This window comes from Micromonospora sp. NPDC004704 (assembly GCF_053601675.1).
In genome coordinates, this window is the sequence record NZ_JBSGCD010000040.1 from 1 (window position 1) to 56,649 (window position 56,649).

The following is a 56,649-nucleotide window of genomic DNA, read 5'->3' on the forward strand; positions in this document are numbered from 1 at the left end:
TTCTCCACCTACGCCACCTGGTGGATCCGCCAGGCCATCACCCGCGCCATGGCCGACCAGGCCCGCACCATCCGCATCCCGGTGCACATGGTCGAGCAGGTAAACCGGATGGTCCGGGCCCGCCGCGACCTCGCCACCACGCTCGGCCGCGAACCCAGCGTGGCCGAGGTCGCCGTGGCGCTGGGCGTACCGGAGTTCCAGGTGATCGAACTGATCTCGTACGACCGGGAGCCGGTCAGCCTTGACCAGGCCGTCGGCGAGGACGGTGAGAGCGCGCTCGGTGACTTCGTCGCCTCGGTCGACCCGCGCCAGGAGCCGGGCGACGCGGTCTCCCAGGGCCAGTTGCGCAACGAGGTGGAGATCGTGCTGGCCACCCTCTCGCAGCGGGAGGAGGCGGTGATCCGGCTGCGGTTCGGCCTCGACGACGGACGGCAGCGCACCCTGGACGAGGTGGGACGGGAGTTCGGGCTCTCCCGCGAACGGATCCGGCAGATCGAGAAGGTGACCCTGCTCAAGCTGCGCGATCCCTCCCGCGCCGACCGCCTGGAGGCGTACGCGAGCTGACGCTCGCACGGCCTGGTGGAAGGGCCCCCGGTTGACAGCGGTTCGCGTCGACCAGGGGTCCTTTCCCTGTCCGGCGTCGACCGACCGGCGCCATGATCAGGGAACGGGATGAGAGAGTTCGGGCATGAGAATCGCGAACCTCGGCCTGCGATTCCTGCTGGAAATCGGCGCACTGGTCGCGCTCGCCTACGGCGGCTGGCTGGCCGGCGAGCCGGAGCTGTGGCAGCGACTGCTGCTGGCGGTGCTGTTCCCGCTCGCCGCCGCACTGATCTGGGGCCGCTGGGTCGCACCGCGATCGGACCGGAAGCTGGCCGACCCGGTACGCCTGATCCCGGAGTGGGTGGTCTTCGGCAGCGCGACCGCCGTACTCGTGGTCAGCGGCCGTCCGTACCTCGGTGCCGCGCTGGCGGTACTGGCCGCCGCCAACCGGCTGGTGCTGTGGCGGCTGGGCAGCGACACCGACGGCCGGGCGGTCCGTTGACAGCCACCGCCGCCTGATCGGTCAGAGGCGGCGGGGGCCGGTGTCGGGGCGGATGATCGAGGGGCCGAGGGCGATCTCGGCGTGCAGGACCGCCACCCCGTCGGGGCGGGCCAGCACCGGGTTGAGGCGCAGCGACCGTACCCGTGGTTGCTCGTCGACCAGCCGGCCCACCCGCTGGAGCAGGTCGGCCAGCGCGGCCCGGTCGACCGGGTCCGCGCCCCGGTAACCGTGCAGCAGCGGCGCGGCCCGTGGCCCGTCGATCAGCGCGGCGGCGTCCCGGTCGGTCAGCGGTGCCGCCCGCCAGGCACGGTCACCGAGCAACTCGGTCGCCACCCCGCCGAGCCCGAAGCCGACCACCGGGCCGAACACACGATCCTCGACCGCCTCCACCACGCAGGCCACCCCCGGTGGCACCATCGACTGGACCAGCACCCGGGCACCGAACGGTTCCGCGATCTCCCGGTACGCCCGGCGTACCGCGTTGTCGTCGGCGAGGCCCAGGCGGACCGCGCCCAGGTCGAGCCGGTGCCGCAGCCCCTCCCTGGCGGCCTTGAGCGCCACCGGGTAACCCCGCAGCCGGGCCGCCTCCACCGCCGCCTCGACCGATTCGGCCACCGTGGACGGCACCACCGCGATCCCGTACGCGGCGAGCACCCGCTCGGCCGCACCGGCCCCGCCGTCGGTCAGCGCGGTACGCGCCGCATCGGCGTCGACACCGGCCAGTTCGGGCAGCTCACCCATTGGTTCGCGTAACCAGTCGGCGTACCCGGTCATCCGGGCCAGGGCCCGTACCGCCTCCTCCACCGACGGGTACGACGGCACCCCGGCCGGCGGTCGCCCCACCGGGAAGGTCGCCACCGTCGGCCGGTCCCCGGCCAGCGCCACGCTCGCCACCGCCGAGGTGAAGTCGGCGTCCTCCCCCACGAGCTGACCGGGCAACGGCGGGGCGAAGTGCACCAGCAGGGCGTCGACCGCCGGGTCCACCGCGGCGTCGGCGAGGGCGTCGGCGAAGTCGTGCGCGGTGGCCTGCGGCTCGACGTTGCGCGGGTAGCCGGTGGCGACGGTGAGCCCGTACGCGTGGCAGGCGATCGCGGCCAGGTCGGCCAGTGCGGTGGAGTTGCCGACGATCCCGATCCGCCGGCCGGCGGGCAACGGTTGCTGCGCCAGCAGGACGCCGACGTCGAAGAGTTCCGCCACGGTGTCGACCCGGATCACGCCGGACTGGGCGTACAGGGCGGTCATCGCCGAGGCGTCCGGTCCGGCGGGTACGGGATCCGACCGGGGCTGCACCGGGGCGTCGGGTGCGGGCGGGCGGTTCGACGAGGCGAGCGCCACCACCGGCTTGGTCCGGCCGATCCGGCGGGCCAGCCGGGCGAACTTGCGCGGATTGCCGAAGGTCTCCAGGTAGAGCAGGATCACGTCGGTTCCGGGGTCGTCCTGCCAGTACTGGAGCAGGTCGTTGCCGGAGACGTCGGCCCGGTTGCCGGCGGAGACGAAACTCGACAGGCCCAGCCCACGGCGTTCCGCCTCGGCCAGCAACGCCACCCCGAGCACGCCGGACTGGCTGAAGAAGCCGACCCGGCCGGGGGACGGCAGCCGGGGCGCGAGGGTGGCGTTGAGGCGTACCCGCTCGTCGGTGTTGGCGACGCCCAGGCAGTTCGGCCCGACGACCCGCATGCCGGCGGCGTGCGCGGCCCGGATCAGTTCGCGTTCGGCGGCGACGCCGGACGGGCCGGACTCGGCGAACCCGGCCGAGACCACCACCAGGCCGTGCAGGCCGGCACCGGCCGCGTCGGCAACCACACCGGGTACGGCCTCCGGCGGCACCGCGACAACTGCCAGGTCCAGCGGTACGCCGGCAGCAACCGCCGTCGGGTACGCCGGCAGCCCGCCCACCACGGCCGCGCTCGGGTGCACCGGTACGAGGTGTCCGGTGAAACCGCCGTCGCGCAGGTGCCCGAGGATGGCCGCCCCGATGCCCTGCCCGGTGGCGCTGGCCCCGTACACGGCGATGCCGGTGGGGGCGAGCAGCCGGGCGATCGACCGGGCCTCGGTCAGGTGCTCCCGGCCCCACTGGACCCGCAGGGACGCCTCGGTGGGGGCGATCGGGAAGCTGAGGTGGACCACGCCGTCGGCGTACTGGCGCTGGACGAGGTAGCCGAAGTCGGCGAAGACCCGCAGCATGGTGGCGTTGGACGGCAGGACCTCGGCGACGAACCGGCTGATCCCCTCCCGGCGGGCCGCCTCGGCCAGGTGCTCCAGCAGCACCGGTCCGATGCCGCGCCCCTGGTGGGCGTCCTCGACCACGAACGCGACCTCGGCATCGGTCGCGCCGGGGCCGAGCCGGTCGAACCGGCCGACGGCGAGGATCCGCTCCCCCGCGACCACCACGAACGCCTCCCGGTCGTGGTGGTCGACGGTGACGAACCGGTGCAGGTCCCGCTCCGGAATGCGCGGGTACGGCGAGAAGTACCGCAGGTAGCGGGTGCGGTCGGAGAACCGGGAGTGCATGGCGACGATCCCGGCCGCGTCGTCCTCGCGGATCGGTCGCAGGTGGACGGTCGTGCCGTCGCGCAACAGCACGTCCGCCGAGCGGTCCGGTGGGCCCTCGACCACGCTCGGGTCGCCTCCCATCACTTCCTCGGGTCTCAGTCCCTGGGGTCGTGCGGGTCCAGGCCGTGCAGCGGGAACACCGCCTTGCGGGTGGCCAGGATGGCCCGGTCCACCCCGTCCGGCTCCCCGGTCGGCTGCCACGGCTCGTACGTCGGGTCGACGTTGTCGGTCATCCGCAGCGGTACGTCCCGCTCCGGCCGCCGGGACCGGGCCAGCGCCCGCCAGGCCGGCGGGGTGAGGGCGGCCGGGTCGATCGGCTCCCCGGTGGCGATCGCCAGCAGGTGGGTCCACGCCCTCGGCACGACCTCGACCAGGGCGTACCCGCCGCCGCCGGTGGCCACCCAGCGGCCCTCGCAGAGTTCGTCGGCGAGCGCCCGCAGCGCCAGGTAGCTGGCCCGCTGCCCGTCGACGGAGAGCCGCAGGTCGGCGAGGGGGTCGAGCCGGTGGCTGTCCGCCCCGCACTGGGTGACCAGGATCTGCGGCTGGAAGGCCCGCAGCACCGACGGGACGATCGCGTGGAAGGCCCGCAGCCAGCCGGCGTCGCCGGTGCCCGGCGGCAGCGGCACGTTGACCGCGCTGCCCCTGGCGGCCGGGCCACCGGTCTCGTCGGAGAAGCCGGTGCCCGGAAAGAGCGCCAGCGGGGTTTCGTGCAGGCTGACCGTGAGCACCCGGGGGTCGTCGGCGAAGATCTCCTGCACCCCGTCGCCGTGGTGTACGTCGACGTCGACGTAGGCGACCCGCTCGGCACCGAGGTCGAGCAGCCGGGCGATGGCCACCGCCGGGTCGTTGTAGACGCAGAACCCGGCGGCCCGACCGGCCATGGCGTGGTGCAGGCCACCGGCGACGTTGACCGCCCGCCGGGCCTCGCCCCGCCAGACCGCCTCGGCGGCGGCCAGGCTCGCCCCGGCGATCAGGGCGCTGGACTCGTGCATGTTGTCGAAGATCGGGTTGTCCGAGGTGCCCAGCCCGTACCCGGAAAAGAACGGGTCGTTCGGGGCGGCGCGGACCGCGTCCAGGTAGTTCGGCCGGTGCACCCTGGTCAGCGCCGCCTCGTCGGCCGGCGTCGGCGCGACGATCCGGACACCGGCCCGGTCGAGTACGCCGAACTCTCTCGCCAACGCGACGGTCAGCTCGACCCGGACCGGATCGAGCGGATGCTCACCCAGGTCGTAGGCGAGCAGGGACTCGTCCCACATCACCACCGTGCCATCCGACATGGCGCCATCGTCGCACGGGGCGCAGCCCGCTCCCAGACGCATCCGCCCTCGAACGGGTGTGGAACGGGCCCGGTCGGGGACCGGATCAGGTACCTGCGCCGGTGGCCACCGGGCGGTCCGGGTCGGTGAGCCAGTGGCTCCACGAGCCGACGTAGAGGCCGGCGTCCTCGTGCCCGGCGAGGTGCAGGGCGAACACCGTGTGCGCGGCGGTCACCCCGGACCCGCAGTACGCGCCGACGCGTACGCCGGGCTCGACGCCGGCCTCGGCGAACCGGGTCCGGAGGGCGGCGGCGGCCCGCAGCCGGCCGTCCGGGTCGACGTGCTCGGTGGTCGGGAGGTTGACCGCGCCGGGCACGTGCCCGGCGACCGGGTCGATCGGCTCGGTGTCGCCCCGGTAGCGCGGGGCGGCCCGGACGTCGAGCAGCACCCCGTCACCGGCGGCGAGTGCGGCCGCCGCCTCGGCGTCGAGCACCGGCAGGCTGCCCGGACGGACGGTGACGTCTCCCGGCGCCGGTGTCGGCACCTCGGTGGTGACCGGGTGGCCGGCGGTGACCCAGGCCGGGTAGCCGCCGTCGAGCACCCGGACCCGGGTGTGCCCGGCCCAGCGCAGCGTCCACCAGGCGCGGGCGGCGGCCAGCCCGTCCCCGGCGTCGTAGACCACCACCGGGTGGTTGGTCAGGATCCCGGCGGCCCGCAGGACCCGCTGGAGCGCGGCCGGGTCGGGCAGCGGGTGCCGCCCGTCGGGGCCGGGTGCCCCGCAGAGGTCGGCGTCGAGATCGACGAAGACCGCTCCGGGCAGGTGTCCGGCGACGTAGTCGTCCCGGCCGGGTGGGCCGGCGAGGCGCCAACGCACATCGAGTACGGTGGGTGCGGCCGTGGCGGCCGGCTCCGGGTCGGCCAGTTCCCCGGCGAGGGCGGCTACGTCGACCAGAAGATCGTCTGTGGCGGGCATGACACTCAGTCAACACCATCACATTCGGTGGATACCAGCACGAGACGCCCCGTCCGGGCTGCGGCTCCGTGTCGGTAACTCGGGGTAGCATTGCCTACCGGGAGGGCGGCTGACGTGAACGACCTGGTCGATACGACTGAGATGTACCTGCGCACCATTCTCGAGCTCGAAGAGGAGGGTGTGCCGGCCCTGCGCGCGAGAATCGCCGAGCGGCTGCACCAGAGCGGGCCGACCGTCAGCCAGACCGTGGCGCGGATGGAACGTGACGGTCTGCTGACCCTCGAGGATGACCGGCACCTGCGGCTCACCGCGTCCGGTCGGGGGCTGGCGATCGCCGTGATGCGCAAGCACCGGCTCGCCGAGTTGCTGCTGGTCAACGTCATCGGCATGCCCTACGAGGAGGCCCACGAGGAGGCCTGCCGGTGGGAGCACGTGATGAGCGACGCGGTGGAGCAGAAGGTCTACGACCTGCTCAACCGGCCGACCCGGTCGCCGTACGGCAACCCGATCCCGGGGCTGGAGGCGCTCGGCAGCGCCCTGGACTCGGCGACCACCGAGGGCCCGGACGCGGAGCGTAACCTCGCCTTCCCCGGTCTGACCGGAATGGTGGTGGTCCGACGCATCTGCGAGAGCGTCCAGACCGACGGGGACGTGCTTCGTCAGCTCCACGCCGCCGGGGTCGACCCGGGTGCCACGGTGACCGTCGCGCAGGAGCGCGACGGGGTCACCATCGACCGCTCCGGTGACAAGATCCGGCTGCCGCGTGAGGTGGCCTCGCGGGTCTTCGTCGCCGCGTCCTGACTTCCGGTCCGGCCCCGCCGGACCAACCCATGCCGGTCACCGCGCGGTGGCCGGCATGCGACTGTCCGGGCACCGGCGCGCCCGCCGGGGCAGGCGTGCCGGTGCCGCGACCGTCAGGCCTTGGCGGCGTCGATCTCCTTGGCCAGGGTGACCAGCTTGGTGGCAAGGGCGTCCGCCGCCGGCTTACCCTCCCCGGCCGGGAAGGTGTAGCGGAGGTTGATCATCCGGCCGTCCGCGGAGAGCCAGGACACCTCCACACCCGCGCCGTAGTCCTTGCCCTCCGGCAGGGACAGCCGGTACGCCGCCTTGCCCAGGCCCTTGACGGTCTGTCCACCCTTGGGCATCTCGTCGGCGAACACAGCCGAGTCGGCGGTGGTCGGCGTCACCGACAGCGCCAGATCGGGGCGGCTGGCCTGCTCGGACTGGAGCACACAGGTGTTCGTCTTGCCCGAGGTGGTGGACGCCGAGACATCGAACAGGGTGCCGATCGCCTTCTCCACCGCCGGGTAGTCCAGCAACTGGCAGACGCCCCCACCGGCCGAGGCCGGCAGCTTCACCACCGGCGGGATGGGCAGCGGATCGTTCCGGGTCGCGGCGGCCGACTCGCCACAGCCGGACAGCACCAGCAGTCCCGCACCGATCAGTAAGAGCCGCCCGCGCACAGTGACCTCCCGCTCGCCCCGGCCGGGGGCGGCCGGTGAGTCCGTCGGACACCGTACGGGGTCGGGCGCCAGGGGCGAAACCCCCCGCCCGGACATGGCGCTCCGCGAATGGAAATTCGTCCATGCGGACCCCTGGTCCGTTCCGGCGCGGACCCTGATCCACTCCTGGTGGACGCCGGTTCTACTCCGGCAGCCGGGACACGATGTGCTTGGCGATCTCCAACGAACTGGTCGCCGCCGGCGACGGCGCGTTGAGTACGTGCACCTGGCGGTGCGCGGCCACGATGAGGAAGTCGTCGACCAGCGACCCGTCCCGGGCGATCGCCTGGGCGCGTACGCCGGCCGCGCTCGGCACGAGGTCCCGTACGGTCAGGTCCGGCACCAGGCGGGCCAGGCTGGCGGCGAACAGTTGCCGGGACAGCGACCGGCGGACCTCGGTCAGCCCGTACCCGAGGTGTCTGCGGGCCAGCCGCCACAGGCCCGGATAGGTGACCGCGTCGGCCAGCTCCCGCAGGTTGACCCGCCCCCACGAGTAGCCCTCGCGGGCCAGCGCCAGTACCGCGTTCGGGCCGGCGTGCACGGTCCCGTCGATCATCCGGGTCAGGTGTACGCCGAGGAACGGGAACTGCGGGTCGGGCACCGGGTAGATCAGGCCCCGGACCAGGTCCCGCCGCTCCGGCCGCAGCTCGTAGTACTCGCCCCGGAACGGGACGATCCGCGCGGACGGGGTGACACCGGCCAGCCGGGCCACCCGGTCGGCGTGCAGCCCGGCACAGTTGACCAGTACGTCCGCCACCACCTCGCCGGCCGTACTCGTCACGACCAGTTCCTCGGCTCCGGCCGGGCCGCCGCGGCGGGTGCTGACGCCGGTGACCCGGGCACCGAGCCGGATCCGGGCGCCCGCCTTCTCCGCCAGGGTGGCCAGGGCGGTGCAGACCGCGGTGAAGTCGACGATGCCGGTGGACTCCACCCGGAGGGCCTCGACGCACCGGACCGCCGGCTCGTACTCGGCGGCCTCGGCGGGGGTGAGCAGCCGGACCGGCAGCCGGTTGGCCAGTGCCCGTTCGTGCAGGGCCCGCAACCGGGGCAGTTCCGCCTCGTCGGTGGCGACGATGAGCTTGCCGCACCGCTGCACCGGGATGTCCTGCTCGGCGCAGAAGTCCACCATGGACCGACTGCCGGCGCGGCAGAGTTCGGCCTTGAGGCTGCCCGGTTTGTAGTAGACCCCGGCGTGGATCACACCGGAGTTGTGGCCGGTCTGGTGGGCCGCCAAGCGGTGCTCCTTCTCCAGGACGGTCACCTCGGCGTCCGGACGGTCGAGCATTATCCGGTGGGCCGTCGCCAGCCCGACGATGCCGCCACCGATGACCACGTACCTCGCCATGGGCGCAGACGCTACCGGGTGACGGGGCCACCGGGAGCCGGGTCACCGGCCGGCTCGTCGTCGACGTACGGACAGTGCCGGCATCCCCGTCCGCAGCACGTACCCCGGCGGGCCAGGAATCCCGCGGTGAGGACGAAGAGTCCGGTCACCGGGTCCGGGTAGCCGGCCTGCCCGGCCGCGAGGGCGTCGGCGTGCGCGGCCAGGATCGACGACCGCAGCGGGTGGTCCGGTGCCAGCCGGGACGGGTGCGGCTGGTCCAGCGGGCGGGGTGCCAACGGCAGTCGCCGCCCCTGCTCACCGTCACCCATCCCGCGAGGTTACGCCCGGCGGCCGGACGCGGTTCGCGACGAGCCCGGTCCTGGCGTGGGCCGCCGGTGACGGGTCCGGCTCCCCCCGAGTGAGCCGGACCCGTACTGGTGGAACGTCCGTCAGGTGGTGGCCCGGCGGATGGTCAGCAGACCGGCACCGGCCAGCGCCAGGGCGAGCAGGGCCGGCCAACCGGCGAAGAGGGTGAGCGTGGACTGGTCGCCGAACCACCGTCCGATCGTCAGCCACCACCCCTGCCAGGTGATCAGTACGGCGGGCAGGCCGAGCAGGGACAGCAGCCCGATGCTCAGGACGTACAGGCCGGTGATGCCCCAGCGCTTCATCACCAGGGCGGCGAAGATCCCGAAGAAGCCGAGCACCAGGAACGGCACCATGTAGATCAGGATCTGCAGGACCGGGTTGTCGCTGTTCAGGAACGACGGGGCGAAGAAGCCCATCGAGATGCCCCACCCGTCGGTCGCCCGCTCGGCCAGCTTGCACAGGTAGAGCATGATCCCGAAGAGCAGGGACTCACCGAGGAGCAGCAGCGAGACGGCGGCGTAGAAGGTCCGCCGGGTCACGCTCAGCCCGAGCGAGAACGGGAAGAACTGGGTGATCGACTGGCCGGCGCTGACCATCGTCACGATGTAGACGCTGACCAGCCCACCGGTCTGCGGCCCACCCTCGATGTCGTCGCCGATCCCGGTGAACAGAAGCAGGTTGATCAGGAAGCTGGAGAGCAGGATCCCCCAGGGCCAGCCGACCAGGGTCGGCCAGGTGATGAGGTGGACGCGGGTCGCGGGAAGGACACGGTTCATCGGAGGGCACCCTTTCCGGCGGTACGGACGTTCCCGGCGCCGTTCGACGTACTGGTGAGCCGGACGACGAGTTCCTGCAACGCGACCGGTGCCAGTTCCAGCCCGAGTCCGATGATCCGGTTCCGCTCGACCTGGTCGAACCGCCCCCGCAGGGTGACGCGTACCAGGTTGCCGAGCCGTTCGCGGTGCAGTTCCTCGGCGTTCGCGGCCACCTGTTCCACCTCGTCCACCGGCCCGGAGACCGTGACCAGCTCGGTACGGAGTGCCTCGGCGCTCTCGTCCAGCAGGATCCGCCCCCGGTCGATCAGCAGGACGTGCTCGATCAGGTTGCTGACCTCGTCGATGAGGTGGGTGGAGAGCACGATGGTGCGGGGATGTTCGGCATAGTCGGCGAGCAGCCGGTCGTAAAAGATCTGCCGGGCGGTGGCGTCCAGCCCGAGGTACGGCTCGTCGAAGAAGGTGAGCGGTGCGCGGGCGGCGAGTCCGATGATGACGCCGAGCGCGGAGAGCATGCCCCGGGAGAGCTTGCGCACCTGTCGCTGTAGCGGCAGTTGGAAGTCGTCCACCAGGGCGGCGGCGAAGTCCTGGTCCCAGCGCGGGAAGAGCAGGCGGGCGGCGGTGAGCGCGTGCCGTACCTGGAAGTTCTGCGGGTAGGTCTGGCTCTCCTTGATGAAGCAGACCCCGGAGAGGACCTCGTCGTTCTCGTACGGGTGCTGCCCGAACACCGACAGCTCGCCGGAGGTGGCGAAGTTCTGCCCGGTGAGGATCTGCATCAGGGTGGTCTTGCCGGCGCCGTTGCGGCCGAGCAGACCGTGGACGGTGTTCTCGGTCAGGGAGAAGCTGACGTTGTCGAGCGCGGTCGTCTGACCGAATCGCTTGGTCACGGCCCGGGCGGTCACCGCCGCGCTCATCGCTCCCCCTCCCGGAGGTCGATCATCGACTTGAGCTCCTCGGCGCCGATGCCGAGCCTGCGCGCCTGCGCGAGCAGGGGTTGGACGTACTGGTCGGCGAACTCTTCGCGGCGCCGTTCCCGCAGCCTGGCGCGGGCGCCGGTGGAGACGAACATCCCGATTCCTCGTTTCTTGTACAGAACGCCGTCGTCGACAAGCTGGTTGACGCCCTTCGCGGCGGTGGCGGGGTTGATCCGGTGGAAGGCGGCCAGCTCGTTGGTCGAGGGGACCTGGGTCTCCTCGGCGAGGCTGCCGTCGATGATCGCGGTCTCCAGCAGCTCCGCGACCTGGAGGAAGATCGGCCGGCCCTCCTCCATCACGCACACCGGCCCGAGCGGAGATCGACCCGGCCGGGCCGACCGAGGTTAGCCGGTTCATTACTCATGTAACTAACCATGTAACCAACCCGGCCGGATGTCAAGTCCGGATACCTCACGGGGAACCCCCGGAACGGTCCTGTTGCCGACACCGCACCAGACGTGGCCTATTCCTGGCGCGTCAGCGGATCGGCACCACCACCCGCAAAGTCAGTCGCCCCAGTTCGGCCGTCATGCCACGATCGGTGGCCGGAGCCGCCCCGACGGCGTCCGCCCTTCAGCTCCCCACACAGATCGGCGGCCTCGGTGACGCGACAACTGGCGCCACCCGCGCGGGCCGGTACGGCAAGGCCGTCGTCGCTCTGGCGCAGCCGGAACTTCCTGCTGCTCTGGAGTGGACAGACGGTCAGCGAACTGGGCACCCGGATCTCCGGCATCGCGATCCCGCTGCTCGCCGCCAACGACCTCGACGCCAGCGTGTTCCAGATCTCCCTGCTGACCTTCCTCGCCTGGCTGCCGTACCTGTTGTTCTCGCTGCCCGCCGGAATCCTCGCCGACCGGGTCGACCAACGCCGACTGATGATCTTCTGTGATCTCGGCCGGATGGCGCTGATGCTGTCCCTGCCGCTGGTCGCGCTCGGCGGACACCTGACGCTCTGGTACCTCTACGGCGTCGTCGGGCTCTCCGGGGTGCTCACCGTGCTGTTCACGGTGGCCTACCGCAGCCGGCTCCCCCGGCTCGTCGCGGCCGACCAACTCGTCGACGCGAACGCGAAGCTCGGGATGAGCCAGGAGTTCGCCGAACTCGCCGGCGCGAGCATCGGCGGTACGCTGATCGGACTCGTCGGCGCGGCCAGGACGTTCTTCAGCAACGGACTCGCCTTCCTGGTCAGCGCGCTGACCCTGTGGCTGATCCGGGAGACACCGGCCGAACGGGAACCGGCCGAAGCGCAGACCGAACGGGTCGGGCTGCGGGTCGCGATGACCGAGGGCCCGGCCTTCATCCGCCACCAGCCGATCCTGCGTTCGATCCTGGCCTGTACCACCACGTCCAACTTCTTCGTCATGGCGGCGGGATCCATCGAGGTCACCTTCATGGTCCGCGAGCTGGACGCCTCGTCCATGCTGGTCGGACTCGTCTTCACGCTCAGCGCGCTCGGCGGCCTGGTGGCCGGCGCCCTGGCCAGCCGGCTGTCCCGCTGGATCGGATCCGCCCGGATCATCTGGGTGGCGATGGCGGCACCCGGTCCGCTGTACCTGCTGATGCCGCTGGCGCAACCGGGCTGGGGGGTGCTGCTCTACGGCATCGGCCTCGCCGCGTTCTCCGCCAACGCGGTCCTGTTCAACGTGGCGGCGATGACGTACCGGCAGCGCGTCACCCCGCCCGGTCTGCTCGGCCGGGTCAACGCGTCGTTCCTCTGGATCTGCCTCGGGGCCGTTCCGCTCGGCGCACTGTTCGGGGGTGCACTCGCCAGTCACCTGGGTCTGCGGGAAACGCTGTGGATCTGCGTACTCGGCACCTGGAGCGCGGCCCTGTTCGTCTTCTTCTCACCGCTGCGGAGGATGCGGGACATGGCGGTGGCCTGAGGTGGCCCGGCGACTTGCCCCGAGGCGCGACTTGCCCGGAGGTGTCAGCCGAACCAGGTCATCGCCTGGCCGTGGCCCCGGGTCCAGGCGAGCGGCTTGCCGTCGAGCGCGAGCACGTTGTGCATCGCCTCGCTCGGGGGTCGCGGCAGGTTGTCGTAGGGCAGGACGTCCGGGGCCTCGTTCGCGATCCAGTGTCCCGGCAGGTCGCGTACCAGCTCGACGAACGCCTCCCGGCGCGGGACCGGCACCTGGTAGAGCACCGAGGTGTGGAACACCACCAGGGTCGCGTCGGCCGGTGCCCGCGCGGCCAGCGCCGGCAGGTCGTCCACCAGATCACCGCGTACGAGCAGCGGCGGCTCGGCCGCGGCGACGGCAGCCGCGGCTCGTAACCGGGCCCGGCGGTGCGTGTGCTCGGGCCAGATGAGCGAGTCGAGCCACCCCACGTCCGCCGGGTCGGTCACGTCGAGCGGGTTCAGGTCCAGGCCACCCCGCCACACCACATCCGGTACGCCGACCGGCAGCGGCACCCCGGTCGCCTCGCACTCCAGCAGCGGCACCCCGGTCGCCTCGCACTCCAGGAGCGGCGCCCCGGTCGCCTGGCGCTCCAGGAGCGGCTCGCCCGTGCCGAGCACCCTGTCCCCGTAGCGGTAGGCGTACCGGTCGGGGTAGAGGCAGAGTCCGGCCGACGCGCCGACCTCCAGCAGGGCGAGCGGCTGTGGCAGCGCGGCGAGCACCGGCAGCAGTACGGCACACCGCCCGGCCTCGTTGGTCTGGGTGGCCCTGGCCCGCATCTGTGCCTCGATCGCCGGCCAGTTCTGCACCACGTACCCGTGGAACTCGGCCGGATCGTCGACCGGGCCACCGAGCAGCCGTACGACGCCGAACAGCAGGTTAGGTTGCCGCTTGGCCGGCGGGAGCGTACCGAGCAGTCCGATGACCTCGTCGTCCCGGGCGACCGCGAGCGACAGTCGCTCGTACGCGGGCGACACCCCGCGCGCCTCACGTACCCCGAACTCGACGTACGTCTCTGCGATCGTCATCCCCCGATGATCTCAGGAACTCCTGCCCACTCGTCGCCCGCAGCATCGGCCGACAGCGAAGGGGAGCCGGGCGGTTGCCCGACTCCCCTTCGCCTACCGGTCTTTCAACGTTCGCCCGTCCCGACGGAGAGCCCGTCAGGCGGCAGCCGGGCTCAGCTGCAGCCCGAGGTGGAGCCGCAGCCCTCGCAGACGTAGCAGCTACCGGCCGGGCGCATCTTCGTGCCACAGGTGAAGCAGAGCGGTGCGTCCGCAGCCTTGCCGAGCACCGATTCCAGCAGCTCGGTCGAGGATCCGATCCGGACCCCCAGCTGCTTGGTCCCGGCCGCCTCGACCGACACCGGCTCGGCAACCGGTGCCACGGGGGCGGCCACCGGCTCCGCCTTGACCTCGACCGGAGCCGTGACCGGCGCGGAGGAGGCCATCACGGACAGCTCGAGGTTGTTCTCCGCCTCAGCCTCGGCCCGCAACTGCGCGGCCCGCTCGGTCGCGGTGAAGATGCCCAGTTCGGCGCGGCGCTCGTACGGCAGGAAGTCCAGTGCCAGCCGGCGGAAGATGTAGTCCATCACCGAGGCGGCCATCCGGATGTCCGGGTCGTCGGTCATCCCGGCCGGCTCGAACCGCATGTTGGTGAACTTGCTGACGTACGTCTCCAGCGGAACGCCGTACTGCAGGCCGATCGAGATGGCGACGGAGAACGCGTCCATCACCCCGGCGAGCGTGGAGCCCTGCTTGGACATCTTGAGGAAGACCTCGCCCAGGCCGTCGTCCGGGTACGACGACGCGGTGAGGTAGCCCTCGGCACCACCGACCGAGAAGGAGACCGTCTCCGACGGGCGCTTCTTCGGCAGGCGCTTACGCACCGGGCGGTACTCGATGACCTTCTCGACGACCTTCTCCGCGCTGACCGGCGCGACCTCGGCCGGGGCGGTCTCGACGGCCTTGTTCGGCTTGGCCACCGAGAGCGGCTGGCCGACCTTGCAGTTGTCGCGGTAGATCGCCAGCGCCTTGAGGCCGAGCTTCCAGCCCTCGAAGTAGATCTCCTCGACGTCGGCGACGGTGGCCGCCTCCGGCATGTTGACCGTCTTGGAGATCGCGCCGGAGATGAACGGCTGCACCGCGGCCATCATCCGGACGTGCCCCATCGGGGCGATCGAGCGCTCGCCCATGGCGCAGTCGAAGACGGCGTAGTGCTCCGGCTTCAGGCCGGGCGCGTCCACGACGTGTCCGTGGTCGGCGATGTGCTCGACGATCGCCTCGACCTGCTCCTCGGGGTAGCCGAGGCTGCGCAGGGCGCGCGGGACGGTCTGGTTGACGATCTGCATCGAACCGCCGCCGACCAGCTTCTTGAACTTGACCAGCGCCAGGTCGGGCTCGACCCCGGTGGTGTCGCAGTCCATCATCAGGCCGATGGTGCCGGTGGGTGCGAGCACCGACGCCTGGGCGTTGCGCCAGCCGTTGCGGTCGCCGAGCTTGTTGCCCGTCGTCCACTGCTTGGTGGCCTCGCGGACGATCGCGGTGGCGACCGCGCCGGACGGCTTGATCTCGTCGTTGGCGGCGGCGTGCTTGCGCATCACCCGCTTGTGCGGCTCGGCGTTGCGGGCGTACCCGTCGTACGCGCCGACAACCCCGGCCAGCTCGGCCGAGCGGCGGTACGCGGTGCCGTTCATCAGCGAGGTGATCGCCGCGGCAACCGAGCGCCCGGTCTCCGAGTCGTACGGGTGTCCGGTCGCCATCAGTAGGGCGCCGAGGTTGGCGTAGCCGATGCCGAGCTGCCGGTAGGCCCGGGTCGTCTCACCGATCTTCTCGGTCGGGAAGTCGGCGAAGCAGATCGAGATGTCCATCGCGGTGATGACGAACTCGACCGACCGGACGAACTTCTCCACCTCGAAGCCACCGTCGGCGCGGAGGAACTTCATCAGGTTGAGCGAGGCCAGGTTGCACGAGGAGTTGTCCAGGTGCAGGTACTCCGAGCACGGGTTGGAGGCGGTGATCCGCCCGGTCTCCGGGCTGGTGTGCCAGTCGTTGATGGTGTCGTCGTACTGCAGGCCGGGGTCGGCGCACTCCCAGGCGGCCTGGGCGATGGTGCGGAACAGCCCCTTGGCGTCGACGGTGTCGATGACCGCGCCGTCGAGCCGGCCGCGCAGGTCGAACGTGCCGCCGCTCTCGACCGCCCGCATGAACTCGTCGGTGACCCGGACCGAGTTGTTGGCGTTCTGGTACTGCACGCTGACGATGTCCGACCCGCCGAGGTCCATGTCGAACCCGGCGTCACGAAGGGCACGGATCTTGTGCTCCTCGCGTGCCTTGGTGGTCACGAACTCCTCGATGTCCGGGTGGTCGACGTCGAGGATGACCATCTTGGCCGCGCGCCGGGTGGCGCCACCGGACTTGATGGTGCCGGCGCTGGCGTCCGCGCCGCGCATGAAGCTGACCGGGCCGGAGGCGGTGCCGCCGCTGGAGAGCAGTTCCCGCGAGGACCGGATCCGGGAGAGGTTCACCCCGGAGCCCGAGCCGCCCTTGAAGATCAGCCCCTCTTCCTTGTACCAGTCGAGGATCGAGTCCATCGAGTCGTCGACGGCCAGGATGAAGCAGGCGCTGACCTGCTGCGGCGAGGCGGTGCCGACGTTGAACCAGACCGGCGAGTTGAAGCTGAACACCTGGTGCAGCAGCATCCAGGCCAGCTCGTGCTCGAAGATCTCGGCGTCGGCCGGGGTGGCGAAGTAACCGTGCTGCTCTCCTGCGGCCCGGTAGGTCTTCACGACCCGGTCGATGAGCTGCTTGAGCGACCACTCCCGCTCCGGGGTGCCGACGGCACCGCGGAAGTACTTGGTGGTCACGATGTTGGCCGCGTTGACGCTCCACGACTCCGGGTACTCGACCCCGCGCTGCTCGAAGTTGATCGAGCCGTCGCGCCAGTTCGTCATGACGACGTCCCGGCGTTCCCAGGTCACCTCGTCGTAGGGGTGCACCCCCTCGGTGGTCCAGACCCGCTCGACCTTGAGTCCGGTGCTGCTGGCCGCCCGTGACCGGCTCTTGTTCGCTGTCATACCTTCCCCCGCCATCTCATCCGCCCCCTTACCGGCACGGTCCGCCGCCGCGCCGCCTACATGATCAAAAACCAAGAAGCTAACTGGTACGACCACCGGCCGGCTCCGCCTGTGCCGGGATCGCCGGCCCCTGCGGTGCGTCGCTCCGCGCCGCCGTACGGGCGGCAGCCGCCGCGCGCAGTGACTCGATCTCGCGCTCGAAGTCCCCCAGGGAGTCGAACGAGCGGTAGACGCTGGCGAAGCGGAGGTAGGCAACCTCGTCCAACTCGCGCAGCGGTCCGAGGATGGCCAGGCCGACCTCGTTGCTCGGGATCTCGGCGGCGCCCTTGGCCCGGACGGTCTCCTCCACCCGCTGCGCGAGCAGAGCGATCCTGTCCTCGTCGACCGGGCGGCCCTGGCACGCCTTGCGCACCCCACCGATGATCTTCGTACGACTGAACGGCTCGGTCACCCCGCTGCGCTTGACGACGGCGAGCACCGCCTCCTCGACGGTGGTGAACCGCTTGCCGCACTCCGGGCACGACCGCCGGCGGCGGATCAACTGGCCGTCGTCGGCCTCGCGCGAGTCGACGACCCGGGAGTCGGCGTGCCGGCAGTATGGACACCGCATAGCCGACCTCCTTTCACCGCACTGTGGGGTGCCCGCCACCCCCCGGACACCAGGACAGCCGGCGGGAGCCACTGTGAGGTGGCCGTCGCCGTGCTGGTGAGCGGGAAGCTGCGGGTAGTCGAACCCAACCTGTGGACGACTTACACCCTTGTCACTACTACATCTAGGGGTCGACCGTATGCCGCGGAGCGGCCGGGGTCAAGTTCAGGGCGGCCCGGCGCGCCGAGGCGTTATCTTGCCAACATCACCGGTCGGCCCCGGGTTACCGGCCCCCGACAGACGGTCAGACGACCACCGTGTGTCACCCCGAACACCCCGTGAGTCACTCCTCTCGCGGGAGCTTCAGCTTCTGCCCGGCGTGGATCGTGTTGCCGTCGAGCCCGTTGAGTCGGCGGATCTCGGCGATCACCCGGAACGGCTGTCGGCTCGGCCGGTGCCGCTCGGCAACCGACCAGAGCGTGTCACCGGGAAGCACCACGGCGGTCGGCGCCGGACCGGGCGGATCGGACGCCCGGGACGAAGGGGCGAGCGCCACCGCCAGCCCGGCCGCGAGAACCAGGAGAAGACCGACCAGCACCACCCGACCGCGTCGGGTCAGGCGGAGTCGACCACCCTGCGAGGGCCGGGAGATGTCCGGTGCACCCACGCTGACCTCCAAGATCGTACGCCCGTTCGATAGAACAGACGTACGATGGTGTATCAGAACAGACGTACGGATGTCGAGCGTGCGGGCACGACACGCCGACGCCACGTCGTACAGATGTTTGAAACTGTCCGATCTCACCTATACGGTCGTGAACAACCGATCCCGGCCGGCCCACGGTCGCACGGGATCCTGGCCCACGCGCACCACGTGCCACACCGGCACCACCGCCGAGCAGGGAGGACGGACGTGTCGACCGACGACCGGACGAACCGGCAGCAAAACCCGCAAGAGGCCGCCGTTGGATCCGGCGCGACCTCGGCCCGCCGCCGCAGCCCGGCCCGCGCCCGAGCGGCCGAGCCGACCCTGCGTGCCGTCACCTCGGTGGTGAGCCACTTCCCCGACCTGGTCAGCGCCGACCTGACCGCCCGGCAGCGGCGGATCCTGGAGTTCATCCGGGACTGGGTGGAGCGCTACGGCTACCCGCCGAGCGTCCGCGAGATCGGCGAGGCCGTCGGTCTGGTGTCCCCGTCCAGCGTCGCCTACCAGCTCAAGGAGCTCGAGCGGAAGGGCTTCCTGCGACGCGACCCGAACCGTCCCCGCGCGGTGGACGTACGGCCGCCCAGCGACCTGATGGACGACGAGGCGGCCCGCGCCCAGCGCCCCACCCCGGCGTACGTGCCGATGCTGGGCCGGATCGCGGCCGGTGGCCCGATCCTGGCCGAGCAGGCCGTGGAGGACGTCTTCCCGCTGCCCCGCGAACTGGTCGGCGAGGGCGAGGTCTTCATGCTCAAGGTCAAGGGCGACTCGATGCTCGACGCCGCGATCTGTGACGGCGACTGGGTGGTCGTCCGCCAGCAGCCGACCGCCGACTCGGGCGAGATCGTCGCCGCCATGCTGGACGGCGAGGCCACGGTGAAGACCTACCGCCGTCGAGACGGGCACGTCTGGCTGATGCCGGCGAACTCCGCGTTCGACCCGATTCCGGGCGACAGCGCCTCGATCATGGGTCGGGTGGTCGCCGTACTCCGCCGGATCTAGCGTCCGGCAGCACGCTCACAGCCGTCGCGGTGCACCGGGCCACAGCGCCCGTACCGCGACGGCTTCGACGTACCCGGTCCGTGTTCCTGGTCCGTGCGGCACCGGACAGCGGGGTCGGCTCAGCGCCGGCCCTGCTCCGGATAACCCTGCTCGGGGTAGCCCTGCTCCGGGTAACCGTTCTCCGGGTAGCCGCGGGGCGCCGGGCGCCCCTGCCCGTACTGGCCGCCGCGCGGCTGGCCGTACCCGTTCACCGGTTGGTCGTTGCGCCGGTCGCCGGCCTGCCCACGGGGGTCGGCGGGCGGGTAGCCGCCACGGCCTCCGCCGTAGGCCGGATCCGGCGCCGCGCCTCCGGGTGCCCGCGAACCGGCACCGCCGTAGACCCCGCCGCCGGGACCGGCGGTCTGCGGTCGGGGCGCACCACCGTAGACCGCACCACCACCGCCGCCGCCCTGCTGACCGCCGTAGACGCCCGGCTGGGGCCGTCCGGTGGGCTCGTAGCCGCCACCACCGGGGGCCGGGTAGGCACCACCGGGCGCGCCGGTCCACCCGCCGTCCTGGACGCCCCCGCCGTACGTGTTCCCGCGTGCCTGTCCCGGCGGGTCCGCCGGGAGGTCACCGGCGCCCGGACGCCCGTTCCTCGACCCGTCGGCGTCCAGCGCGCCGTCCGGGTCCGTCGGCTCCCCCGCCCGCTTGCGCCGGGACCGGACGATGCCGAAGATCCCGAGCCCGACCAGCAGGGCGCCGAGCACCCCGACGGCACCGATCAGGTACGTGATGTCGGTGAGGGTGAGCTGGGAGGTCCAGGACTTGCCGCTGTCGCTCGTGCCACCGGTGGTGCCGCCGGCCGCGGCCGGGGCGGCGGCGACCTGCGTCGACGGCTCATAGCTCTGGATCACGACCTCGGCGTCGTCGGCGAGGCTGCCGACGTCCGAGACGGTGACGAAGGCGCTGCCGTCCGGGGTGTACGCGATCGACTCGCCGAAGGCGTCGGCCAGCGGCGTCATCCGTGGCTTGCCGGTGGTCAGGGCCTTGACGATGTCACCGTCGGGCACGTCCCACTCGAACGCGTCCGCGTAGGTCCGCAACACCACCCGGCTACCGTCCGGAGACCGCGCCGCACCGGTGATCATCAACCGCCCGGTCACCGTGAGCAGGTTCTCCGTCGTGCTCTTCGGCAGGGTGATCTCGCCGGCCAGCTCCATCGGCACGCCCGTGGCGTTGTCCTTCGGCAGCGGCGCCGGCGCCCGGTAGATCTCGCTCTTCTCGGTGCCGGTCTTGGTGATGATGTACGGCGTACCGTCCTCGCCGAGCAGCAGCGCCTCGGCGTCGTGCGGCTTGTTGCCCGGATAGGCCAGCCGGTGCAGGACCGGCTTGCCGGTCCCCTCCACCGGCAGGCTCCAGAGCACCACGCTGGTACGCCGCTCGGCGGCGTCGACGTTGTCCCCGATGTCGGCGACCCAGAGGGTCCTGCCGTCGGCCGACAGCGCCAGGTCCTCCGGGTCCCGCGAGCCCTTCCCGGTGTACGGGACGGCCCTGGTCACCTTGCACTTGCTGCTCAGGAAGAAGATCTGGTCGTGGCTCTGCACCTCGGTGCTGTCGTTGATCACGACGTAACCGGTCTTGGTGGCGACCATGCCGGACAGTTCGTTCGTCCGGCTGTCGTCGATGGTGCACACCTTGGCCGGCGCGGCGAGCGCCGGGGCTCCAGTCAGCCCCAGGCACGCGCCGACCACACCACCGACAACCACGACCGAGGAGAGGACACGCCGCATCGGCCAAGTGTCGCACGTCGCAGAGACACGGCGGGGAGGCCGTGATCGTTCGGCCCGAAGCTGCCGTTCGGGCAGTTTCAAACTACTCCCCGGAGGTCCGATATGGGGTCAATTCGGCCGCTAATGCCTCGTCGACCCGGACGTGCAGCAGGGTCCCCTCGGCGAGGTGTGTGGTCCCGAGTACCTCGCCACGCCGATGGATCCGGGCGACCAGGTCTCCCCGGGCGTACGGCAGCACCGCCCGCAGCTCCACCGCCGGCCTCGGCAGCCGGGCCTCGATCGTCGCCCGAAGCTCGTCGATGCCCCGCCCGGCCCGCGCGGAGACGAAAACGGCGTCCGGCCACTCACGCTTGAGCCGGAGCAGCATCTCCTCGTCGGCGGCGTCGGTCTTGTTCACCACCAGCAGCTCGGGCAGCTTGTCGGCGCCCACCTCGGCGAGCACCTCACGGACCGCCCGTACCTGCTCCTCGGGATCGGGGTGCGCCCCGTCCACCACGTGTACGACCAGGTCGGCGTCGGCCACCTCCTCGAGCGTCGAACGGAACGCCTCGACGATCTGGTGCGGCAGGTGCCGGACGAAACCGACCGTGTCGGAGAGGGTGTAGACCCGCCCGTCGGCGGCTTCCGTACGGCGGGTGGTCGGGTCCAGGGTGGCGAAGAGGGCGTCCTCGACCAGGACTCCCGCCCCGGTCAGCCGGTTCAGGATGCTGGACTTGCCGGCGTTGGTGTAGCCCGCGATGGCGATCGCCGGGACGGCGTTGCGACTACGGCGGGCGCGCTTGGTCTGCCGTACGGTGCGCATGTTCTTGATTTCCCGCCGCAGGCGGGAGATGCGGTGGCGGATCCGGCGCCGATCGGTCTCCAGCTTGGTCTCACCCGGACCACGGGTGCCGACACCACCGCCCGCGCCACCGCCGCGACCGCTGCCGCCGGCCTGCCGGGACAGGCTCTCACCCCAACCGCGCAGCCGGGGCAGCAGGTATTCGAGCTGGGCCAGTTCGACCTGCGCCTTGCCCTCCTTGCTCTTGGCGTGCTGGGCGAAGATGTCCAGGATCAGCGCGGTCCGGTCGACGACCTTGACCTTGGTGCGCTGCTCCAGGTTGCGCAACTGGGACGGGGAGAGCTCCCCGTCGCAGATCACCGTGTCCGCACCGGAGGCGAGCACCTCGGCGGCGAGATCCTCGACCTTGCCCCGACCGATGTACGTCGCCGGGTCGGGCCGGGTACGCCGCTGGATCAGCCCCTCGAGCACCTCGGAACCGGCGGTCTCGGCGAGCGCGGCCAACTCGGTGAGCGAGTTCTCCGCGTCGGTCATGGTGCCCTCGGTCCAGACCCCGACCAGGACCACCCGCTCCAACCGGAGTTGCCGGTACTCGACCTCGGTGACGTCGGTGAGCTCGGTGGAGAGTCCGGCGACCCGGCGCAGCGCCTGGCGGTCCTCCCGCTCCATCTCACCGGTGGTGACCTCCTCGCCGAGCAGGGCGTCGAGGTCCTGGTCGGTCAGCGGAGCGAAGCTTTCCTGATTTCGCAAGCGGGTCTCCTGTCCGTTTGATCCCTGGCGTCAATCGTGACACGCTCCGCCACCGATCGCACCGCCATAATCCGTCACCCCGACTGATCGGCCCGTCAGGTACAACCAGCGGGTAACCCGCTGAAAAGGGGCGTTTGCGGGCTGATGAGGGTCGTTTACGGCACTCATGGGGGATGCGCCGGAAGCGGCCCGTACGACGCGGGTAAGAATGCGAAGCGACGGCCGGCCGGCCGTGCCCACCAACGACGGAGGGACCCCGTGACCACCACCCGCCTGCCGAGCGCCGGATTCTCGATCACGATCCGGATCGGCGTCACCGCTGACGCCTCGGCCATCGGCCGGCTCACCACCTGCGTCGGCGAAGCCGGCGCGATCGTCACCGCCCTGGACGTGGTCGATTCCGACCCGACCACGGTGATCGTCGACCTCACCTGCGACACCGCCGACTCCAACCACGCCGACCAGGTGGTGAAGTCGCTGACCGCCCTCGACGGCGTGGACGTCCGCAAGGTGTCCGACCGTACGTTCCTGCTGCACCTCGGGGGCAAGATCGAGGTCACCCCGAAGGTCGCGCTGCGCAACCGCGACGAGCTTTCCCGGGCGTACACCCCGGGGGTGGCCCGGGTCTGCCTCGCGATCGCGGAGAACCCGGCCGACGCCCGTCGGCTCACCATCAAGCGCAACACCGTCGCCGTGGTCACCGACGGGTCGGCCGTACTCGGGCTGGGCAACCTCGGACCGGCCGCGTCGCTGCCGGTGATGGAGGGCAAGGCGGCGCTGTTCAAGCGCTTCGGCGGGGTGGACGCCTGGCCGGTGGTGCTGGACACCCAGGACGTGGACGAGATCGTATCGATCGTGCGGGCGATCGCCCCCGCGTACGGCGGGATCAACCTGGAGGACATCGCCGCCCCGCGTTGCTTCGAGGTCGAGGCCAAGCTGCGCGACCTGCTCGACATCCCGGTCTTCCACGACGACCAGCACGGGACCGCGATCGTCGTGCTCGCCGCGCTGACCAACGCCCTGCGGGTGGTGGGCAAGCGCCTCGCCGACGTCAAGGTGGTCGTCTCCGGAGCCGGCGCCGCCGGTACGGCGATCATGAAGCTGCTGCTGCGCCAGGGCGTCGGCGACATCATCGCGTACGACCGGGCCGGTGCCCTGCACCGTGGGCTGGCCGACGGCAACCCGGCCTGGCAGTGGCTGGCCGAGAACACCAACAAGGAGAACTACAGCGGCGACCTGCCCGGAGCGATCCGGGGCGCCGACGTGTTCATCGGGGTGAGCGCGCCGAACCTACTCACCGGCGACGACATCGCCGGCATGGCGAAGGACTCGATCGTGTTCGCGCTGGCCAACCCGGACCCCGAGGTCGACCCGCGAGAGGCCCGCAAGTACGCGGCCGTGGTCGCCACCGGCCGGTCCGACCAGCCGAACCAGATCAACAACGTGCTCGCCTTCCCCGGTGTTTTCCGGGGCATGCTCGACGCGCACGCCGAGGAGTTCACCGAGGAGATGGCGCTCGCGGCGGCTCAGGCGATCGCCGATGTGGTCGGCGAGGACAAGATCAACCCGACGGTGATCGTGCCCAGCGTCTTCGACTCCCGGGTGGCCACCGCCGTCGCCGCCGCCGTACGCGCCGCCGCCCAGAACCCCGCTCCCGCCCCGGCCGCCGACCCCGGCCCCGCCGACCTCCCCGAGATCGCCGCCACCGCCGCCGCCCCCACCGCCCCCCTAGCCAACAACACCAACTAACCCGCCCACCCCTTCCGCCCGCCCCCCGCCCCCACCCCCCCCGCCCCCACCCCTCCCGCCCGCGTCGATCTTGCACTTGTGGTGGTTCACAAATCCGAACGAAAGACCTCATTCGGGCGCCACAACTGCAAGATCGACGGGCGGAGGGACGGGGACGGACGGGGAGTGAGTGTGGGGCGGGAGGGGTCAGGAGAGGGTGGAGGGGTTCAGGGTGCCTTCGGCTATCAGGAGGGCGGGGCCGGAGAGCCAGGCGCTTTCGGGGTCGACGGTGATGGTGAGGCGGCCGCCGGGTACGTCCACCGCGACCACACCCTCACTCAGGCCGGCGTCGCGCAGGGCCACCGCCGCCACCGCCACCGCACCGGAGCCGCAGGACAGGGTCTCCGCCGAACCCCGCTCGTAGACCCGCATGAGTACGTGCAGGTCGGTGCCGGCCACCGGCTCGGCCGGGGTGACGTACTCGACGTTGACCCCGGTCGGGAAGAACTCCGCATCGAATCCGGGTGCCCGGGTCAGGTCCAACGCGGACAGCTCCAGCCCGGCCGGCAGTACGCAGACCAGGTGCGGGTTGCCGCAGTCCACCGCCGCACCGGACAAGGTCACCCGCTCGGGTCCGTCCAGCCCGTCGGAGTCGGGCCGGGGGGCGAGGGCGGTGGTCGCCGTGCTGTCGCCGTACAGCCGGGGGGCGCCGAGGTCGACGGAGATCTCCCGGTCCGCGACCACACCGCGCCCGACGGTGGCCGGTCCGACCACGGCCCGGACCACTCCGGAGCGGGTGGCGATCGGCAGCCCGCCGTCGGCCGGCTCGGCGAGGCCGTTGTCGAGCAGGTAGCGGGTGAAGACCCGAACCCCGTTGCCGCACATCTCGGCCAGCGACCCGTCGCTGTTCCAGTAGTCCATGAACCATTCGGCGTCACCCGCGTACGCGGCGCCGGCCGGATGCTTGGCCGCCCGGATCACCCGCAGTACGCCGTCCGCGCCGATCCCGCGCCGACGGTCGCAGAGCGCGGCGACCAGCGTCGGGGTGAGCGGAAGTTCGCCGTCCGGGTCGGCGAGGATGACGAAGTCGTTGCCGGTGCCATGTCCCTTGGTGAAGTGCACCAGCCCATCATTCCCGATCATCCGCGGGTTCATCCCCGAGCCTGCTCCCGAGCCGCCCCGACGGCCTTCACCCCGGCCTCGACCAGGTCCGACCGGCCCGCGTCGAGCCAGCCGATCCGCGGGTCCCGACGGAACCACTTGCGCTGTCGACGGACGAACCGCCGGGTCGCGTGGATCGTCTCGGCGCGTGCCTGTTCCTCGGTCAGCTCCCCGTCGAGCTGGCGCAGCACCTGCTGGTAGCCGAGCGCCCGGCCGGCGGTCCGGCCCTCGCGCAGGCCCCGGCCGGCGAGTTCGCGTACCTCGTCGACCAGTCCGGCCGCCCACATCAGGTCGACCCGGAGGGCGATCCGCTCGTCCAGGACCGCGGTGTCCCGGTCGACGCCGACCTGCACTGACGGGTACCAGGGCTTCGGGTCCGGTAGGGCGGCGGTGAACGGGCCGCCGGTCAGTTCGATGACCTCCAGGGCACGGACGATCCGCCGCCCGTTGCCGGGCAGGATGCTCTCCGCCGCTTCGGGGTCGACCGCCCGGAGCCGGGCGTACAGCGGCGCCGGCCCGATCTCGGCCAGCTCCGCCTCCAGCCTGGCCCGCAGGGCGGGGTCGGTGCCGGGAAACTCGAACTCCTCCAGCACCGCCCGGACGTAGAGACCGGAGCCGCCGACCAGCAGCGGCACCCGGCCCCGGGCCAGGATGTCGTCGATCGCCGCACGGGCCAGCCGCTGGTACTCGGCGACGCTCGCGGGCTCGGTGACGTCCCAGACGTCCAGGAGGTGGTGTGGGACGCCGGCCCGCTCGGCCGGGGTGAGCTTGGCGGTGCCGATGTCCATGCCTCGGTAGAGCTGCATCGAGTCGGCGTTGACCACCTCGCCGCCGAGTGCCCCGGCCAGACCGATGCTCAGCGCCGACTTGCCGGCCGCGGTCGGCCCGACGATCGCGACCACGAGGCTCATCGCCGCCCCTCCCGCTCCCCGTCGACCTGCTCGCCGTCGGCCTGCTCGCTGGCGGGCCGGGTCCAGGTGGCGACGAGGTAGCCGACGCCGTACGGGGCCGCGTGGTAGGTCAGCTCACCGTCCCAGCCGCCACCGGCGGCACCGGCGAGCACCTGCCAGGGTGCCCGTCCGGCCACCCGCAACTCGGTCGACAGCACCGGGTCCAGGCCGAGCAGGGCGTCGGCGTCCGCGCGGGCCAGGGCCTCGGCAACCCGATCGTCGTACGCGACCGCGCGCGGGTCGTCGTAGCCGGGTGACTTCTCCCCCCGGCAGGCCGACCCGTCCCCGAGGACGAGCAGCGCGACCCGGGGCCGGTGGTCGGCCAGTTCCGTACCGAGCTTGACGCAGTCCCCGGCGGTGGCCGTGGCGTCGACGGTGTCCAGCCGGAGGTCCGTGCCGGTGACGTCGTGCCGGCTGAGCAGCCAGCCGCCGACCAGCAGGCTCAGCGGCCCGAGCGGTCGATGGGCGCCGTCACCGATGGCGAATCCGGTGTCCACTCCCCAGGGCGCGAAGCTGCCGGCGTACGGGGCGGGGAAGGTCTCCGTCCGGTCGCCGGCGCCGAGGACCACCAGCACGTCGGGAGCGACGGAAAGTAGTCGTGTGATCGCGGCGTCTGCGGCGTACCGTAGGTCATCGAGTTCGGCCGCGGCCGAGCCGGCGATCTCGGGCACGATCATCGGCGGGTGCGGGCAGACTGCGGCGGCGATCAGAGACACGCCACCACCGTAGCCGGGTTCGGACCTTACACCCGCTTGCACACCGATCGGCCATGGTCAAGGACACCGTATGGTCACGGTCGACCACAGGCGCTCGACGCGGACCCGGTTGGACCTGTGACAATGCCGGGGAGAAACTTCGCTGCAATATGACTGCGCCGTGGCGGCGACCCCGGGGGACCCCTCTCTTCGGTGGCGCCGGGAGAACGAGGATGGGCACATGAGCGACTGGACGGCCTTCGGACGGGTGGACGCGGACGGCACGGTCTACGTCAAGACGGCCGAGGGCGAGCGGGTGGTCGGTTCCTGGCAGGCCGGGGCACCGGAGGAGGGGCTGGCGCACTTCGCCCGCCGCTTCGCCGACCTGGTGACCGAGGTGGACCTGATCGAGGCGCGGCTCAACTCCGGCGCCGCCGACGCGGCGCACTCACTGGCGAGCGTACGGCGACTGCGTGGCTCGCTGGCCGAGGCGCACGTGGTGGGCGACATCGACGCCCTCGGCGCCCGGCTGGACAAGTTGGCGGGTGTTGCCGACGAGAAGGCGGGCGAGGCCCGAGCGGCCCGCGAGACGGCCCGGACCGAGGCGCTGGCGCGCAAGACGGCCCTGGTCGAGGAGGCGGAGAAGCTGGCCGCCGAGTCGACCGGCTGGAAGACCGCCGGTGACCGGCTCAAGGAGATCCTGGACGAGTGGAAGACCATTCGTGGGGTCGACAAGAAGACCGACGGTGAGCTGTGGAAGCGGTTCGCCGCCGCGCGCGACGGGTTCACCCGCCGCCGGGGCGCCCACTTCGCCACCCTGGACGCCCAGCGCAAGCAGGCCCAGGGCGCGAAGGAGGAGCTGGTCACCGAGGCCGAGTCGCTGGCCGAGTCGACCGACTGGGCGGCGACCGCGAACCGGCTCAAGGACCTGATGACGGAGTGGAAGGCGGCTCCGCGCGCCTCGAAGGAGGCCGAGCAGAAGCTCTGGGACCGGTTCCGGGCCGCTCAGGACGCGTTCTTCTCCCGGCGGAGCGAGGTCTTCTCCGCGCGGGACAACGAGCAGCGCGGAAACCTGGAGCGCAAGCAGGCCCTGCTGGCCGAGGCCGAGGCGCTGGACGTGGACACCGACCCGAGGGCCGCGCAGGCCAAGCTGCGGGAGATCCAGGGGGCGTGGCACGACGCCGGCCGGGTGCCGCGCGAGGCGGCCGCCGGGCTGGACCGCCGGCTGCGGGTCGTGGACGAGAAGGTACGGCAGGCGATGGACTCGGCGTGGCGGCGTACCGAGCCGTCGGCCAACCCGTTGCTGGTGCAGATGCGCGACCAGGTGGCCGAGGCCGAGCAGCGGCTGGCCCGGGCCCAGGCGGCCGGGGACGCCAAGCGGATCCGGGAGGCCGAGTCGGCGCTCGCCGCCAAGCGTCAGTTCCTCCAGCTCGCGGAGCAGGCGAGCTGACCAGATCTAACACCGCCCGGTGATGCCGGGCAGCCCAGGGGCCTCCTCCCACCGTCGATCGGTGGCGAGGGGGCCCTTTCGTCTGTCTGGTCCGAGGTGAGGCTTTACATCGATTCAAATCCATGGTTGCATCAGGAAAGCGCTTGCCTCGGGCATGCGAGCGCGGGAGCCAATGCTTCGACCCCGGTTCGATCCGTACGGCGGGTAAGCCGGACGACGTCGATCCGGCGGATCACCGGCACTGCCTTGGGCACGGCCACCGGAGCTGATCCGCCGCCCGGCGCCGCTTTCCCGCCAGTCACCAAGGAGAGCCACCATGCTCGCACGACGGCGCCGGATGGCGCTGTTCAGCACTGCCGCCGCGGCCACCCTGACCCTCGCCGCGACCGGAATCGTCACCGCCGTCAACGCCCACGCCGCCGCCGGCTGCCAGGTCAGCTACTCGGTCGGTGGCCAGTGGCCCGGCGGCTTCAGCGGCAACGTCACCGTCACCAACCTCGGTGACCCGCTCGCCGGTTGGACCCTGCGCTGGTCGTACACGGCCGGGCAGCAGGTGACACAGGCCTGGAACGCCACCGTCACCCAGAGCGGCGCCCAGGTCAGCGCGGCCAACGTCGGTTACAACGCCAACCTCGCCACCAACGCCAGCGCGTCGTTCGGCCTCAACGGCACCTGGAACAACTCCAGCAACCCGGCGCCGACCGGCTTCACCCTCAACAACGTGGCCTGCACCGGCAGCGTCGGGCCGACCACCCCCGGCACGAATCCGACCACTCCGGGGCCGAACCCGACCACGCCCCGGCCGACCACGCCGCCGCCGACGACCGGCCCGACCCTGCCGCCGCAGACCGGGCTGGTCGGTTGGGCCACCCAGAACGGTGGCACCTCCGGCGGTGGCAGCGCCTCGCCGGTCACCGTCTCCGACTCGGGTGCTCTGACCAGCGCTCTCGGCTCCACCAGCGCCTCGGTCATCCGGGTCTCCGGCACCATCTCCTGCTCCGGGATGCTCCGGGTCCGGTCGAACAAGACCATCCTCGGCATCGGCTCCGGCGCCACCATCTCCGGCTGCGGCTTCAACATCAACGGCGACCGCAACGTCATCATCCGCAACCTCAACTTCCGCGGCTGGGACGACGACGCCATCAACGTCCAGGAGTCGGCCACCAACATCTGGATCGACCACAACAGCTTCACCGACGGCTACGACGGCGCCGTCGACGTCAAACGCGGCTCCGACTTCGTCACCGTCTCCTGGAACCGCGTCTACGGCCACGACAAGTCGATGCTGCTCGGCCACAGCGACGACAACGCCAGCCAGGACGTCGGCCACCTGCGGGTCAGCTACCACCACAACTGGTTCGACGGCTCGAACCAGCGACACCCCCGCGTCCGGTTCGGCAACCCGGTGCACGTCTACAACAACTACTACAACAACATCGGCGGCTACGGTGTCGCCTCCACCGAGGGTGCCGGCGTACTCGTCGAGGGCAACTACTTCGAGAACACCGACGATCCGTACCACCTCGGTGAGGGCGACTCCGGTCCCGGCACCCTGGTCGCCCGGAACAACCACTTCGTGAACTCCGGCTCCGGCCAGACCGGCGGCAGTGTCGCCAGCATCCCGTACTCCTACCAGCTCGACACCGCCAGCAGCGTCAAGTCCATCGTCACCTCGGGCGCCGGCACCGGCCGGATCGGCCTCTGACCGCGTGACGAAGGGCCCCTCGTACATCGAAATCCGACGTGCGAGGGGCCCTTCCTGACGCTTCGAAGACCCGGGGGGTCAGCGCTCGCAGGCGCTCACGGCCGGGGTGGCGGCGAGCGGCGGTACGCCGATGGTGGGCAGGCCGAGCGACACCGCCGACGTACGCGGAACCCGACCCGCCTCGTACGCGTCACCGGCCCGCGTCCGACGGTGGTGAAGCGGCGCCCCGTCGGCGTTGAGGTGGTGCGGCGCCGCGTAGGTCACCACGGTGTGCACGACGTCGCCGGGTCGGATCGATCCGGCGTCGGGACCACCGTCGAAGTGCACCAGCCGGCCGTCGCGGGCCCGGCCGGACATCCGCCCGGTCCGCTCGTCCTTGCGCCCCTCGCCGACCGCGACCAGCAGTTCGACCGGTTCGCCGACCAGCTTCTTGTTCTCCGCCCAGGTGATCTCCTCGACCGCGGCGATCAACCGCTCGTACCGCTCCTGCACGACCTGCTTCGGCAACTGGCCGTCCATGGTCGCGGCCGGGGTACCGGGACGCTTCGAGTACTGGAACGTGAAGGCGGAGGAGAACCGGGCCTCGCGGACCACGTCGAGGGTCCGTTCGAAGTCGGCCTCGGTCTCGCCGGGGAAACCCACGATGATGTCGGTGGTGATCGCCGCGTCCGGCATGGCCGCCCGGACCTTCTCGATGATCCCCAGGTAGCGGTCCGACCGGTACGAGCGCCGCATCGCCTTGAGTACGTCGTCGGAGCCGGACTGCAACGGCATGTGCAGGGAGTGGCAGACGTTCGGTGTCTCCGCCATCGCCGCGATCACGTCGTCGGTGAAGTCCTTCGGGTGCGGGCTGGTGAACCGGACCCGCTCCAGCCCGTCGATCTCACCGGTGGCGCGCAGCAGCTTGCCGAAGGCGAGCCGGTCACCGAACTCCACCCCGTACGAGTTGACGTTCTGCCCGAGTAGCGTCACCTCCAGTACGCCCTCGGCGACCAGGGCGCGTACCTCGGCGAGTACGTCGCCGGGGCGCCGGTCCTTCTCCTTGCCGCGCAGCGAGGGCACGATGCAGAAGGTGCAGGTGTTGTTGCAGCCGACCGAGATCGACACCCAGCCGGCGTAGGTCGACTCGCGCCGGGTGGGCAGGGTCGACGGGAAGACGTCGAGGGATTCGAGGATCTCCACCTCGGCGCTGGAGTTGTGCCGGGCCCGTTCGAGCAGCACCGGCAGCGAGCCGATGTTGTGGGTGCCGAACACGACGTCGACCCAGGGCGCCTTCCGGACGATCTCGCTGCGGTCCTTCTGCGCCAGGCAGCCGCCGACCGCGATCTGCATGCCGGGGTGTTTGTCCTTGACCGGGCGGAGGTGACCGAGGTTGCCGTAGAGCCGGTTGTCGGCGTTCTCGCGTACGGCACAGGTGTTGAAGACCACCACGTCCGGGTCGTCGACCTCGGCGGCACGTACGTAACCGGCCTGCTCCAGCAGGCCGGAGATCCGCTCCGAGTCGTGCACGTTCATCTGGCAGCCGTAGGTCACGACCTTGTAGCTCTTCGACACTGTCGCGCGCCCCTCTCCCACGGCCACCAAGCGTAGCCGTCTGCCTCGTCCCGCCCAGGTCGGGTGGGTGCGCCGGCGCCGCCCGGCGGGAACGGCCGGCACCGCCGTACGCCCCTTCGGTGGCAGAGTATGCGCAGGGAGCCCCGACCGGCGGGCCGGACCAGGAGGAACCATGTGCCGCAGCATCAAGACCCTGCGTGAGCCGTACGCCGAGGAGGTCACGGTGGCCGACATCGAGGCGGCGGCGTTGCAGTACGTACGGAAAATCTCCGGCTTCCGTGCACCGGCGGCCCACAACGCGGCGGCGTTCCAGGCCGCAGTCGACGCGGTGGCGGACGCCACCCGGACCCTGCTCGACCAGCTCGTGGTCCGGGGCAGCAGCCCGGCCCAGGCCGGCGCGGCGGACACCCGGACCGCCACGAACGCCGGCTGACGGCGGCCCGTCCCGACCAGCCGGGCCCGGTCCGCCTCGTGGACCGCCACCGGCCCGTCGGGCGACCGGTACGCGGCGGGCCTGGCCAAGCGGCCCACGCCACGGTCAGGCTTTGGCCCGGCCCGGCGTCAGGCTCGCTTCCCGCCCGGTCGGGCTCGCCGTGATCCCGCAGGCCCGCGCCCGCCGTGCGGGTCAGGCGGCGGCGAGGGCCGGGACAACCGAGTCCGGCCCCCACTGCGACTGGTGGCACTGCGACCAGGCCCGGCACCGTGGACTGTGCGCGCTGCACAGGCGAAGGTTGCTCAGGATGTCGCCGTCGTCGTCCTCGCGGACGTCGAGGTGCACCGGCCGGATCGTGCCGTCCGAGCCGACCAGCAGGTGCCGGCCGGGGTCGAGGGTGTCGTCCGCGAGCAGGCACGGCCGGCCGAGTCGTCGGGCGAAGGCCGCGATCACGGCCACCTCCGGCAGCCCGTCCGGGATGCCGTAGCAGTCCACGGAGGTGGGAAACTCCCCCGGCCTGGGCCACACGTCGCACACCACCGCGTCGTGCGGCAGCCGCGCCGGGTCGGCCGTGCTCAACGGCACCACCGCCAGGCCGAGTACGTCGGTGAGCGCGGAGCAGACCTCCGCGACGGTCATGCGGTCGTCGATCTTCCAGTTCCACAGCTCGGTCACGCCGCCTCCTCGCTGTGCGCAGCCACGGCCGCAGCAACGGCCCCTACTGACGATGGTGACCGGCAGCCGACGCCGAGCGGGGCTAAGTTACCGGTCTGTGACCATTTCTGCCGAAATCCGCCTATCCCATCACCTTGTGTAATCGAGTGGTGACACTCTACCGCTCCCGATTTCCGGCCGCACTCACTTAGCGTATTCCAGCCGCAGCAGTAGGTTTACCGACACTCGGCGTCCCCGTACCGGCCGCGATCGGGGGCGTGGGAGGGACCGTACGGGACGGTGCCAGGTCGCCGATCCGACCTCCCGGCGGCCGTCATGGTCCGACCCGGAGCCGGGCGGGTGCCCGGTGGTCCTCTCGGTCCGCAAAACCGACGCGGTCGAGCATCTCGGCCGGACAGGCTCGGTTCCTGCCCGCCTCCGACAGGGTTTGCGCAGGCCAAGCCCTGTACGTCGGTCGTCCGAAGCGGACCGTACGGGTCGACCCGGCCACCTCATGGTCCGGATCGCGTTACCGCCCCGTGACCAGATCGTTTGCGTCGCCGCACGTCAGGTCCCCTACAGTTGCCTAACCAAAGCAGACTGGGGTCCACGACAGGACCACAGACCAGACAGGTGGGGGCATGACCGCGGCGACCGACCAACCGCTCATCAAGCTTGACGGGGTCAACAAATGGTTCGGCCCGCTCCATGTGCTGCACGACGTGAACCTCTCCGTCAACCGCGGTGAGGTGGTCGTCGTGATCGGGCCGTCCGGCTCCGGCAAGTCGACGCTCTGCCGGGCGATCAACCGCCTGGAGCCGATCAACTCGGGCACCATCGTCTTCGACGGGCAGCCGTTGCCGGCCGAGGGCAAGTCCCTGGCCCGCCTGCGCAGCGAGGTCGGCATGGTGTTCCAGTCGTTCAACCTCTTCGCGCACAAGACGATCCTGCAGAACGTCACGCTCGGGCCGGTCAAGGTACGCAAGGAGAAGCCGGCCGCCGCGCGGGAACGCGCCCTGGCACTGCTGGACCGGGTGGGCATCGCCAACCAGGCCGACAAGTACCCGGCCCAGCTCTCCGGCGGACAGCAGCAGCGGGTGGCGATCGCCCGCGCCCTGGCGATGCAGCCGAAGGCGATGCTCTTCGACGAGCCGACCAGCGCGCTGGACCCGGAGATGGTCGGCGAGGTGCTGGACGTGATGACCTCGCTGGCCCGCGACGGCATGACGATGGTGGTGGTGACGCACGAGATGGGCTTCGCCCGGCACGCCGCGAACCGCGTCATCTTCATGGCCGACGGCCAGCTCGTCGAGGACGCTCCGCCGGAGGAGTTCTTCGCGAACCCCCGCAGCGAGCGGGCCAAGGACTTCCTGTCCAAGATCTTGACGCACTAGGCGTCCAGTGTGGAGCGCCCCGGGTGGGGGCGACCGTTCGTCGAAGAAGGAGATGTACATGCGTATCTCGCGAGTGGCCACGCTGGCCGCGGTCGCGGCCCTGACCCTGGGTGTTGCCGCGTGCGGCGGTGACGCCAGTGACGACGCCGGCACGGCGCCCGAGAGCAAGAGCTTTGCCGCCGGCAGCACGATGGAGAAGCTGAACAAGGCTCAGAAGATCATCATCGGCACCAAGTTCGACCAGCCCGGCTTCGGGCTCAAGGGCCTGGACAACAAGCCGGCCGGCTTCGACGTCGAGATCGGCAAGATCATCGCGACCGAGCTCGGCATCCCGGAGAGCAAGATCGAGTACATCGAGACCCCGTCGGCCGTCCGCGAGGAGGTCCTCGAGCAGAGCAAGGCCGACATCGTGGTGGCGACGTACACCATCAACGACAAGCGCAAGGAGCGGATCGACTTCGCCGGTCCGTACTACGTTGCCGGGCAGCACATCATGGTCAAGGCCGGCGACTCCAGCATCACCGGCCCGGACTCGTTCAAGGCCGGCGGCAAGAAGGTCTGCTCGGTCGCGGGTTCGACGCCGGCCGCGAACATCGAGAAGTACCTGGCCGACAAGGTCGCCCAGCTGGTGGTCTTCGACGTCTACCAGAAGTGCGTCGACGCGCTGACCGGCGGTCAGGTCGACGCCGTCACCACCGACAACGTGATCCTCACCGGCTTCATCGCCAAGAACGAGGGCAAGTTCAAGCTCGCCGGTCAGAAGTTCACCGACGAGCCGTACGGCATCGGGGTCAAGAAGGGCGACACCGCCTTCCGTGACTTCATCAACGACACCCTCGAGAAGATCTACGCCGACGGCCGCTACGCCAAGGCGTGGACCGAGACCGCGGGCAAGTTCGACTCGGCCGTACCGACCGGCCCGAGCATCAACCGGTACTGAGTTTCACCGCTGGAGCTGGAGGGTGACCATGAAAGAGGCGTGTCCGTGAGTGTGCTCGTCGACAACTTCGACGTCTTCGCCGGAGGACTCTGGGTCACCTTCCAGCTCTGTGTGTTCGCCGCGATCGGTGCCCTGCTCATCGGCACCCTCGTGGCGGTCATGCGGATCGCGCCGGTGCCACCGCTGCGGTGGATCGGCACGGCGTACGTGACGGTGTTCCGCAACTGTCCGCTGACCATCGTCCTGTTCTTCGCCGCCTTCGCGCTGCCGGCGCTCGGGTCGAACGCGGACTTCCTGCGGATACCGGGGCTGACCTCGATCTCCAGCCGGCTCGGCAACGACCTGCCGTACTTCCGGTTCGCGATCATCGCGCTGAGCCTCTACACCGGCGCGTTCGTCTGCGAGGCCATCCGCAGCGGCATCAACGCGGTCTCCCCCGGTCAGGCCGAGGCCGCCCGGGCGATCGGCCTGACCTTCACCCAGAACCTGCGGCTGGTGGTCCTGCCGCAGGCATGGAAGTCGGCGATCGTGCCGCTGGGCAGCGTCATCATCGCAATGATCAAGAATTCCGCGCTGGCCGGCTTCTTCGGCGTGGTCGGCGACCTTTCCAGCTCCGGCACGAACCTGACCAGTCAGGGCGGCGAACCGATCATCCCGGTCTTCGTCGGCATCTGCATCGGCTTCCTGCTGCTGACCGTGCCACTCGGCCTCCTGCTGGACCGGGTCGAGCGACGCCGGGCGGTCGGAGCCCGATGAACGAGCGAAACATCGAGCGGTACGCGGCGCACGGCGAGGACTCGGCATGAACCAGCAGCAATCGGTGCTCTACGACAACCCCGGCCCGCGCGCCCGGCGGATCACCCTGATCGGCAGCGTGATCGCCGTCATCGGCATCGCCGCCGCCGTCTACTTCCTCGTCTACCGGCCGCTGGAGGAAAACGGCCAGTTCGAGATGGAGAAGTGGGGACCGCTGGTCGACCCGAACAACGAGGTCTTCCCGCTGGTCTGGGCCCGCCTGCGGGACGGCTTCATCGCCACCCTCACCGCCGCCGGCCTGGCGGTCGTCGGCTCACTGGTCGTCGGCATCGCGCTGGCCGTACTGCGGGTCCAGCTCAAGGCGCTGCGGGAACGCCGCTTCGTCGGTCTGCCCGTCCCGGCCGCGCTGGCCCTGCGCGTGCTGAGCTGGCTGCTCAACGCGATCACCCGGTTCTGCGTCGAGGTCTTCCGGGGCCTCCCGGTCGTGATCACCATCTTCTTCGTGGCGACCGCCCTGCCCGACCTCGGTATCGACTTCGGCGACCGGCTCTGGTACCTGGTGCTCGGCCTGACCATCTACAACAGCGTGGTGATCGGCGAGATCCTGCGCTCCGGGATGGAGGGGCTGCCCGGCGGCCAACGCGAGGCGGCGCTGGCCTGCGGCCTCAGCTCGTTCCAGATCACCCGCATGATCCTGCTGCCGCAGGCGCTGCGCATCATGCTCCCGGCGCTGATCAGCCAACTGGTGGTGGTCCTCAAGGACACCTCGCTCGGCTTCATCATCGGCTACGAGGAGGTGCTCCGGGTCAGCGCGTTCCTGATCGGGAACCTGGAGAACCCGATCCAGGTGTACGCCGTGGTCGGTGCCATCTACATCGTGCTCAACTACCTGCTCTCCAAGCTCGCCGAGTACGTCCAGCGCCGGCTCGCCAGGGGACGCAAGACGAAGGGTCTGCCCCCGATCGACGTCATGACGCCGGCCCGCGCCGGCGCCGACGGGAGCGGCGCCGCCTGAACCGAACGATCCGTACGACCGAACCCGGGTCCAGCCCCACGGCTGGCCCGGGTTTCGTTCTGTCCGGGACGGCTACCTCTGCCCGTTCAGGGGCGCTGCCGGCACCGGGCCCCGCCGGTCGGCGGGCGGTCCCTCAGCGGGCGATCTCGGTGACCCGGGACTCGCGTACGACGGTGACCCGGATCTGACCCGGATAGGTCAGCTCCTCCTCGATCTGCTTGGCCACGTCACGGGCCAGCACGGCGGCACCGATGTCGTCGACGTCGTCCGGCTTCACCATCACCCGGATCTCCCGGCCTGCCTGCATGGCGAAGACCTTCTCCACCCCGGACTTGCCGCCGGCGATCTCCTCGATCCGCTCCAGCCGCTTGACGTACGCCTCCAGGCTCTCCCGACGCGCGCCCGGCCGACCACCGGAACAGGCGTCCGACGCCTGGGTCAACACCGCCTCGATGGTCTGCGGCTGCACCTCGTTGTGGTGCGCCTCGATCGCGTGCACGACGTCGTCGGACTCACCGTACTTGCGGGCCAGGTCGGCGCCGATCAGCGCGTGGCTGCCCTCCACCTCGTGGGTGAGCGCCTTGCCGATGTCGTGCAGGAAGGCACACCGCTTGATCGTCGGCGCGTCCAACCGCAGTTCCGACGCCATGATGCCGGCGATGTGGGCGGTCTCGACCAGGTGCTTGAGCACGTTCTGCCCGTACGACGTCCGGTAGCGCAGCCGGCCGAGCAGGGTGACCAGTTCGGGGTGGATCTCGGTGATGCCGACCTCGACCAGGGCGTCCTCGGCGGCCCGCTGGCAGAGCCGCTCCACCTCGTGCCGGGCGGTCTCGAAGACCTCCTCGATCCGGTGCGGGTGGATCCGGCCGTCGAGGACCAGCTTCTCCAGGGTGAGCCGGCCGATCTCCCGGCGTACCGGGTCGAAGCAGGAGAGCAGCACCGCCTCGGGGGTGTCGTCGATGATCAGGTTGACGCCGGTGACCGATTCGAAGGCGCGGATGTTGCGCCCCTCCCGGCCGATGATCCGGCCCTTCATCTCGTCACCGGGCAGGTGCAGCACGCTGACCACACTCTCGGCGGTCTGCTCGCTGGCGACCCGCTGGATGGCGTCCACCACGATGTGCCGGGCCCGCTGGTCGGCCGTGTTGCGCGCGTCGGCCTCGATGTCCCGGACCAGGATCGCCGCCTCGCGCTTGGCCTGCCCCTCGATCGCCTCGACCAGCTCGCCACGGGCGGCGTCGGCGGTCAGGCCGGCGACCCGTTCCAGCTCCCGCTTGCGCTGCTCCTCGGCCTCGACCAGGGCCGCCTCCCGGAGGCCCAGGGCGCCCTCCCGCTCGGCCAGTTCGGTAGTGGCGGTGGCCAGCCGGCGTTCCCGCTCGGTGAGCCGCTCGACCTCCTCGGTGTGCAGCCGCTCCCGCTCGTCCATCCTGGCGGCCCGCCGCTCGACCTCGACGGCCTGTTCCCTGGTGGTGGCCGCGAGGGAGGCAATTTCCCGCTCACCGCTGCGCCGGGCCGCGGTTCGTACCTGCTCGGCGTCGACCTCGGCCTGCCGGTGCGCCCGGTCGAGCACGGTGTCCGCCTCGACCCGGGCCGCGTCCAGCACCCGCCGGGCCTCGGCCCGTGCCGCGCTCGCCTCGGCCTTCGCGGCGGCTGCCTCGGCCCGAGCGGCAGCGGCCGCCGATTTCGCCGTGTCCACCGTCGTGTACGCCTCGTCGGCAGCGGACCGCAGGGCCGCGAGCGACTGCTCCTGGCGGTCCTTCTCTGCGACGAAGGCGGAGTCGTCCGCCGCCGGTCCGGCCCCGGTGAGGCCGATCCGGCGCAGCGCCCGCGCACCCAGGACCAACGCGGTGAGTACGAGGGCGGTCAGCACCGCGATCGCGGCGAGCAGCCCCCACTCGAGCGCGGTCATGCCGACGCCTCACAGCGACTTGTACCGATGTCCCTGCGCCGCCCGGTCATGGCCGCCTCCCCTCACCGTCCCGGCGCCGGAGGGTCGCCCTCCTGGTGACGCGCCCTACGGCTGTCGAGACGCCCGACCGAGGCGGCTGGCCGAGGATAGGTTCCATCGGCGGTGTGTTGGTACACCGCCGAAGGCCGGGAACCGTGTCATCCCGTTACCGGATCGGCCTGTCCGGTAACGGGCTATCTGGCCCCTGAACTGGCCAAAGTGATGCCGTACTGTTACGCGATCTATGTTGTGCGTTTAGCCTGCGATGGTCGGGCAGTCTCACCTGTAACGCGAGGCTAGGTCGCGAGGTGCCCTTCGGTCAAGGACTCATGATCCAGCATGAGTCGGACGTACGGCACACGGATGCCTACCCGCAGCTCATGACGGGTGGGGCATACCCGGACGAGCCCGGCCGGTCGGAAGCCCTCACAGACCCCGTCACGTCGGTTGCCGGCGTCCGGCGGCGCTACTCCCCCGCCCGGGCGTCCCGGTCGACCTCGGACTCGGCGTCGGCGAGCGCGTCCGGGTCGATGTATTCGGCGAACTCGGCCGCCTCGGCGCTCTGTGCCGCCAACGCGTCCTTCACCGCCCGGATCGCCACGCCGGGGGGATAGCCCTTGCGGGCGAGCATGCCCACCAGCCGGCGGAACACCGCGTCCGGGGCCCCCCGCGCGGTCCGCAGCTTGCGGTCCACCAGGGTCCGGGCGGTCTCGCTCTCGGTCGTCTCGTCCAGCTCGTCAAGCGCCTCGGCGGCGATGTCGCGGTCCACCCCGTGCTGGCGCAGCTCGTTGGCGAGCGCCCGGCGAGCCAGGCCCCGGCCCTGGTGGCGACTGGTCACCCAGGCTCGGGCGAAGGCGGCGTCGTCGATGATGCCGACCTCGTCGTACCGGTCGAGCACCTGGTGGGCGACCTCTTCGCTGATGCCCCGTCGGGCGAGTGCGGTCGCCAGCTCGGCTCGGGTACGCGGACGCACGGCGAGCTGTCGCAGGCAGATCTCCCGAGCCAGTTCGCCCTCGTCACGGGGTGGCCCGGCCTCGGCGGCGTCCCCGCTCCGGCCACGCCGTCGACCGCCGAAGCCGCCCGACTGCTCCGCCCCGGCCCCGTCGGTACGCCCCGACGACGTCGACGCGCCCTCCGGCCAGCCCTGATCGTCCTCGGACCAGCCGGTTGTACCGGTGTCACCGGTCGCGGCGAGGTCGCCGCCCGGATCGGCGCCCGCGGACCGTCCCCGCCGCGAGCGCCCCACTGTCCCGCCGCCCGATCGGGGCGGTGCGGCATCCCAGCCACGCCCCGACCTGGCCCCACGTCGTCCAGCCATGATGGAGAGGAAGACTCAGCGACCGGTCAGAAGTCCACCGGCGGCAGCTCCGGGCCGCCCGCGGCGTCACTCGGGCTGACCCCGACGCCGAGCTTCTCCAGGATCTTCTTCTCGATCTCGGCCGCCACGTCCGGGTTGTCCTTGAGGAACTCCCGGGCCTTCTCCTTGCCCTGGCCGAGCTGGTCACCGTCGTAGGTGTACCAGGCGCCGGACTTACGGATGATCGACTGCTCCACACCGACGTCGATCAGGGATCCCTCGCGGGAGATGCCCTTGCCGTACATGATGTCGAACTCGGCCTGCTTGAACGGGGCGGCGACCTTGTTCTTCACCACCTTGACCCTGGTCCGGTTACCGACCACGTCGGTGCCGTCCTTGAGGCTCTCGATCCGGCGTACGTCGAGCCGGACCGACGCGTAGAACTTCAGCGCCCGACCACCGGTGGTGGTCTCCGGGCTGCCGAACATGACACCGATCTTCTCGCGGAGCTGGTTGATGAAGATCGCGGTGGTGTTGGTGTTGCTGAGCACACCGGTGATCTTCCGGAGCGCCTGGCTCATCAGCCGGGCCTGGAGGCCCACGTGGCTGTCGCCCATCTCGCCCTCGATCTCGGCCCGGGGCACCAGTGCGGCCACCGAGTCGATCACGATGATGTCCAGCGCGCCGGAGCGGATCAGCATGTCCGCGATCTCCAGCGCCTGCTCACCGGTGTCCGGCTGGGAGACCAGCATCGCGTCGGTGTCGACCCCGAGCGCCTTGGCGTATTCCGGGTCGAGCGCGTGCTCGGCGTCGATGAAGGCGGCGATGCCACCGGCCCGCTGCGCGCTCGCCACCGCGTGCAGCGCCACGGTGGTCTTACCGCTGCTCTCCGGGCCGTAGATCTCGACCACCCGGCCACGGGGCAGACCGCCCACACCAAGTGCCACGTCGAGTGCGATCGAACCAGTCGGGATAACGGCCATCTGGATCTGCGGCCGTTCGCCCAGCCGCATCACCGAGCCCTTACCGAACTGCTTGTCGATCTGAGCGAGAGCAAGGTCTAGTGCCTTCTCCCGGTCAGGTCCTGGCGCCATGGTTGCCACCCCTGCCTTCGCCGGCGTCTTTGCTGAACTTTTCGTCACGCGCACACGCTAGGCGCTAGGTCCGACAGAAAACAGCCGACCGGCCGTGAGCTGTGGACGAGCACCCCGCTGTGGACAATAGCCGAACAGGTGTACGACAGCATGCACGACACGCCACAAGGCAATAACGGCAGCTCAGCGTAGTCGGGCCGGTACTCGATCGGGGTACGCGGCGACCACCGCACGCCAGACGACGACGGTCGCCTCACCCTCGGCGAGCGCCTGCTTGACCGTCCGGCCACCCAACTGGGACAGCACCTGATCGGCGGCGATGCTGGTCGCGTACGCCGGGCCGAACACCTGCTCCAGCCGCGTCCAGAAATCCGTCAGCCGCACCGGTCCAACCCCCTCGCGTCCACCCGCCCCCGACCCGCCGCCGGATCGGCCGCGCCACCACCCGCCGACGCCGACCGCCAACGCTAGCGCCACCGGCACCGTCACCGCGAACGGGCGCGACACCGACGGCCCCGGAACCCGCTTCCGTCCGACACCCGGCCACCAACACCCGGCCACCACACCCGGCCACCATGGTCGGGCCGGCGCCACGGTCAGGCCAGTGCCCCGGCTGCCACGGTCAGGTCGGCGACCAGGCCGGCGTACGCGTCCTCCCGGTTGTCGGAGCGCAGCACCGCCGAGGGGTGGATGGTGGCCAGCAGCCGGGTCGGCTCGACCTGCCCGTTCGCGGTGGTCGACGGCCGGGTGAAGTCCTCCGGGTGCTGGGCGGACTCCGGCCAGGGCAGCAGCACCCCCCGATCGCGGGTGACCCGGAACGCCGGACCGAGCAGCGACTTCGCCGCGATCGCGCCGAGCACCACGACAACCTCCGGGTGCAGCACGGCGAACTCGGCGACCAGCCAGGGCCGGCAGGCGACGATGTGCACCTGGTCCGGAGTCTGGTGCAGCCGCCGCTTGCCGCGCATGGTGTGGCGGAAGTGCTTCACCGCGTTGGTCAGGTAGAGCTGTCCCGGGTCCAGGCCGGCGTCGTCCACCGCCCGGCGCAGCACCCGACCGGCCGGGCCGACGAACGGGAGGCCTTCCCGGTCCTCCACGTCGCCGGGCTGTTCACCGACCATCACCATCCGGGCGGATGCGGCACCCCGGCCGAAGACCGTCTGGTTCGCGTCGGCGTACAGGTCGCAGCCCTCACAGGAGGCCGCAGCCGTACGCAGCGCGGTCAGGCTCTTCGCGCGGGGCGGGATGAACTCCTGTGCGCCGGGGGCGGTCCGGGTCTGCGCCATGGACCTGTCCTACCCCGGCCCACCGCGCTCACACACCACGCCCCTGACGGCACCCGGCCGGGGCGATCGCGGGGTGAGGATCTGCCCGGCGACGGTGGTCGGCCCGAGCACGGCTGGATCGCCTGCTCAGGCGCCGAACGGGGTCGGCGGGCCGGTGCCGGTGGCGCGGAGCAGTGCGTCGGCCAGGGGTTCGATGTCGGCGTCGGCGAGCGGGCTGATCGTGATCCGGATGGCCGGTCCGGTGGCGAGCCGGTAGAGCGAGCCGGGCGCGACCGCGTAACCGGCGTCGCGCAGCCCGGTCACCGCACGGATCTCGTCCGGGACCGGCAGCCAGACGTTGATCCCGCTGCGGCCGTGTGCGGTCAGCCCCCGCCGGGCCAGCGCCGCCCGCAGGGCCTCCCGCCGCCGCTGGTAGCTCTCGCCGGCCGAGGCCACCTGGGCGGCCACCTCCGGGTCCCGCCAGAGCCCGATGGCGAGCCGTTGCAGCAGGGTGGAGACCCAACCCGCGCCGACCCGCATCCGGCCGGCGACCCGGGCCACGGTCGCCTCGTCCCCGGCGAGGACCGCCAGGCGCAGGTCCGGTCCGTAGGGCTTGCTCGCCGACCGGACGAAAGCCCAGCTCCGGGTCGCCCCGGCGAGGCTGTGCAGCGGCATCGGGGCGAGTTCGGCGGCGTGGTCGTCCTCGATCAGCAGCAGGTCGGGACGGGCTCCGAGCAGTTCGCGCAGCTCCGCCGCCCGGTCGGCGGTGACTGCGGCCCCGGTCGGGTTCTGCGCCCGGCTGGTGACCACCAGCGCCCGTACGCCGGACGCCAGCGCGGCCCGTACGCCGGCCGGGGTGGGGCCGTTGTCGTCGACCGGTACGCCGACCGGCTGGAAGCCCAGCGCGGCGACCAGGTCGAGCAGGTTGGCCCAGCCGGGGTCCTCGACCCCGACCGGGTCGCCGGGGCGCAGGTGGGCGGTGAGGAGTCGTTCGATGCCGTCGAGCGCGCCACTGGTCACGGTGATCGAGTCGGTCGGCACCCCGTCGGCGGCCAGTCGCCGCCCGGCGAGGTCGACCAGTTCGGGCAGCACACCGGCATCCCCGTAACCGATGGGGGCGCCTCCGGCGTGGGCGAGGGCGGCCAGGTGCGGCCCGAACGCGGGCAGCAGCCGGTGGTCGGGCTCGCCGCTGGCCAGGTCGATCGTCCCGGAGGCCACCGGGGGCAGCCGCAGCGCCGACCGGGACGCGGCGACCGGCGGTCGGGGGCGGATCCGGGTGCCGTTGCGTCCGGCGGTCTCCACCAGCCCGCGCTGGCGCAACGCCTGGTACGCCTTGGCCACCGTGGCCGGGCTGACCGCGAGCTGCCCGGCGAGGTTCCGGACCGGCGGCAGGGCCGCACCGGCGGGCAGGGCACCGATGCGTACGCCGGTTTCCACGCTGGCCGAAATCTCGGCTGCCGTACCACCCTCGATCTGATAATGTGCTGCCACAGTTTCCAGACTGTACTAGAACAATCGGGGAGGCGCCAGGTGTACCAGCAGACGGAACGGACCACCGCGAACCGAGGCCGCAACCGGATGGGCTACCAGCGTGACGCCGCGCACGCGATCCTGGACGAGGCGTACCACTGCTCCCTCGCCTTCACCGTGGACGGTGAACCCCGGGTCCTGCCCACCCTGCACGTACGCGTCGACGACACGGTCTACCTGCACGGCTCGACCGGGGGACGGCCGCTGCTCGCCGCCCGTGGTCCGGACGGGCTGCCGGTCTGCCTCAGCGTCACCCTGCTCGACGGCCTGGTCTACGGCCGGTCCCAGTTCCACCACAGCGCCAACTACCGCTCGGTGATCGCGCACGGCACCGCCCACCTGGTCACCGACCAGGCCGAGAAGGCGGCCGCGATGACCGCCCTGGTGGAGAAGGTCGGCCGGGGACGGGCCGCCGACAGCCGCCCGCCGACCCGCAGGGAACTCGCCGAGACGGCGGTGCTGGCCCTGCCCCTGCGCGAGGTGTCGGTACGGGCCCGGACCGGCCCGGTGGTCGACGAGCCCGAGGACTACGACCTGCCGCACTGGGCCGGGGTGCTGCCGCTGCGGCAGGTCGCCGGCCCGGCCGAGCCGGACACCGGGGTCACCGCCCCGGTCCCCGACTACCTGCGCCCGCCCCGCTCGCCCTGGCTCACCGCGGCACCGATGACCGGCGCGCACGTACGGCTGGAGCCGCTCGACCTCGCCCACACCGACGACCTGTACGCCGCCACCGACGACGCCGAGGTCTGGCGCCACCTGTCCCACCCCCGCCCGGCGAACCGGGACGACCTGGCGGCGGTCATCGCCGAGGCCCTGCGCGCCCAGCACCTCGGCACGCGGGTGCCCTGGGTGCAGCGCGACGCCCGGACCGGCCGGATCGTCGGCAGCACCTCCTACTACGAGGTCGACGAGGCCCGGCGGTCGGTGGCGATCGGTCACACCTTCCTGGGCCGGGAGAGCTGGCGTACCGGGATCAACACCGAGGCCAAGCTGCTCCTGCTCGGCCGGGCCTTCGACGAACTGGGCGCGGAGCGGGTGGTCTGGCACACCGACATCCGCAACGTCCGATCCCAGCGGGCGATCGAACGGCTCGGCGCCCAGCGAGAGGGGGTGCTGCGGCGGCACCGGCAGCGGCCGGACGGCTCGTGGCGCGACACCGTGCTCTACGCCATGATCGCCGACGAGTGGCCGAAGGCACAGCTCTCGCTCCGGGAAATGCTTCGCCCGACGGCACCCCTGGGGTGATGATGACGCCCGTGCTGGGGATCACCGACATCTGGACCTACGTGCTGGGCACGGTCGCCATCGTGCTGCTGCCCGGACCGAACTCGCTCTTCGTGCTCTCCACCGCCGCCAAACGCGGCATCCGGGTCGGCTACCAGGCGGCGTCCGGGGTGTTCCTCGGCGACACCGTACTGATGGTGCTCTCCGCTGCCGGGGTGGCGTCGCTGCTCAAGGCGTACCCGCCGATCTTCATGGTGATCAAGTACGGCGGTGCGGCGTACCTCGGTTATGTGGGGTTGACCATGCTGCGCGGAGCGTGGCGGCGCTGGCGTGCCCGCAACGACCCCGGAGCGCCGCGCCTGATCGACGGGGCGGAGCCGGCCCCGGTGCGCAACCCGTTCCGGCGGGCCGCCGTGATCAGCCTGCTGAACCCGAAGGCGATCCTGTTCTTCATCTCCTTCTTCATCCAGTTCGTCGACCCGAACTACGCCTACCCGGCGCTGTCGTTCCTGCTCCTCGGGGTGATCGCGCAGGCCGCGAGCGTGCTCTACCTGACCCTGCTGATCCTCACCGGCACCTACCTGGCCGCCCAGTTCCGCCAACGCCGCCGCCTGGCCGCGGCAACCACCACCGGCATCGGCGTCCTCTTCCTCGGCTTCAGCCTCAAACTAGCCACCGCCACCGCCGGCTGACCCCTCCCACCCCCCGGCCCCTGTGCCCCCCGCCCGGCTCTCCGTCCCGCCCGTCTGGCCCGGCGATCTTGCACTTGTGGTCGCTGACATAAGCCCTAAGTCGGTCATAACGAGGCGCCACAACTGCAAGATCGCCGGGGCGGGCGGGGCGGGGGTTAGATTCCGCCTTCGCCGCCGGCGGTGCCGGTGAGGCCCTCGCCTTCGGGGGGTAGGTCCGGGGGGCGGTTGGTGTGGACGGACTCGGGCATGATCGGGCCGTCGGTGGCGCCGGAGCGGATTGCGGCGTGCCGGGCCACCGCGTGCCGGACCCAACTGTCCACCACCTCGACCCAGTTGAACCGGTCGACGTCGGCGTGCGGTACGCGGAACCGGGTCAGGCTGTAGTGGCTGGCTCCGGCGAGCGCCAGACGCCGGTCCAGCGCGAAGACCACCTCCAACGCCTGCGAACCGGCCAGGAAGGTCAGCTCGACCTCGGCGAACGGGCCGGCATAGAGCGGCGCCGCCCAGTAACCGATCTTCTGGTGGAACGGCAGGCTCTGCTTCACCCCCGGCAACTCCCCCTGTTGCAGGCCCACCTGGCGCAGGGTGAAACCCAGACTCTCGAAGGTCGACAGGATCCGCTCCTGCGCCGGCAGCGGATGAACAAAAACGCCGGTCAGGCCGCCCCGGTCCAGCTCCGGGCCGAGCGCCACCTCGGTCCGCAACGCCATCGGCAGGTTCAGCCGGGGTACGCCGTTGACCACGGTCACCGGAAGTTCCCAGGGCATCGGTACGGCGAACGCCACGTCCCGCCGCTCCCCCGGTCCCAGCACGACCGCCCCGGCGACCCGTACCCGGCCGAACTCGTACTCGAGGTAACCGTCGCCGCCGTCCGCCGGCTCGACCCTGGTCACCAGTCCCACCGTCACGTGCCCGATCGGCACCGGTTGGTCACCGCCGACCATCCGGACCCGTCCCGGCAGGTCGAGCCCCGGCCGCGTGCTCGGATTGGTCAGCGTCGTACGGACGGCGAAGCCCGTACCGGGTGACGCGCCACCGAAGAGCACCGTCGGCCGTCCCTCCACGCCGGGGCCTGCCCTGCCGATCCTGCCCCAACGCGACCGGGCGGGGCGGCCGATTCGACCACCCCGCCCGGTTGACGCCCACGTTCCCGATCAGCGCAGTCGACGACCGCGCGGGACCTGGTCGGTCTCGTCGTCGAACTCCCCGATGACCTCCTCCAGGAGGTCCTCCAGGGCCACGAACCCGACCGGGCGGCCGACCCCGACCCGGTCGGTGACCAGGGCGAGCTGTGCCTGACGAGCCCGCATCGCGGCCACCGCCTCGGTGACGGTGGCGGTGGCGGCCAGGCTGAAGACCGGGGTCATCAGCTCCTCAGCCGTCGCCGCCCGGCCCGCCGTGGTCGCGCGTACGGCCTCGCGTACGTGCACCATGCCGGCGACCACGTCGGGGCCGTCCAGCACGGCCAGTCGGGACCGGCCACTGTCCCGGCTCACCGCCTCGATCCGATCGGCGGTGTCCTCCCGCCGAACCGACACGATCCGGTCCACCGGCTCCATCACGTCGGCCACCGTGGTGCCCTGCAACTCCAGCATGCTGGTCAGCAACTGCTGCTGGTCCGCCGCGAGCAACCCGTGCTCGGCCGACTGCTCCAGCAGCATCCGCAGCTCCTCCGGGCCGTGTGCCTGGGCCAACTGGTCCTGCGGTCGTACCTTGGCCAGGCGCAGGATCACGTTCGCCAGACCGTTGAGCGCGGTCAGCAGCGGCCGGGCCACCCGGGCGAAGGCCCGGAACGGCAGGGCCAGCAGGACCGCGGACCGCTCCGCGTCGGTGATCGCCCAGGACTTGGGCGCCATCTCGCCGACCACCAGGTGCAGGAACGTCACCAGCAGCAGGGCGAACAGCAGGGCGATCACGTGACTGGGCGCGTCGGGCAGCCCCACCGCGTGCAGGACCGGGCTGGCCAGGTGCTCGATCGCCGGCTCGGCGAGGGCACCGAGGCCCAGGGTGCAGACGGTGATGCCGAGTTGCGCGCCGGCCAGCATCAGGCCGAGTTCGCGTACCCCGTCCAGGGCCGCCTTCGCCGCCCGTCCACCGTTCGCGGCGACCTGTTCCAACCGGTACCGCTTGCTCGCCACCAGGGCGAACTCGGCCGCCACGAAAAAGCCGTTCAGGGCGAGCAGGAGCAGCGAGATGAGCAGCGCCCAGGTCGTACTCATGCGGTCACCTCGGGGTGTTCGGAGCCGGAGCCGTACGCGTTCTGGCCGACCAGCGCGAGCCGGACCGAGTCGGCGACGTGCCGATCGACCGCGAGCACCTCGACCAGGGCCTTCGGGTGTGGCCGGGGAAGTTCGGACTCGGCCGACAGGTTGATCTCCAACCGGTCGCCGACCTCCGGCACCCGGCCCAGCTCGCGCATGACGAGCCCGGAGAGAGTGTCGTACTCGGGTGCCTCGGGCAGCGCGATGCCGGTGCTGTCCGCGACCTCGTCGATCCGCCAGCGGGCGGGCACCACCCAGGAACCGTCCGGCTGCCGGATCGGGGTCGGCTCGGGCGGGTCGTCCTCGTCCCGGATCGGGCCGACGAGTTCCTCCGCGATGTCCTCCAGGGTGATCACCCCGGCGAAACCGCCGTACTCGTCGACCACGCAGGCAAGCTGGCGGTGCCCGGCCCGGAGCCGGTCCAGCACCGTCGGCAGCGGCAACGTGGTGGGCACCAGCAACGGGGGTACGGCCACGTCCGCGACCCGGGTGGTGAACCGCCGCTCCGGCGGCACCCCGAGTACGTCGGCGATCCCGGCAACCCCGATCACGTCGTCCACGCCCTCGGTCCCGCGTACGGGAAAGCGGGAGTGGCCGGTGTCGAGCAGTTCCACCAGCCGGCTCACCGGATCGTCCGCCTGTACGGTGTGCACCGCCACCCGGGGCACCATCGCCTCGGCGGCGGTGAGCTGGCGGAAGTCGAGTCCCCGGTCGAGCAGGGTCGACATGGCGATGTCGAGCTGCCCCTCCTCGCGCGACTCCGCGATGATCTGTTCCAGGTCCTCCGGGGTGGCGCCGCTGGGCAGTTCCTCGATCGGTTCGATGCCGACCCGGCGCAGCAGCCGGGTGGCTGCGGCGTCGAAGAGGCGGATCACCGGGGCGGCGACGGTCAGGTAGATCAGGGTCGACCGGCTGAGCTTCAGGGCCAGCATCTCGGCGCGGGCGATGGCGAGGTTCTTCGGGGCCAGTTCGCCGAGCACCATCTGCACGACGGTCGCGATGACCAGCGACAGGGCGATGGACAGCGGCATGGTGATCCCCTCGGGGACCCCGGCCACGCCGAACAGGTCGGCGAGCCCGTCACCGAGGAAGGGTTCGGCGACGTACCCGACGAGCAGGGCGGTCAGGGTGATGCCGAGCTGGGCGCCGGAGAGCATGAAGGAGAGCCGTCCGGTGACCTTGAGGGCGCGCTGGGCGGCCGGGTCGCCGTCGTCGGCGAGCTGTTTGAGTTTGCCACGGTCGACGGCGACGTAGCCGAACTCCTGGGCCACGAAGTAACCCGTCGCGGCCGTGAGCACGATGATCAGAAGAAGGCCGATCGCGATCAACACGGAGGGCTCAGGGCTCCCCGGTTCGTCGGTCGGTGGGAGGGGCGCCGGGTCGTACCCGGCTGGCTACTACTGCCCTCCTGGGCAGCGGAGTCGATCATGCCGACAGTTTATCCGGACGACCCGGCCAATCACCCGAACCCTCGCGAGTCCGCCCCGGGGTAGGGCGAGGCCCTGGTTGTCCCTTTCTGCATGCTGATGATCCGTTCCTGGTGCGTCTGGCCGGATTCGGCTCCGGGCGATCTGCCGGCCACCTCCTCCTCACCGGTCGGGGTTGGTGGGGGTGGCGTCGGCGAGTTCGTCGGTGACCAGCAGGTCGGCCCGGTGCCGCCCGGCCCGGTACGCGGCCCGCCCCACCATCTGGGCGGCCACCGGGGCGGTCGCCAACTGGAACACCCCGACCAGGACCAGGGTGGCGATGTCGGCGCCCGTACGCAGCCGCAGTCCCACCCCGATCAGGATCAGCAGCAGGCCGAGGATCTGCGGCTTCGTCGCCGCGTGCATCCGGGACAGCACATCGGGAAAGCGCACCACCCCGATCCCGGCGGCGAGACTGAGCAGCGCACCGGCGATCAGGAAAGCCGCCGAGAGCAGGTCCGCGATGTCGGTCACGAGTCCTCCCGGGCGGCGAACCGGACCACGCCCACCGAGGCCACGAACCCCAGGATGGCGAGGACCACCAGGATCGGCAGCGTGGTCGCGTGCCGGTTGATCGCCGCCTCGGTGCCGACCGCGCCGACGATGACCGCCAGCAGCAGGTCGGTGGCGACGACCCGGTCCAGCAGGGACGGGCCGCGGACGATGCGGTAGAGGGCCAGCAACGCCGCGACGGAGAGCAGTCCGGTGACGATCACGATCACGACGCTCATTCGGTCGCTCCTTCATCGGTTGGTGGTGGGGTGGACGGGGGCTGGTCGGAGGCCGACGGGCCGGGTGTGGTCAGCAGGCGCAGTTCGGCGGCGGATCCCGTGGCCCGGACGATCCGCTCCTCGACCGCGAGCACGTCCCGCCGGGCGCGTTCGACGTCGGCGGGGCCGCGTACGTCCAACACGTGCACGTAGAGCGTGCCGGTGTCGCGTACCGCCTCGACGATGAGCGTGCCGGGGACCAGCGACAGCGCCTCGGCGGTCAGGGTCAGGTTCAGGTCCGAGCGCACCCGCAGCGGTACGGCGATGATCGCGCTGTGCCGTACGCCGTCCGGACGGACCGCGATCCAGGCGACCTGGACGCTGGCGGTGAGCAGTTCGGCGATGAACCGGGCGGCGAACCGGAGCAGACCGAGTGGCCGGATCCGGCCGTCGAAGGTCACCCTCGGCAGCGGGAAGAAGACCAGGACCAGCAGCGCGACCAGCGCGCCCCCGAGGACGTTGCCCCAGGTGAACTCGCCCCAGAGCAGGTTCCAGACCAGCACCAGCCAGACCACGGTGACCAACTGGTCGCGCCACCGTCCCCGGGTGGTCACGGGTCGGCTGGTGGTGGCCTGCGACGGCCCGGTCACGGTGTGCCCACCGGGAAGACCGCTTCCACGTACGGCGTGCGTTGTCGCAGGTCCTCGGCCGCGTCACCGCTGAGCTGGTAGAGCGGACCGGCGACCACGGTGAGCCCGATCCCGAGGGCGACCAGGGCGAGGGTGGCGCCGACCATGACCGGCGGCAGTCCGGCCGGAGCGTGCGGGTCGGCGAGCCTCGGTGCCCGCCAGAACGCCAGGTTCCAGACCTTCATGGTGGCGTAGAGGGTGAGCAGGCTGGTGAGGGTGCCGCCGATGACCAGCAGCCACGGCAGCGCACCGCCCTGCGCCACCCCGGCCTGCAGCAGGCCGAGCTTGCCGAGGAACCCGGAGAACGGCGGGATCCCGGCCAGGTTGAGCGCGGGTACGAGGAACAGGATGCCGAGCAGGGGTGCCACCCGGGCCAGCCCGCCGAGCCGGTCCAGGTTGGTGCTGCCGCCCCGGCGTTCGACCAGTCCGGTGGCGAGGAAGAGGGTCGTCTGCACGGTGATGTGGTGCACCACGTAGAAGATCGCCCCGGACAGCCCGGCGAGCGAGGTCAGCGCCACCCCGAAGATCATGTATCCGATGTGGCTGAGCAGGGTGAAGGAGAGCAGCCGCTTGATGTCGGACTGGGCGACCGCGCCGAGGATGCCGATCACCATGGTCAGCAGGGCGACCACCAGCAGCAGGTTGTCGACCTGACCACCGGGGAAGAGCAGGGTCTCGGTACGGATGATGGCGTACACGCCGACCTTGGTGAGCAGGCCGGCGAAGACCGCGGTGACCGGGGCGGGAGCGGTCGGGTAGCTGTCCGGCAGCCAGGCCGACAGTGGGAAGACCGCCGCCTTGATCCCGAAGGCCAGCAGCAGCATCAGGTGCAGGACCAGCCGGAGTTCCGCCGGGAGGGCGTCGAGCCGGCCGGCGAGCTGGGCCAGGTTGAGCGTGCCGGTGGCCGCGTAGATCAGCCCGATCGCGCTCAGGAAGATCATCGAGGAGAGCAGGCTGACCACCACGTACGTCGTACCGCCCCTGATCCGTACCCCGGTCCCGCTGAGCGTGATGAGTACGTAGCTCGCGGCGAGCAGCATCTCGAAGCCGACGAAGAGGTTGAACAGGTCGCCGGAGAGGAACGCGTTCGTCACACCGGCGGTCAGCACCAGGTAGGTGGGGTGGTAGATGGTCACCGGGGTCGACTCGGAACCGTCCCCCCGGCCCTCCCCGATCGAGTAGAGCAGGACGCAGAGGGTCACCGCGGCGGAGACCACCAGCATCAGCGCCGAGAGTTGGTCGGCGACGAGCACGATGCCGACCGGCGCCGGCCACCCGCCGACGTAGACGACCAGCGGGCCCTCCCGGCTGGCCTGCACCAGGAGCACGACCGCGACACCGAGGGTGGTGCTGAGCGCGGTGATGCTGACCAGCCGCTGCGCGACCGGGTACCGGGCCAGGACCAGCGTCAACGCCGCCGCCAGCAACGGAATCACCACCGGCAGGGGAACCAGGTAGCTCATCGGTCACCACCACCCGTACCACCGGAGCCGGCGGCGCTGTCCGGGCCGGTGCCGTCGTGGCGGGTGAAGGGTCCGGCCGGGCCGGGTACCTGCTCCGGGTCGTCGCCGTCCTCGGTGGGCGCTTCCGCGCGGTCGTCCGTACGCTCGTCGACCGGCTCGTCCCCCCGGGTGACCTCGTCCCGCTGGGCGAGCACCATGATCCGCTGATCCTCCAGGTCGTCCTGTACCTCGTCGTGGCCGAAGAGCTGCCAGCTCCGGTAGCCGACGGCGAGCAGGAACGCGGTGATGCCGAGGGTGATGACGATCGCGGTGAGGACCATCGCCTGGGGCAGCGGGTCGCTCATCTCCGCCTCCGGGGTGACCCCGACGATCGGTGCGGCACCGCTGCGACCGCCGAGCAGGATCATCAGGTTGACCCCGTTGCCGAGCATGATGACGCCGAGCAGGACCCGGGTCAGGCTGCGCTCCAGCAGCAGGGTGACTCCGGCGCCGACGAGGACGGCGACGGTCACCGCCTGGACCAGGTTGGGGATCATGTCAGCTCCCGCTCTCGCAACGGTTCCAGTTCGGTTTCGGGTCCCTCGCCGGCCTCGATCTGCCGGTCCACCTCGGCGCCGAGGCTGCGCAGGATGTCCAGCACCAGGCCGACCACGATCAGGTACACGCCGATGTCGAAGAAGAGCGACGTGACCAGGTGCACCTCACCGACCACCGGCAGGTGCAGGTCGAGTACGCCGCTCTGCAGGACCTCGGCGCCGGCCAGCAGGGCCAGCGCACCGGCGCCGACCGAGACGAACAGTCCGGCGCCGAGAACCAGTCCGGCGTCGACCGGGGCGGCCTCGTCGAGTTCGTACCGGCCTCCGGCGAGGTAGCGGACGGCCAGGGCCAGCCCGACGACCAGCCCGCCGCTGAACCCTCCACCGGGGGCGTTGTGCCCGGAGAACACCAGGTAGAGGGAGAACAGCACGATGGTGTGGAAGATCAGCCGGGTGACCACCTCGAAGACGATCGAGCGGCGCCGGTCGCGCAGGGTGGGTCCGGCCCGCAGCCAGACCCGTTCCCGGCGACGCCCCGTCCGGCTCGGACCCCGGCGGGCGAGGTTCGGCCGGCGGGGACCGGGACCGGCCCGGGGACGTTGGAAGATCAGGCTGGCCACTCCGGTGGCGGCCACCACCAGCACCGCGATCTCCCCCATGGTGTCCCAGGCCCGGATGTCGACCAGCGTGACGTTCACGATGTTGCGGCCGTGGCCGTACGAGACGGCGAGTTCGGCGAAGTCGACCGAGATCGGCACCGCCTCCCGGCCACCGGCGGCGGCGAGCGCCAACCCGCCCATGACCAGACCGACGGCGGTACCGATGCCGACTCGCAGCCACCGGCTGGCGCGCAGCGGGCGGGCCGAGAAGTTGGCCGGCAGCCGGCGCAGGACCAGCACGAACATCACGATCGAGACGGTCTCGACCAGGAACTGGGTCAGGGCCAGGTCGGGTGCGCCGTAGAGGATGAACATCATCGCCGTGCCGTAGCCGGTGACCCCGACCAGGACCATCGCGGTGAGCCGGCGGCGGGCCCGTACGGTGAGCACCGCGGCGGTGGCGAGGACCACCGCGACCACCAGTTGCACCGGGCTGTGCCAGAGCGCGATCCGCTCCGGCCAGGGCCGGCCGATCAGCAGCGCCCCGCCGGGCACCACCACCAGGACCACCAGGATGGTGCCGAGGTACTGCGGCAGCGAACCGCGCTGGGTGGCCCCGGTGACCTCGACCGCCACCCGGTCCAGCCAGTAGGTGACCCGCTCGTAGGCGGTCCCGCCGTCGAACGGGGCACGCATCCGTTCGAGCAGCCGGGCCATCCGGTGCCGCAGGGCGAACAGCAGCCCGCCGCCGGACAGCGCGACCAGGGTCAGCCCGACCGCAAGGCCGGGTCCGTGCCAGAGCGCGAGGTGGTATTCACCCGGACCGAACTGCCCGGCGTACGGGACCAGCAGGTCGTCGACCGGCCCGGCCAGTACGCCCAGCGCCAGCCCGGCCACCGCCAGCAGCCCGACCGGGGCGAGCATGGCGACCGCCACCGGTTCGGTCGAGGTGGCCGGCACCGAGGCTTTGGTGGCAAACGCCCCCCAGAGGAAGCGGAGGCTGTAGGCCACGGTCAGGGTGGCCCCGGCGACCAGGGCGGTCAGCAGGACGGGATCGTGCCGGAACGCCTCGAACACCGCCTCCTTGCCGACGAACCCGAGCAGCGGCGGCAGCCCGGCCATCGACGCCACGGCGAGTACGGCGGCGGCGAAGACCACCGGCATCCGCCGCCACAGTCCGGACAGCGCGGGCAGTTCACGGGTGCCGGCGCTGTGGTCGACGATGCCGACGACGAGGAAGAGCGCGGACTTGAACAGCGCGTGGGCGAGCAGCATGGTGATGCCGGCGAGTTCGGCGTCCCGGGTGCCCGCCCCGGTGAGGATGAACAGCAGCCCCAACTGGCTGACCGTGCCGTACGCGAGCAGCAGTTTCAGGTCGGTCTGGCGCAGTGCTGCCCAGCCGCCGAGCAGCATGGTGACCGCGCCGGTGACGAAGACCAGCAGCCGCCACGGCTGGTCGTCGGCGAACAGCGGGGCGAAGAGCGCGACGAGGTAGACCCCGGCCTTGACCATCGCCGCCGCGTGCAGGTACGCGCTGACCGGGGTGGGGGCGGCCATCGCCGCGGGCAGCCAGAAGCTGACCGGGAAGATCGCGGACTTGGTGAGCGCCCCGACCAGGAGCAGCACGACCAGGGTGGCGAGGTACCCGTCGGTGGGCAGCGGTGCGTCCGCCAGTTCGGAGATCCGGTACGTGCCGGCGCGCTGGCCGAGCATGATCAGGCCGATCAGCATGGCCAGCCCGCCGACGGTGGTGATCACGAGCGCCTGGGCGGCGGCCCGGCGGCTGGCCCACTTCTCCGGGTTCTGGCCGATCAGCAGGTAGGAGCAGACCGTGGTCAGCTCCCAGAACACGTAGAGCAGGACGAGGTTGTCGGAGACGACGAGGCCGAACATGGCTCCGGCGAAGCCGACGAAGGTGGCGGCGAAGCGACCGAGACCGGTGTCGTCGGCGGAGAAGTACCGGGCGCAGTAGACCAGCACCAGTGCCCCGATCCCGCCGACCAGGAGCACCATCAGCCAGGAGAGCGTGGTCACCCGCAGGGCCAGGTCGAGGTGCAACTGCCGGACCCAGCCGTACGTCTCGGCCACCGTGCCGCCGTCGCGGACCGTACCGGTGATGGCGACGGCCCAGCCGAAGACCGCCGCCGGGGCGAGGGCCAGCAGGTAGCAGGCGCGGCGACCCCACCAACGGACGAGCAGTGGCGCGATCAGCGCCAGCGCGAGGTGGAGGCTCAGCAGCACCAGCATGCGTTCTCCAGGTAGGTGTCATCGCAGGCCCTTGTCCAGGGTCTGCGGCTACGGAGGATCAGGAGGCATAAACGTCGATAATGCCGGCAAATAACGAAAGTCGGGCTAAACCCCGTCAGCAGCCGCGACACCGGGCCGCCGGGGCCGGATGGCCGGGCGGCACGACGTACCCGAAGTGGGCGAGGACGGGAAGTCCGGACCGCCACGGCGGGACGGAGATCAGCCGACGACCAGGCCGGCGGACGTCCGGACCACTGCCACTCGGTGTATCAGGTGGCGGCGGGGGTCGTTGGGGGTCCGGACCGCGACCGTCGGGCGCGGATCAGCCGGTGGCGCCGGCGGCGGGTCAGGCCGGCGGGGCGCGGCTGGACGGCCCGGAAACGGTCCGGGAACGCGGATCCGCCCGGTGTCCGACGATCGGCGCGGAGACCTCGACCGGTACGACCGGCAGCGCGACCGACCGCGTCCGCACGGCGAACGGCTCCGGCGCGGGTGGGCGCAGCTCCGCCCCGGCGAGCGCTCGGGCGGCGCCCCGGCCGGAGCCGGTTTCCGCCTCGCCCCGGCCGTGCACCGGGGTGGTGTGGTGCAGCGCCGCGCCGATGGACGCGTGCGGACTGGCCAGGGCGCCGGCCGGGGTGTCGGCGGAACTCGCCCCGTGTACGGCGGTGAGCGAGAGCAGGGTGAGCAGGACAGCAACGACCAGCCGACCGATCGGTCGGCGGATCAGACGTCCGTCCCACATTGCTTGATGTCACCCCGTCCGGTCGCTTCTCGGCGGGTGCAGTCTACCGGGTGGGTCCCCGCGGGCCGATCAGTCCGAAGTGGACCCGACCAGCAGGTCGGGTCGGCCGAGTTGG

At 71.4% G+C, this 56,649-nt stretch carries 52 protein-coding genes and 1 tRNA gene (1 of these 53 only partly in view); 16 read left to right on the forward strand and 37 right to left on the reverse strand.

Going from position 1 to position 56,649, the window contains the following annotated elements; all coding sequences use genetic code 11:
- A partial coding sequence (locus tag ACWEFB_RS32965; protein ID WP_452291741.1) for a sigma-70 family RNA polymerase sigma factor occupies window positions 1-564 on the forward strand: 564 nt, incomplete at its 5' end.
- A gap of 124 nt (window positions 565-688) precedes the next feature.
- Window positions 689-1,045, forward strand: a complete 357-nt coding sequence (locus ACWEFB_RS32970) for a YrdB family protein (protein ID WP_452291743.1) — start codon at window positions 689-691, stop codon at window positions 1,043-1,045.
- A gap of 21 nt (window positions 1,046-1,066) precedes the next feature.
- On the opposite strand, the gene ACWEFB_RS32975 is transcribed toward ACWEFB_RS32970, so the two are convergent.
- The 3 genes from ACWEFB_RS32975 to ACWEFB_RS32985 form a co-directional block, all read right to left on the reverse strand.
- Window positions 1,067-3,679, reverse strand: coding sequence for a bifunctional acetate--CoA ligase family protein/GNAT family N-acetyltransferase (locus ACWEFB_RS32975; protein ID WP_452291745.1), 2,613 nt, complete (start codon window positions 3,677-3,679; stop codon window positions 1,067-1,069).
- Between the two features lie 14 nt (window positions 3,680-3,693).
- Entirely contained in the window at window positions 3,694-4,875 is a 1,182-nt protein-coding gene (locus tag ACWEFB_RS32980; protein WP_452291747.1) for an acetoin utilization protein AcuC, read from the reverse strand.
- Window positions 4,876-4,960: 85 nt separating this feature from the next.
- On the reverse strand, window positions 4,961-5,827 hold the full coding sequence (locus ACWEFB_RS32985) for a sulfurtransferase (protein WP_452291749.1): 867 nt from the start codon (window positions 5,825-5,827) through the stop codon (window positions 4,961-4,963).
- A gap of 114 nt (window positions 5,828-5,941) precedes the next feature.
- Here ACWEFB_RS32985 and ACWEFB_RS32990 point away from each other — a divergent pair, with 114 nt between their 5' ends.
- Window positions 5,942-6,628 (forward strand): metal-dependent transcriptional regulator, encoded by a 687-nt coding sequence (locus ACWEFB_RS32990; protein ID WP_452291751.1) that lies wholly within the window; start codon window positions 5,942-5,944, stop codon window positions 6,626-6,628.
- Window positions 6,629-6,741: 113 nt separating this feature from the next.
- Here ACWEFB_RS32990 and ACWEFB_RS32995 read toward each other — a convergent pair whose 3' ends face one another.
- The 6 genes from ACWEFB_RS32995 to ACWEFB_RS33020 form a co-directional block, all read right to left on the reverse strand.
- Entirely contained in the window at window positions 6,742-7,290 is a 549-nt protein-coding gene (locus ACWEFB_RS32995) for a hypothetical protein (RefSeq protein ID WP_452291753.1), read from the reverse strand.
- 181 nt (window positions 7,291-7,471) lie between these two features.
- Window positions 7,472-8,674, reverse strand: coding sequence for an L-2-hydroxyglutarate oxidase (lhgO, locus tag ACWEFB_RS33000; protein ID WP_452291755.1), 1,203 nt, complete (start codon window positions 8,672-8,674; stop codon window positions 7,472-7,474).
- An 11-nt stretch (window positions 8,675-8,685) separates the two neighbouring features.
- The gene (locus ACWEFB_RS33005; RefSeq protein WP_452291757.1) at window positions 8,686-8,982 is read right to left on the reverse strand and encodes a DUF5522 domain-containing protein; all 297 of its coding nucleotides are present in this window, start codon (window positions 8,980-8,982) and stop codon (window positions 8,686-8,688) included.
- Between the two features lie 120 nt (window positions 8,983-9,102).
- Window positions 9,103-9,798, reverse strand: a complete 696-nt coding sequence (locus tag ACWEFB_RS33010) for an ABC transporter permease (protein WP_452291759.1) — start codon at window positions 9,796-9,798, stop codon at window positions 9,103-9,105.
- Entirely contained in the window at window positions 9,795-10,709 is a 915-nt protein-coding gene (locus tag ACWEFB_RS33015; protein ID WP_452291761.1) for an ABC transporter ATP-binding protein, read from the reverse strand. Before ACWEFB_RS33015 ends, ACWEFB_RS33010 begins: the two co-directional genes overlap by 4 nt.
- Window positions 10,706-11,065, reverse strand: a complete 360-nt coding sequence (locus ACWEFB_RS33020; RefSeq protein WP_326562992.1) for a GntR family transcriptional regulator — start codon at window positions 11,063-11,065, stop codon at window positions 10,706-10,708. Before ACWEFB_RS33020 ends, ACWEFB_RS33015 begins: the two co-directional genes overlap by 4 nt.
- A 306-nt stretch (window positions 11,066-11,371) precedes the next feature.
- On the opposite strand from ACWEFB_RS33020, the gene ACWEFB_RS33025 reads away from it, so the two are divergent.
- A complete protein-coding gene (locus ACWEFB_RS33025) occupies window positions 11,372-12,652 on the forward strand; it encodes an MFS transporter (protein WP_452291763.1) in 1,281 nt (426 codons plus the stop codon).
- A gap of 44 nt (window positions 12,653-12,696) precedes the next feature.
- On the opposite strand, the gene ACWEFB_RS33030 is transcribed toward ACWEFB_RS33025, so the two are convergent.
- The 4 genes from ACWEFB_RS33030 to ACWEFB_RS33045 all read right to left on the reverse strand — a co-directional run bounded on the left by ACWEFB_RS33030 (window position 12,697) and on the right by ACWEFB_RS33045 (window position 17,995).
- Window positions 12,697-13,692, reverse strand: a complete 996-nt coding sequence (locus tag ACWEFB_RS33030) for a DUF2332 domain-containing protein (protein WP_452291765.1) — start codon at window positions 13,690-13,692, stop codon at window positions 12,697-12,699.
- Between the two features lie 152 nt (window positions 13,693-13,844).
- Entirely contained in the window at window positions 13,845-16,754 is a 2,910-nt protein-coding gene (locus ACWEFB_RS33035) for a vitamin B12-dependent ribonucleotide reductase (RefSeq protein ID WP_452291767.1), read from the reverse strand.
- A gap of 64 nt (window positions 16,755-16,818) precedes the next feature.
- A complete protein-coding gene (gene nrdR, locus ACWEFB_RS33040; protein WP_326560234.1) occupies window positions 16,819-17,349 on the reverse strand; it encodes a transcriptional regulator NrdR in 531 nt (176 codons plus the stop codon).
- A 322-nt stretch (window positions 17,350-17,671) separates the two neighbouring features.
- A complete protein-coding gene (locus ACWEFB_RS33045) occupies window positions 17,672-17,995 on the reverse strand; it encodes a LysM peptidoglycan-binding domain-containing protein (RefSeq protein WP_452291769.1) in 324 nt (107 codons plus the stop codon).
- A gap of 246 nt (window positions 17,996-18,241) precedes the next feature.
- Between ACWEFB_RS33045 and lexA the strand changes: the two genes are divergently transcribed.
- Window positions 18,242-19,033 carry a transcriptional repressor LexA gene (gene lexA / locus ACWEFB_RS33050; RefSeq protein ID WP_452291771.1) on the forward strand — a complete coding sequence of 264 codons (792 nt, stop codon included), beginning with the start codon at window positions 18,242-18,244 and terminating at the stop codon, window positions 19,031-19,033.
- A gap of 119 nt (window positions 19,034-19,152) precedes the next feature.
- Here lexA and ACWEFB_RS33055 read toward each other — a convergent pair whose 3' ends face one another.
- Together ACWEFB_RS33055 and hflX are read right to left on the reverse strand one after the other, a co-directional pair.
- Entirely contained in the window at window positions 19,153-20,805 is a 1,653-nt protein-coding gene (locus tag ACWEFB_RS33055) for a hypothetical protein (RefSeq protein ID WP_452291773.1), read from the reverse strand.
- Between the two features lie 82 nt (window positions 20,806-20,887).
- Window positions 20,888-22,336, reverse strand: a complete 1,449-nt coding sequence (gene hflX / locus ACWEFB_RS33060; protein ID WP_452291775.1) for a GTPase HflX — start codon at window positions 22,334-22,336, stop codon at window positions 20,888-20,890.
- A 258-nt stretch (window positions 22,337-22,594) separates the two neighbouring features.
- On the opposite strand from hflX, the gene ACWEFB_RS33065 reads away from it, so the two are divergent.
- Window positions 22,595-24,085 (forward strand): malic enzyme-like NAD(P)-binding protein, encoded by a 1,491-nt coding sequence (locus ACWEFB_RS33065; protein ID WP_452291777.1) that lies wholly within the window; start codon window positions 22,595-22,597, stop codon window positions 24,083-24,085.
- Between the two features lie 186 nt (window positions 24,086-24,271).
- Here the strand turns inward: ACWEFB_RS33065 and dapF are convergent, their stop codons facing one another.
- The 3 genes from dapF to ACWEFB_RS33080 are packed head-to-tail and all read right to left on the reverse strand — an operon-like array spanning window position 24,272 to window position 26,852.
- Entirely contained in the window at window positions 24,272-25,186 is a 915-nt protein-coding gene (dapF, locus tag ACWEFB_RS33070) for a diaminopimelate epimerase (protein ID WP_452291825.1), read from the reverse strand.
- 29 nt (window positions 25,187-25,215) lie between these two features.
- Window positions 25,216-26,136 carry a tRNA (adenosine(37)-N6)-dimethylallyltransferase MiaA gene (gene miaA, locus ACWEFB_RS33075; protein ID WP_452291779.1) on the reverse strand — a complete coding sequence of 307 codons (921 nt, stop codon included), beginning with the start codon at window positions 26,134-26,136 and terminating at the stop codon, window positions 25,216-25,218.
- A complete protein-coding gene (locus ACWEFB_RS33080; RefSeq protein WP_452291827.1) occupies window positions 26,133-26,852 on the reverse strand; it encodes a hypothetical protein in 720 nt (239 codons plus the stop codon). Before ACWEFB_RS33080 ends, miaA begins: the two co-directional genes overlap by 4 nt.
- A gap of 259 nt (window positions 26,853-27,111) precedes the next feature.
- Here ACWEFB_RS33080 and ACWEFB_RS33085 point away from each other — a divergent pair, with 259 nt between their 5' ends.
- Together ACWEFB_RS33085 and ACWEFB_RS33090 are read left to right on the forward strand one after the other, a co-directional pair.
- A complete protein-coding gene (locus ACWEFB_RS33085; RefSeq protein WP_326560241.1) occupies window positions 27,112-28,320 on the forward strand; it encodes a DUF349 domain-containing protein in 1,209 nt (402 codons plus the stop codon).
- Between the two features lie 316 nt (window positions 28,321-28,636).
- Window positions 28,637-30,025, forward strand: a complete 1,389-nt coding sequence (locus ACWEFB_RS33090; RefSeq protein ID WP_452291782.1) for a pectate lyase family protein — start codon at window positions 28,637-28,639, stop codon at window positions 30,023-30,025.
- Window positions 30,026-30,103: 78 nt separating this feature from the next.
- Here ACWEFB_RS33090 and miaB read toward each other — a convergent pair whose 3' ends face one another.
- Window positions 30,104-31,600: a tRNA (N6-isopentenyl adenosine(37)-C2)-methylthiotransferase MiaB gene (gene miaB / locus ACWEFB_RS33095; protein ID WP_452291784.1), complete on the reverse strand. Its 1,497-nt coding sequence runs from the start codon at window positions 31,598-31,600 to the stop codon at window positions 30,104-30,106.
- Window positions 31,601-31,751: 151 nt separating this feature from the next.
- Between miaB and ACWEFB_RS33100 the strand changes: the two genes are divergently transcribed.
- On the forward strand, window positions 31,752-32,012 hold the full coding sequence (locus tag ACWEFB_RS33100; RefSeq protein ID WP_326560244.1) for a DUF2277 family protein: 261 nt from the start codon (window positions 31,752-31,754) through the stop codon (window positions 32,010-32,012).
- A 192-nt stretch (window positions 32,013-32,204) separates the two neighbouring features.
- On the opposite strand, the gene ACWEFB_RS33105 is transcribed toward ACWEFB_RS33100, so the two are convergent.
- Window positions 32,205-32,687 (reverse strand): hypothetical protein, encoded by a 483-nt coding sequence (locus tag ACWEFB_RS33105; protein ID WP_452291786.1) that lies wholly within the window; start codon window positions 32,685-32,687, stop codon window positions 32,205-32,207.
- Window positions 32,688-33,014: 327 nt separating this feature from the next.
- On the opposite strand from ACWEFB_RS33105, the gene ACWEFB_RS33110 reads away from it, so the two are divergent.
- The 5 genes from ACWEFB_RS33110 to ACWEFB_RS33130 all read left to right on the forward strand — a co-directional run bounded on the left by ACWEFB_RS33110 (window position 33,015) and on the right by ACWEFB_RS33130 (window position 36,771).
- Window positions 33,015-33,107, forward strand: a tRNA-OTHER gene (locus ACWEFB_RS33110).
- Window positions 33,108-33,307: 200 nt separating this feature from the next.
- Window positions 33,308-34,060: an amino acid ABC transporter ATP-binding protein gene (locus tag ACWEFB_RS33115; protein ID WP_452291788.1), complete on the forward strand. Its 753-nt coding sequence runs from the start codon at window positions 33,308-33,310 to the stop codon at window positions 34,058-34,060.
- A 58-nt stretch (window positions 34,061-34,118) separates the two neighbouring features.
- Entirely contained in the window at window positions 34,119-35,000 is an 882-nt protein-coding gene (locus tag ACWEFB_RS33120; protein ID WP_452291790.1) for a glutamate ABC transporter substrate-binding protein, read from the forward strand.
- 45 nt (window positions 35,001-35,045) lie between these two features.
- Window positions 35,046-35,756 (forward strand): amino acid ABC transporter permease, encoded by a 711-nt coding sequence (locus ACWEFB_RS33125; RefSeq protein ID WP_452291792.1) that lies wholly within the window; start codon window positions 35,046-35,048, stop codon window positions 35,754-35,756.
- A gap of 46 nt (window positions 35,757-35,802) precedes the next feature.
- Window positions 35,803-36,771 carry an amino acid ABC transporter permease gene (locus ACWEFB_RS33130; RefSeq protein WP_452291794.1) on the forward strand — a complete coding sequence of 323 codons (969 nt, stop codon included), beginning with the start codon at window positions 35,803-35,805 and terminating at the stop codon, window positions 36,769-36,771.
- A gap of 133 nt (window positions 36,772-36,904) precedes the next feature.
- Here ACWEFB_RS33130 and rny read toward each other — a convergent pair whose 3' ends face one another.
- The 6 genes from rny to ACWEFB_RS33160 all read right to left on the reverse strand — a co-directional run bounded on the left by rny (window position 36,905) and on the right by ACWEFB_RS33160 (window position 43,866).
- On the reverse strand, window positions 36,905-38,680 hold the full coding sequence (gene rny, locus ACWEFB_RS33135) for a ribonuclease Y (protein WP_326560250.1): 1,776 nt from the start codon (window positions 38,678-38,680) through the stop codon (window positions 36,905-36,907).
- Between the two features lie 505 nt (window positions 38,681-39,185).
- Window positions 39,186-40,037: a regulatory protein RecX gene (locus ACWEFB_RS33140; RefSeq protein WP_452291796.1), complete on the reverse strand. Its 852-nt coding sequence runs from the start codon at window positions 40,035-40,037 to the stop codon at window positions 39,186-39,188.
- Between the two features lie 26 nt (window positions 40,038-40,063).
- Window positions 40,064-41,110, reverse strand: coding sequence for a recombinase RecA (gene recA, locus ACWEFB_RS33145; RefSeq protein WP_363598572.1), 1,047 nt, complete (start codon window positions 41,108-41,110; stop codon window positions 40,064-40,066).
- Between the two features lie 183 nt (window positions 41,111-41,293).
- Window positions 41,294-41,494: a DUF3046 domain-containing protein gene (locus ACWEFB_RS33150; RefSeq protein ID WP_363598574.1), complete on the reverse strand. Its 201-nt coding sequence runs from the start codon at window positions 41,492-41,494 to the stop codon at window positions 41,294-41,296.
- A gap of 212 nt (window positions 41,495-41,706) precedes the next feature.
- On the reverse strand, window positions 41,707-42,396 hold the full coding sequence (locus ACWEFB_RS33155) for a UdgX family uracil-DNA binding protein (RefSeq protein ID WP_452291799.1): 690 nt from the start codon (window positions 42,394-42,396) through the stop codon (window positions 41,707-41,709).
- Window positions 42,397-42,522: 126 nt separating this feature from the next.
- On the reverse strand, window positions 42,523-43,866 hold the full coding sequence (locus ACWEFB_RS33160; protein WP_452291801.1) for an aminotransferase class I/II-fold pyridoxal phosphate-dependent enzyme: 1,344 nt from the start codon (window positions 43,864-43,866) through the stop codon (window positions 42,523-42,525).
- Window positions 43,867-43,905: 39 nt separating this feature from the next.
- On the opposite strand from ACWEFB_RS33160, the gene ACWEFB_RS33165 reads away from it, so the two are divergent.
- Together ACWEFB_RS33165 and leuE are read left to right on the forward strand one after the other, a co-directional pair.
- Entirely contained in the window at window positions 43,906-45,150 is a 1,245-nt protein-coding gene (locus ACWEFB_RS33165) for a bifunctional pyridoxamine 5'-phosphate oxidase family protein/GNAT family N-acetyltransferase (protein WP_452291803.1), read from the forward strand.
- Window positions 45,150-45,821, forward strand: coding sequence for a leucine efflux protein LeuE (gene leuE / locus ACWEFB_RS33170; RefSeq protein WP_326560257.1), 672 nt, complete (start codon window positions 45,150-45,152; stop codon window positions 45,819-45,821). The genes ACWEFB_RS33165 and leuE overlap by 1 nt, the downstream gene beginning before the upstream one ends.
- A 155-nt stretch (window positions 45,822-45,976) precedes the next feature.
- Here leuE and ACWEFB_RS33175 read toward each other — a convergent pair whose 3' ends face one another.
- The 11 genes from ACWEFB_RS33175 to ACWEFB_RS33225 all read right to left on the reverse strand — a co-directional run.
- The gene (locus ACWEFB_RS33175) at window positions 45,977-46,867 is read right to left on the reverse strand and encodes a sporulation protein (RefSeq protein ID WP_452291829.1); all 891 of its coding nucleotides are present in this window, start codon (window positions 46,865-46,867) and stop codon (window positions 45,977-45,979) included.
- 108 nt (window positions 46,868-46,975) lie between these two features.
- Window positions 46,976-48,040 (reverse strand): hemolysin family protein, encoded by a 1,065-nt coding sequence (locus ACWEFB_RS33180; RefSeq protein WP_452291805.1) that lies wholly within the window; start codon window positions 48,038-48,040, stop codon window positions 46,976-46,978.
- A complete protein-coding gene (locus ACWEFB_RS33185) occupies window positions 48,037-49,413 on the reverse strand; it encodes a hemolysin family protein (protein WP_452291807.1) in 1,377 nt (458 codons plus the stop codon). Before ACWEFB_RS33185 ends, ACWEFB_RS33180 begins: the two co-directional genes overlap by 4 nt.
- Before the next feature lie 258 nt (window positions 49,414-49,671).
- Complete coding sequence (gene mnhG / locus ACWEFB_RS33190; RefSeq protein ID WP_452291809.1) at window positions 49,672-50,022, reverse strand: monovalent cation/H(+) antiporter subunit G; 351 nt, start codon at window positions 50,020-50,022, stop codon at window positions 49,672-49,674.
- Window positions 50,019-50,279: a monovalent cation/H+ antiporter complex subunit F gene (locus ACWEFB_RS33195; RefSeq protein ID WP_452291811.1), complete on the reverse strand. Its 261-nt coding sequence runs from the start codon at window positions 50,277-50,279 to the stop codon at window positions 50,019-50,021. The genes mnhG and ACWEFB_RS33195 overlap by 4 nt, the downstream gene beginning before the upstream one ends.
- Window positions 50,276-50,908: a Na+/H+ antiporter subunit E gene (locus ACWEFB_RS33200; protein WP_452291813.1), complete on the reverse strand. Its 633-nt coding sequence runs from the start codon at window positions 50,906-50,908 to the stop codon at window positions 50,276-50,278. Before ACWEFB_RS33200 ends, ACWEFB_RS33195 begins: the two co-directional genes overlap by 4 nt.
- Window positions 50,905-52,410 (reverse strand): Na+/H+ antiporter subunit D, encoded by a 1,506-nt coding sequence (locus ACWEFB_RS33205; RefSeq protein ID WP_452291815.1) that lies wholly within the window; start codon window positions 52,408-52,410, stop codon window positions 50,905-50,907. Before ACWEFB_RS33205 ends, ACWEFB_RS33200 begins: the two co-directional genes overlap by 4 nt.
- A complete protein-coding gene (locus ACWEFB_RS33210; RefSeq protein WP_452291817.1) occupies window positions 52,407-52,946 on the reverse strand; it encodes a Na(+)/H(+) antiporter subunit C in 540 nt (179 codons plus the stop codon). The genes ACWEFB_RS33205 and ACWEFB_RS33210 overlap by 4 nt, the downstream gene beginning before the upstream one ends.
- Window positions 52,943-55,792, reverse strand: a complete 2,850-nt coding sequence (locus ACWEFB_RS33215; RefSeq protein ID WP_452291819.1) for a Na+/H+ antiporter subunit A — start codon at window positions 55,790-55,792, stop codon at window positions 52,943-52,945. Before ACWEFB_RS33215 ends, ACWEFB_RS33210 begins: the two co-directional genes overlap by 4 nt.
- Before the next feature lie 346 nt (window positions 55,793-56,138).
- On the reverse strand, window positions 56,139-56,534 hold the full coding sequence (locus ACWEFB_RS33220; RefSeq protein ID WP_452291821.1) for a hypothetical protein: 396 nt from the start codon (window positions 56,532-56,534) through the stop codon (window positions 56,139-56,141).
- 69 nt (window positions 56,535-56,603) lie between these two features.
- On the reverse strand, window positions 56,604-56,649 hold the end of the coding sequence (locus tag ACWEFB_RS33225) for a hypothetical protein (RefSeq protein WP_326560268.1). It continues 293 nt past the right edge of the window; 46 of the gene's 339 nt are visible here — the last part of the coding sequence; its start codon lies off the right edge, out of view; its stop codon occupies window positions 56,604-56,606.

Bases quoted from the DNA above. Each gene is read 5' to 3' on its own strand.
- ACWEFB_RS33010 (WP_452291759.1), bottom strand. From the start codon at position 9,798: ATGAACCGTGTCCTTCCCGCGACCCGCGTCCACCTCATCACCTGGCCG.
- nrdR (WP_326560234.1), bottom strand. From the start codon at position 17,349: ATGCGGTGTCCATACTGCCGGCACGCCGACTCCCGGGTCGTCGACTCG.
- ACWEFB_RS33005 (WP_452291757.1), bottom strand. From the start codon at position 8,982: ATGGGTGACGGTGAGCAGGGGCGGCGACTGCCGTTGGCACCCCGCCCG.
- ACWEFB_RS32980 (WP_452291747.1), bottom strand. From the start codon at position 4,875: ATGTCGGATGGCACGGTGGTGATGTGGGACGAGTCCCTGCTCGCCTAC.
- recA (WP_363598572.1), bottom strand. From the start codon at position 41,110: ATGGCGCCAGGACCTGACCGGGAGAAGGCACTAGACCTTGCTCTCGCT.
- ACWEFB_RS33140 (WP_452291796.1), bottom strand. From the start codon at position 40,037: ATGGCTGGACGACGTGGGGCCAGGTCGGGGCGTGGCTGGGATGCCGCA.
- ACWEFB_RS33080 (WP_452291827.1), bottom strand. From the start codon at position 26,852: ATGATCGTGCCCGAGATCGCCGGCTCGGCCGCGGCCGAACTCGATGAC.
- ACWEFB_RS33100 (WP_326560244.1), top strand. From the start codon at position 31,752: ATGTGCCGCAGCATCAAGACCCTGCGTGAGCCGTACGCCGAGGAGGTC.
- ACWEFB_RS33085 (WP_326560241.1), top strand. From the start codon at position 27,112: ATGAGCGACTGGACGGCCTTCGGACGGGTGGACGCGGACGGCACGGTC.
- ACWEFB_RS32975 (WP_452291745.1), bottom strand. From the start codon at position 3,679: ATGGGAGGCGACCCGAGCGTGGTCGAGGGCCCACCGGACCGCTCGGCG.
- ACWEFB_RS33115 (WP_452291788.1), top strand. From the start codon at position 33,308: ATGACCGCGGCGACCGACCAACCGCTCATCAAGCTTGACGGGGTCAAC.
- ACWEFB_RS33090 (WP_452291782.1), top strand. From the start codon at position 28,637: ATGCTCGCACGACGGCGCCGGATGGCGCTGTTCAGCACTGCCGCCGCG.
- ACWEFB_RS32985 (WP_452291749.1), bottom strand. From the start codon at position 5,827: ATGCCCGCCACAGACGATCTTCTGGTCGACGTAGCCGCCCTCGCCGGG.
- ACWEFB_RS33220 (WP_452291821.1), bottom strand. From the start codon at position 56,534: ATGTGGGACGGACGTCTGATCCGCCGACCGATCGGTCGGCTGGTCGTT.
- ACWEFB_RS33130 (WP_452291794.1), top strand. From the start codon at position 35,803: ATGAACCAGCAGCAATCGGTGCTCTACGACAACCCCGGCCCGCGCGCC.
- ACWEFB_RS33055 (WP_452291773.1), bottom strand. From the start codon at position 20,805: ATGCGGCGTGTCCTCTCCTCGGTCGTGGTTGTCGGTGGTGTGGTCGGC.
- leuE (WP_326560257.1), top strand. From the start codon at position 45,150: ATGATGACGCCCGTGCTGGGGATCACCGACATCTGGACCTACGTGCTG.
- ACWEFB_RS33120 (WP_452291790.1), top strand. From the start codon at position 34,119: ATGCGTATCTCGCGAGTGGCCACGCTGGCCGCGGTCGCGGCCCTGACC.
- rny (WP_326560250.1), bottom strand. From the start codon at position 38,680: ATGACCGCGCTCGAGTGGGGGCTGCTCGCCGCGATCGCGGTGCTGACC.
- ACWEFB_RS33155 (WP_452291799.1), bottom strand. From the start codon at position 42,396: ATGGCGCAGACCCGGACCGCCCCCGGCGCACAGGAGTTCATCCCGCCC.
- ACWEFB_RS33035 (WP_452291767.1), bottom strand. From the start codon at position 16,754: ATGGCGGGGGAAGGTATGACAGCGAACAAGAGCCGGTCACGGGCGGCC.
- ACWEFB_RS33015 (WP_452291761.1), bottom strand. From the start codon at position 10,709: ATGAGCGCGGCGGTGACCGCCCGGGCCGTGACCAAGCGATTCGGTCAG.
- ACWEFB_RS33215 (WP_452291819.1), bottom strand. From the start codon at position 55,792: ATGCTGGTGCTGCTGAGCCTCCACCTCGCGCTGGCGCTGATCGCGCCA.
- ACWEFB_RS33195 (WP_452291811.1), bottom strand. From the start codon at position 50,279: ATGAGCGTCGTGATCGTGATCGTCACCGGACTGCTCTCCGTCGCGGCG.
- lhgO (WP_452291755.1), bottom strand. From the start codon at position 8,674: ATGGCGAGGTACGTGGTCATCGGTGGCGGCATCGTCGGGCTGGCGACG.
- ACWEFB_RS33030 (WP_452291765.1), bottom strand. From the start codon at position 13,692: ATGACGATCGCAGAGACGTACGTCGAGTTCGGGGTACGTGAGGCGCGC.
- ACWEFB_RS32970 (WP_452291743.1), top strand. From the start codon at position 689: ATGAGAATCGCGAACCTCGGCCTGCGATTCCTGCTGGAAATCGGCGCA.
- ACWEFB_RS33020 (WP_326562992.1), bottom strand. From the start codon at position 11,065: ATGGAGGAGGGCCGGCCGATCTTCCTCCAGGTCGCGGAGCTGCTGGAG.
- ACWEFB_RS33205 (WP_452291815.1), bottom strand. From the start codon at position 52,410: ATGAGCTACCTGGTTCCCCTGCCGGTGGTGATTCCGTTGCTGGCGGCG.
- ACWEFB_RS33180 (WP_452291805.1), bottom strand. From the start codon at position 48,040: ATGAGTACGACCTGGGCGCTGCTCATCTCGCTGCTCCTGCTCGCCCTG.
- miaA (WP_452291779.1), bottom strand. From the start codon at position 26,136: ATGAGCCTCGTGGTCGCGATCGTCGGGCCGACCGCGGCCGGCAAGTCG.
- ACWEFB_RS33210 (WP_452291817.1), bottom strand. From the start codon at position 52,946: ATGATCCCCAACCTGGTCCAGGCGGTGACCGTCGCCGTCCTCGTCGGC.